Below are 52,179 nucleotides of genomic sequence, written 5' to 3' on the forward strand. Positions count from 1 at the left end.
TTGTTCAGGAGAGTGGTGAGAGCAGCGGTAAGGGTGGTCTTACCATGGTCAACGTGACCGATAGTGCCTACGTTAACGTGAGGCAGATTACGAACGTACTTTTCCTTTGCCATACTAGTTCCTCTAGGAAATGATAACTGCAGGCTAGCTGCCACAGTTCAAGACGATTGAAAATATCAATAAAATGGAGCGGGCAACGGGAATCGAACCCGTATCACAAGCTTGGAAGGCTTGGGTAAAAGCCATTATACGATGCCCGCACAGTTGGTGGAGGGGGATGGATTCGAACCATCGAAGCCATAGGCGACAGATTTACAGTCTGTTCCATTTGACCGCTCTGGAACCCCTCCAATGTCGGCGTAGCTCACATCATCATGCAAGCGGCGTAATTCTACATCACACGATTTAGTTATGCAAGTTTTTTTTCTTTCTTTTCAAAAAAAAGATTTTTCCTTTTAAAAACGCTCAATTAATGAACATCTGTCAATAACATTCCCAATCTTTTACAACGAACTTCCGTTTTATTGCTGTTTTACCAGATTTGCAGACTTTTCTACAACCGTCTTTTCTTTATTTTCTGTGCTTCAATCTTGAGTATTGGGATTCTTCAAATAAATAAGGCCCGGGATTTTCCCCCAGGCCTTAAGTCTTTAAATCATTTCAACGAGAGAAAGTTATTCCGGCTTGCCTGCCTTGTAACCAACTCCAACAGTCTTCTTTGCAGTAAGCACAATGGCAAGAGATACATTATCATAGGTCTTGTAAACCATTACCTGCCCTACAACATCATCTGGCAATCTATAATTCTTATCCGCGCCAAACCGCTTACCACGTGTGGAAAACTCGTAGTAATCGGTTTCTTCTGCAGCGTGACCAACGACACCTTTCCCAGATTTACTTACAGCAAAAACATCACCTACAGACACACCATCCTTATTACCCTTGCCAAGCACAACAGTATCATTGCGACCTGCAAAATTGTAATCCTGGTTTCCAAGGGCCAGTACGGTGGTTTCTACCTGTGCAGGTTTAGGAACAAAGTACAGATTGAAGCCTTCATCATTATTGAAAGGCAACACATAGTCGCCAGGCATAATCTCCTCAACATTCTTCACGAGAAGTGCCTTCGTGACAGTACCGTTACCATCTCCTGCAACAACAGCCCCTTTAAATATTGCCTGATACCCCAGTTTCCTGCCTGTTTCATCTTTGAGGAGCGGACCTTTGTGATAAACGGCATATTGAACCCCTTTCGCAAGCGCACCTCTGATGTATATATCACTAGTCTCGGCGATAAGCTTCTTGGCGTCATTCTCACCAAGAACATAAGGAATCTTCGCTCTTTCAAGGTCGTCGAAAGGCAGAACCTGATCATGTTTAAGGAATGTTTTGATGGCTTTTGCGTCAATAGTCGGAACAGGTTTTGTCTTCTGAGCTGAAACTGCTTTCTGAAGATACGGTTTTCCATCGATCCATACTAAAGTAAGAACATCACCCGGGTAAATCCAATGCGGGTCATTGATCTGCGGGTTAACATTCCAAATCTTGGGCCAATACCAGGGCTTTTTCAAAAACTTTCCTGAAATATCCCACAGAGTATCACCCTTCTGAACCACGTATTTTGTAGGGTGATTTTCCTGCATGTCCAAGGTGTCAGCCACAGATACTGTCGCAAAGAGCATAGCGGCAACAAAAATTCCTATCTTCTGTAAAATCATAAGGATCCCTGCTTGATTCCATCCAATCTTTTCATCATAAGTTACTGAACATCAGCAACTTATGTCAGTTTGTAATAAATATAAGCCATAGCGCACTTGCATGAAACCGCTCAATACTTCACACAGTCCGATTCGGCCCAGGTACAAATGACTATCCCACACTGAGTATAATAAAGAATAATTATTTTGGCCAAAAAACGCCCTATGCGTACTTGCCTTTTTAAATTATCGATCACAAATCACAGGTTTACGCACCAGTCAGAGGACAGATATTTACCATGAATACCAAAAAAAAATTTGATAATCAACGCACATTAAGTGCCACCGAACAGCTCATGCTATAATGAAGGCACTTTAATAAGGAACCTTTTATGGCAATACGTGATTTATTATATTTTCCTGACGAGCTACTTCACCAGGTAAGCACACCAGTCACACAGTTTGACGAAAGCCTAGCAGAACTTGTTTCCGACATGTTTGAGACCATGTATCATGATGAAGGTATAGGACTTGCCGCACCCCAGATTAACATCAGAAAACGGGTCGTTGTCATAGACATTGAGGGAGATAAGCTACCTGAACATCAGATTGTTCTCATCAATCCCGAATTTCTCTCCAAGGAAGGTACAGACAGCATCAATGAAGGATGCCTCTCTGTCCCCGGTTTGCGAGCTCACATTAACCGGGCCGAAAAAGTTTCTATAAAGGCTCAAAACCTAAAAGGGGATTTTTTTACCCTCGATGCATCCGGACTTCTGGCCATATGCATCCAGCATGAAATCGATCATCTCGACGGACATCTCTTTATAGATTACCTCTCCCCGATGAAAAGAAACCTATACAGAACCAAGGCCGCCAAACTTGCCAGGGAACGGAAGAGAGCCTTGAAGGAAGCACAGGAAACAAATCAATGAGAATCGTTTTTGCCGGGACTCCGGATTTTGCTGCTTACCATCTAAAAGCGCTCATAAACTGGGGAGCTGAAATTGCCGCAGTGTTCTCTCAGCCGGATCGCCCTTCTGGAAGAGGTCATGGAATCGAACCAACTCCCGTCAAAACGGTAGCAGAAAAGCACGGCATTCCAGTATATCAGCCAGAAAAGCTGAGAAACAATCCAGAAGCTCTTCAGAAAATCATGGAACTTTCTCCGGATCTTGTCATCGTAGTCGCCTATGGGCAGTTGATCCCTGACGAATTTCTCGCTACACCACGCATAGGCACAATAAATGTCCACGGTTCCCTATTGCCCAGATGGCGAGGGGCAGCTCCTATTCAAAGGGCTATCTGGAGCGGCGACCAAACTACCGGCATTACCATTATGAAAGTCAGTACAGAACTAGATGCTGGCGACATTCTTGTTTCCCGAGAAATTCCCATCGAAAAATCTGACACGTCTTCCAGTCTTTACCTGAAGCTGCAGAAGCTTGGGGCAGATACACTAATCCATGTACTTTCTGACATAGAAAGGTTCTATGAAAACTCGCATCCTCAAAACAGTTCGCTTGTTACATATGCCAAAAAGCTCACCAAAGAAGAGGGGCTACTTAATTTTGATGAATCTGCCGAGCAACTAGAACGGTACATCCGAGCATATCAACCATGGCCTGTGGCTTCAATATCTCTATCCGGTACAAAAATCAAGTTATTCAATGCGGAAGTAATCCGCACCAACAATTCTGATAGTGCCATTCCCGGAACCATATTATCCGCTACACGAAAGGGGTTGGATATTCAAACAGGCTCTGGAATACTGAGAATAACAGAACTGCAGCTTCCAGGAAAAAACAGAGTTGCTTTTTCTCAGCTCATCAACTCTAGACAACAGTTCTTTGCACCAGGACAAACCGTGGACTACAGGCATGAATAATTATAAAAATCCGCGCCGACTTGCCAGCGAATCAGTATTTCGTATTCTTTCCAACAAGGAGCAAATGACCACTGTCATAAACTATTCCGAAGAACATACCGAACCAGAGAATCGTAGTCTATACCGCGAACTTACTTATACAACTGTGAGATATTATGGCTGGATTCTGGGTGCCCTTAATATTCTCATATCAAAACCACTTCCAGACCGGGATATCCTGGCCCATTACATTCTGTCTGTTGGCATTTGTCAGCTTGCCTATACCAGAATCCCTCCTCACGCTGCACTCAATGAAACTGTTGAAACCATGAGAAAAGCTGGATATCCAAAATATGTAAATCTAACGAATGCCGTGATGCGCAATTTCATCAGACGCCAGAAAGATATTACAGAAAAACTCAACACATCATATGAATCACGTTATTCATTCCCGGAATGGCTTGTGTCACGGATAAAATCACATTATCACGAAAAAACTGCTGTTATTCTTGAAAACAGCAACAAGCACCCTCCAATGTGGATCAGACTTAACCCGACTAAATGCAAAATAGAAGATTACAAAACTCTGCTAGCCCTAAAAGGAATTGATTTCAAAAACTCAGATATCATTCCTGAAGCCTTTGAAATCATTAACCCTCTACCTGCGGATAAAATTCCTCTGTTCAAAACCGGAGCTGTTTTCATTCAGGATTTTGCATCCCAATATGCTGTAACACTCCTGCCTGTTAAAGCCGGAGATTGTGTTTTGGACTGTTGCGCCGCACCAGGCGGAAAATCCACACTTATTTTAGAAAAATTTCCTGACCTGAAATTATTAGTAGCATTGGATAACGATAAGAAAAGACTATCCAGAATTCAGGACAATCTGGAGCGTTTAAGACTTTCATGCAAAATAGTGTTCGGAGACGCATGCGCCAATCCCGAAAGCTGGTCTCCAGTTCCAGAATATGACGTTATTCTCCTAGATGCTCCGTGCTCTGCCACCGGGGTAATCAGAAGGCATCCTGACATAAGATGGATCCGAACTGAAGCCGAAATTCACAATATCATTGCCATTCAGAGGAAAATTATCAGGAATATCTGGAAGGTTCTGAAAACAGGAGGAACCCTTCTCTACACTACATGTTCCATTATTCCTGATGAAAACTCCGGTATTATCAGAGATTTTCTAAAAGAATACCCCGATGCGAAACTCTGGCCAGTATCTGAAAATGAATCCCCTGACAATCCTGGACTGCAAAGGCTGCCGGGCGATTATGGCGGTGACGGATTCTTTTATGCAAGAATAAAAAAGCTTCCAAAAAAGGAATAGAACATGAATATCATTATTCTCGGAGCCGGAGTTATTGGAACAGGATTGGCGGAGTACCTAATTAATGAAAATAATGATATTACCCTTGTTGATACCAACATGGAAAAGCTTACCGCCATACAAAACCGCTATGATATCAAGGTTGTAAACGGATTTGCCTCATACCCGGCAACTCTTAGAGAAGCTGATGCTGCTAACGCTGAACTGGTGGTAGCAGTAACCAATTCAGATGAAACGAATATGCTTGCCTGCCAGTTCTGCTATTCAATGTTTCATGTCCCTCAGAAAATTGCCAGAATTCAGAACAATGAATACCTGTCCGAAAAAGCAACCCTTTTCAATGATGCCGCAATCCCAATTGACAGCATTATTGCTCCTGAACAGCTTATTACTAATGAAATCGTAAGTCTTGTGGAATACCCCGGAGCAAACGAAATTTCGGAGTTTTCCAAAGGACGTCTAGGGATGGTCGGAGTAACAGCTTACTACGGAGGTCCCATGATCGGACACCCTGTCAAAAAGCTTCATCAGTTTCTTGATAACATTCCGGTCAAGGTTATTGCAATTTACAGACAGGATCATGCAATTCCAACCAGCGAAAATACAGTTGTTGAAGCCGGAGACGAAATATATTTCGTTGCTGCAAAGGGATATGTACGTGCAGTAATCTCAAAGTTCCAGAAGCTGGAATCCCCCTTCAGAAGAATAATGATCATCGGAGGAAACAGCATTGGTCAGGAACTGGCAAAAGAACTATCAAAACGCTACAGCGTGAAAATTGTCGAAACGGATCCCATTAAAGCTCAAGAACTGTCAAAACAGTTTGCCAAGTCAAGCGTAGCCATTTTTAACAGTGCCCCTTCAAATTCCGATTTCCTAGCCGAAGAGCATATAGACAAAATGGATCTCGTAATATCTGTTACAGAGAAAGACGAAACCAATATTATGTCCGCAATGCTGGCAAAAAAACTCGGAGCCCGACGGTCAATCGTTCTGATCTCAAAATTTGCCTACATCAGTCTTATCAAGAAGGAGACTATTGACATCATTATCTCTCCAAGAGAAGCAACTATTTCCGCTCTTCTAACCAATATCCGCCACAATGGTGTCGGTACTGTTCATACCTTCAGAAGAGGAGAATCCGAGGGACTTGAAATACGTCTTGTTGGAGATATTAAGCACAGTGCTGTTATCGGACGAAAAATCAATGAAATAGCCTTCCCTCCAGGAATTATTGTCGCCGCAATTTCCCGAGACGACGAAATTTTTATGGCACAGGGGGATTTTGTTCTAAGAAACAACGACAATGTAATCTTCTATATCCAGGACAAGAAAAATATCAGAGAACTCCTGAAGCTTACTACACCAAAAGCAACATTCTTTAACAGGCATCCGGAACTTCAAAAATGATTATTAATTTTCAAGGGATAGCAAACCTTTTGGGCAGTGTACTGATATTTCTTGCCATAGCCATGGTTGTTCCGACGATGTACGCTTTCATTACTGTCACCAAAGGATCGGCAGAATTTCTGTTTGTGGCCGCAGTAATGATTGTAACAGGGCTGGCTATTCGGAGGATTACCCGTTCAAAATCATTGCGGATGACATTGAAAGATATGTTTTTCTTCACTTCTTCAGTTTGGACCACAATGATTCTAACAGCAGCATTGCCGTTCAAATTTACCATGGGCATAGATTACGTAACAGCCTGTTTTGAAGCGACCTCAGCAGTATCCACCACCGGCATAACAGTGCTTCATGATATTGACAATCTGCCCCCGTCTATACTGCTTTGGCGCTCCATACTGCAATATTTCGGAGGAATTGGCTTCATCGCAATGGCTATAGCGGTACTGCCAAATCTTAACAACCTTGGAGGGATGAAGCTTTTCAAAACCGAAAGCTCCGAGCAGGGATCCGAAAAGGTGTCCCCAAAATCCAAGACTATTGCTCTGGGGATACTAATTCTTTACATTACAATTACCATCATAACATTTTTGGCTTACTGGATTCTGGGCATGAACACCTTTGATGCTTTCAACCATGCACTAACCTCAGTTGCCACCGGAGGCATGAGCACACACGCAGCCTCCATGGATTATTTTTCTGCTGAAATACAGTGGTTTGCCGTAGGTGTAATGTTTATCTGCTCATTACCATTTCCTCTCCTAATTCTTTCCATTAAAAATGATATTCGCCAGATTTTCCGTGATTCCCAAGTTAAAGGTTTCTGCCGCATCATTATTATTTCCATAATATTGGTAATGGCGAGTTTGATAGTTCAGGAGAACATGCCGTTCATGGAAGCGCTAAGATTCTCCGTATTTAACGTAGTGGACGTCCTGTCTTCAACTGGTTACTCAATGGGAGACTTCAGCAACATAAATCCTTTTATAACGTTACTGTTCTTTGTAATACTGCCAATTGGTGGCTGCTCTGGATCTACAAGCGGAGGGCTGAAAATATTCCGGTTTCAAATTCTACTGAATCTGTTTCGAAAACAGATAAACCAGCTACAGCATCCATCTGCCATTTTTCCGCAGCAATATAACGGACAGAATATCAATGAAACGATAATGCGCTCCATCGCCGCTTTTTTCTTTGCCTATGCCTGTTGCCTGATATTAAGTTCGCTAATTCTCAGTCTGACAGGAACCGAGATGCTTGATGCTCTAACGCTCTCTTTTAATTGTCTGTCAAACATAGGCGTTGGTGTTGGTGAACATTTCGGACCTCAGGGAGATTTTACTCTGCTTACCTCTTTTCAGAAAATCATTCTTATTTTTGATATGGTAATGGGGAGACTGGAGGTTCTTACAATAATTTTGTGTTTCCTGCCATCTTTTTGGAGAGTGTGAATCAGTTATACAAACAGGGGGCTACGTCATTATTCACGGTATTCTGTGTTTCATTTGTAATAAAATTGCGGAATTTTTTCAAAGCCTTAGTTTGCGCAATATCAAGTTGCGGTTTTGTTAAAAGAACAACCATTTCCTTACGCAAAAGGGACGCATACATATTTGCCCTTTTTGACACCGAAGCTAGAATTATCCACATGTAGGCATCAATATAGCTTTGAGTGACTCCGCATCCGTCGCGATAAAGCAATGCCAGCTGGTATTGAGCTTCAGCACTACCATGCTCTGCAGCTATGTATAGCAGATCATATGCAGCAATGGGATTTTTTTCACACCCCTGACCGTTAAGATACATAAGTCCTAGCAAGGTTGTTGCTTCAGAATGATTCTGTTCTGACGCAGCTTTCAGGTAAACCAGAGATTTCTGATGGTTTACAGGTATCTGAAACATTCCGTCACGATAAGCTTTCCCCAAATAATACAGAGCATCTTTGTGATTAAGATTTGCAGCCTTATGCATCAGGCGCATCCCTTCCCCGGGATCATATACCACACCTCTGCCAGAAAGGTACATTTTAGCAAGTTCATAGCAACATCCGGCATGATCTCTGGAAGCTCCCTGTCTGAGCCAGTTTTGTGCCGCAGCATAATCTCTTCCCTGATCTCCATTATCCTTCATATAAATATTTGCAATGTACAAAAAGGCATCATCAATTCCGGCATTGGCAAGAAGGCGGTAATACCTGACGGCCTCATCATCATTTTTCATGACCCCGACGCCGTTTTCACACATTTCTCCAAGAAGACGGTACGAAGGAAGAAAACCCTGCTCGGAAGCCCTAAGGAAAAAAGAAAAGGCTTCCTTATAATTGACAGCAGTTCCATAACCTCTTAAATAGCAAATTCCCGTCATATGCAGAGCTCTGTCAACATTCTTTTCTGCACTCTCAAGAAATAGGTTCATTGCTTTTTGATAACTCTTCTGAACGCCGTTTCCAGTAAAATAAATCAAACCTAGTTCATAGAGGGCATATCTATACTTATTCTCTGCACACTTCTCCAGAATCTCCAAAGCCTTATTAGGATCTTTTGGAACTCCTATTCCTCTTTGATACAGCAAAAAAAGGCCAAAATCCCCCTCTGGTCTTCCGTTTTTACTAAGTTTCTCAAACAAATCCTTTAAAAGGGCATCATCCGGAAAAGAAATATTAGAATTGTTATCCAGCATGATTTTGCCATAAGTTTCAACTGCCGGAATATACTCAAGCATTGCTGCCTGATAAATATAACTCTTAGCTTTTGTCAGGGATTTTTCCACCCCCCAGCCATTTAGAAATGATATTCCCATTTCATAGCGAGCAGGGACAACATCATGTTCAACCGCAATCTGAAGATATTTGTTTGCTGTCTCGTCGCTTCTGGAAATCTGATGTCCATACCTGTATAGCAGAGCTATGCGATACGCTGCTTTCCAGCACCCTTTACTCAAAGCTTTCTGATACCAGTTCACAACGGTCTGCTCTTCAACACTTTGCTGATGACAGGTTTCATACATCTCTGCAAGACGATACTGGGCCTGCGCATTTCCCATTTCAGCAGCCCGGAAACACCACTTCTCTGCCTCACGAAAATTCCTGTTGGTACCTATCCCTTTCTCATAAAAACCTGAAAGCTCAAGAGCTGCCTCAGCATGCCCTCCCAAGGCGGCTCGTTTAATATATTCCAGTGCCTGACCAAATTCTGAATGGCGAAATTTGCCATTCTGATTACCGATACTCCAGCATTTTTTATGCTCAGTACGGTCTTTGGAGCTATCATCATTTAAAAGAGGCAGATCCCTAACCTCCCGATACAGCAGAATACCCAGATTATATTCGGCATCATGATTTCCAACATCTGCCGCCTGACTGAGAAACGATTTAACAGAATCAAGGCACTGGTTCTTTCGGTGATTAAGAAATAACCGGGCTAGTTCCCACGAAGCATCCGCATTACCAATTTCTGCAGCCTTGTTAAAATAAAAAGCCGCTTTATCAGGCATGGGAAGCACACTACCGCCGTCATTGTACATCTGAGCCAGACGGAAAACCGCCTCCGGTAATCCTCTCTGAGCCAAAACCTCCATGATTCTTCGCCCTTCATCATTTTTAGGATCCTCAAGGCAGTACTCTGCAAAGCAATAGCCAGCCTCATCACTACCAGAATCCCACGCCCTCCTCAGGAGAGATACCCCTTTTTGAAAAATCCGAGGATTCTTTTCGTTTTCCAAATAATACTTACCAAGAAGACAGGCTGCCCCCGTATTATCATTAGAAATGTTAAGAAGAAGATCTTCTGCTTTATCAGGCGCATAACAGCTCCCATTGGCATCAAAAAGCACCCGAGCTTCCCCCAGAACCCCATCTGACAAACCAGCAGCCCCTGCTCTACGGTACCACTCCAGTGCCCTAGCTTCATCCTTTGAAACAACCTTTCCTTCAATGTAAACATTGCCAAGAATCAATGCCGCTTCTGGTATTTCTGTAGCAATTGTTTCCAAAAGACGAACCCCTCTGATTCGCTGCTCTCTTTCGGAACAGCGAATCAGATAGCTACCCAGCAAAAAAATATCATTCGATGCCCCTTTTTTAGCTTTGGATTCCAAAATATCAGGATCCGGAATCTCCGACAAATCTCGGTTCGGTATCGTCCACCAAAAATGAATGTTTTTTGTAGTAAGGTGTCTTAGCTTATATTCTGCAGGAAGATACCCAAGATCTGCACTTTTTATTAACAAAGTCTTGGCTGAAGAATCAATGCTTACACCGTTCTGGTTGTCTGCAACAAGATTTCCCAAATAAAACAGTGCTTCCGGATCATCACTGTATTCGAACGGTTGTAACAGAAAAAAAGCATCATCATAATGTCCGGCCCTGTAAGCGACTTTTGCATGACTAAGAGCTGTTTCCAGAAAACTGTCATTAACGTCCATTAAAATCAGCCCCCTATCAGCAGCTCACGTGCCATAATTCCCGTACCATCCTCAATAATAGTAGAAAAATCTCCAGTAAAAGCAAAACTTCTATACATTTTTACAAATATGTGATCCCCAAAAACAGAAAAGGGAGATCATTCTCCCTTTTTCTGAACCAATGCCTTCCTTAAATAGCAAACTAACTATCTAAGTGACATTCCAGCTTCAGCAAGTCTTTTCTTTTCCCTGATGTTTCTGTACATCCAATAAATAAAAGTACATACAGAAACAATAAATACAATAATGGTAGCAAGGGCGTTAATTTCTGGATTCAGACCACGTCTTACACTGGAAAACACTACCATCGGAAGAGTTGAAGAACTCGGACCGGAAACAAAAGACGTGATAACCAGATCATCCATTGAGAGAGTAAAAGCCAAAAGCCATCCTGAAATAATTGCCGGAAAAATTGATGGCAGTGTTATAAACATAAATGTCTTTACAGGCCCTGCCCCCAAATCCTGTGCCGCCTCTTCTATGGAATAATCCAGTTCCTTTAGTCTGGAACGAACCACAACGGTAACATAGGCTGACGTAAGTGTTACCATCGACATCCATATAGTCAGCATCCCCTTCTCAGGCCAGCCGAAAAGATCAGCCATCGTCACAAACAGCAACAGCAGTGAAAGACCGATAATCACATCAGGAAGAACCATTGGGGCCGTAATAAAAAGAGCAAAAAGAGAATCACCCCGGAATTTGGTAATTCGTGCCAGCCCTATAGCGGCAAGAGTCCCAATAATCACTGCAGTACAAGCACTGAAAAAAGCGACTGTAAGAGACACAGTTACCGCATCAATCATCTGCTGATCATTAAACAACTCAAAATACCACTTAACAGAAAAACCTCCCCATACCGTCATCATTTTTGAGGCATTGAATGAATAAATAATAAGGCTGATGATCGGAGCATACAAAAACGAAAATCCCATAAACAAAACCGCAAATCTGAATCTGTTGCTCCAGGAGCCTTTCCTGGCCATTTCTTCACTCATACTACTTCACCCCACCGACAATTTCACGCCGTTGTATCTTGTAAAACCACATTATCGGGATCATCAGAAGAATAAGCATCACCGTGGCAACGGCGGCAGCCAACGGCCAGTCACGGTTATTGAAAAATTCCTGCCACAAAACACGCCCGATTAAATTTGAATCCTTCCCGCCAAGTAATTCCGGAATAACGTACTCACCAACAGCAGGGATAAAAACCAACATCGATCCGGCAATAATTCCACTATATGTCTGCGGAAGCAAAAGTTTGAAAAAGCTTTTTACAGGTCGGCACCCCAAGTCGGAACCTGCCTCAATCAAGGTGTAATCTACCTTCGTAAAGGCCGTATAAAGAGGCAGAATCATAAAAGGAAGATAGGCGTAAACTATACCGACGTAGACGGCAAAATCGGTTTGAAGCATCTGAATTGGTTCATCAATAACTCCTATATACATTAAAAAATTATTAATCAAACCTTCCTTCTTCAGTATTCCAATCCATGCATAAACCCTTATGAGAAATGATGTCCAGCTCGGCAGAATAACAAACATCAGAAGCGCATTTCTAGCTGCCGGCTTCGAGGTAGCTATAGCCCATGCTATTGGAAAACCCAGCAGAATACAGTAAACTGTTGAAAAAAACGCCACCTTCAATGACTTCAGATATGCAAGAACATAAGAATTATCTTCCCACAGGGAGATATAATTGTACAAATTTAAGGTTATTGTCAGCTTGTCATCATCATAGGAAAATAAAGGAGCGTATGGCGGTATGCTGATAGCCGCTTCAGAAAAGCTGATCTTTAAAATTATCAAAAAAGGAATACAGAAAAAAACTGTCATCCAAAGATATGGAACAGACACCACGGCATATTTTCGCCATCCCTTTATCGGCTGAGGATTTCCCCGAAATTTTTTAAACAGACTTTTTCTTTTGCTGATGGCCTTTCTAAGATGCATGTTAGGCATGATAACTCCTAAAAAGTCAGCGTTACACAGGATTCAGAATCCCAACTGAGATAAACCTGATCATCCCATGTCGGAAGACCAATGTTAAACCTGTCTGCATTGGGCAACGTAGTGATTACAATTTTACCGCTGGGAATACGGACATAATAAATTGAAACATCTCCCATATAGGCAATATTCTCCACAATACCGCTTGTATAGTTATTCACCATCTTCTGACCTTTATCATCCAGCGGAAAGGATCTTTCAATGTAAATCTTTTCAGGTCTTATTGCCACAGTTACATCCATACCGTCAGCGAGATCGACATCGATGTCCAAATGAATATCCTGTTCAAGATCCTTACTCCTGATCACCGAACCGCTTCTGTCTGAAGTTATAAGACGACTCTCGAACATGTTGACTGAACCGATAAACTCCGCAGCAAAACAACAATTAGGATTCTCATAAACCTTTCTCGGCTCATCAACCTGAATAAGTTCACCTCTGTTCATTATGGCTATTCTTTCGGCCATGGTCATAGCCTCCTCCTGATCGTGAGTAACCATAACACAAGTAACGCCCACACTTTCAATAATATTAACTAGTTCAAGACGCATCTGCTCTCTCAGCTTTTTATCAAGAGCTCCCATTGGTTCATCGAGAAGAAGCAACCGCGGCTGCTTGGCCAAAGATCTAGCAAGAGCCACCCGCTGCTTCTGTCCTCCAGAAAGCTGATGAGGCTTGCGTTCCCGATATTCCTCCATATGAACGAGCTTCAACATCTTTTCCACCCGAGCTTCAATTTCTTCCCGAGGGAGTCTTTTTCCAAAATCAAATAAATTTTTTTTCACACCATTTTTATAAATACGATCCTGCTTTAAACCAAATGCAATGTTCTGTGCCACCGTCATTTGCGGAAACAGAGCATAGGACTGAAACATCATATTTACTGGTCTCTTATAAGGCGGTAATACTGACATGTCCTTGCCATCAAGAATAATTGAACCGCTGGTTGGCTGTTCAAAACCTGCTAACATTCTCAGCAAAGTGGATTTGCCGCAACCGGATGAACCCAAGAGAGCAAATATTTCTCCCTCGTAAATTGTCAGATCTACATTGTTGACTGCTGCAACCTCACCATACCTCTTCACTAGATTTCTGATTTCCAGTAGTGGCCGTCTGACTTTTTTAACAGGCTGTTTGGATACCTGATCCGTTGTAAGATTATCGCAGGTAACGGGACCAGCTTTGTCAATTTGCTTATCACTTGGCTTGATGATATTTTCAGACACTTGGACATTCTCCAGTCAAATTTAAAATTCAAAAGCTACCAGATCCGGATGGCACACAGAAAAAAATTAGCTCTTCCTGTTGCTTCTTTCCGATTCCAGCTTGTATGTATTGCTGTATGCAACGTAGAGGGAAAATATGTTGCGAACATATTTAACAGTTTCATTCGTACCATGAGCCATAGCAATTATTTCAACATTGTTAAACCATTCATTGGGATTAAGGCCTTGCTTTTCTGCTTCATTCCGGTATCTCAGAATTCTTCCTGGTCCGCAATTATAGGATGCCATTGCGAATAAAATTCGTTCTCTGACCGGTATATCAGTGGCATTAAAGTAATTATCAATAATGTACCTCAAATATTTGGTACCCGCATGAACGTTGTTATCAACTTCATGAACACTGTTCACATTGACATACCATTCCTGGGCAGTACTGGGGAGAACCTGCATTATGCCTACTGCTCCACGAGGAGAACGAGCTGCCTGATTTAATGTTGACTCCTGATAAGCCTGTGCCATGATGAGAATCCAGTTAATATCAAACTTATCACCATATTTCTTAAAAACACGGGAATACTTCATAAAATCACTAGATTTGATACCCAGCCAATCCCCTTTCTTTCGAGAATAAAGAGACTGATATGCCGGTTTTGTTCTCATGTAACGGTCGTAGATCGCTTTCCCTTTGTCGGTACCGTCGCGGTAAGAACGCAAAAAAAGATTCAATTCCCGATACAGCTCCGTGGAATCATGTCTGATAGCCCAGACCATAGTTCCATCCTCCTTGAGAGGAACTCCATCACAGAATACCACTCTAGAGAACAATTCTTTCCACAACGGGAGTTTATAATCACTAACAATTGTAGCCTGAATTTCCCCGGTGTTAACCATGTCAACTAAATCAGCATCAGTAAGATATTCATCTGCAAATGATACACGGATTTCTGGAAGATTCATCGTCCTTAAATACACATTAGCTGTTTTTATGCTTTCATAGTACGAAGAACTTTTGCGTATTGTAATATTCAGGTTTGCAAAATCTCTGAGCGCTGTTATCTCCCGATCTCCCTTCCTGATAGCAAGAACTTCCCTAATGCCAAGCTTTTCAGGAATAGTGAAATCAACATATCTTTTAAAATCGCGTGTCGGTGAAATACCGGTTGCAATGTCACCATAACCATCAGCTATCATTTTTACCATCTGATCTGGCCTTACCGGAATAAAATATACCTTCAGCCCCCGATATTCAGGATGTCTTTCTTCAACAAATCTTTTAAACTGTTTCATCAAGGCAACATACAAACCATCCTGATAGCCCTTATTCATAAAAAAACTTATGTTATCGTATGAAACAAGTACTCTAATAGTGCGATCCTTCAAAAGTACAGGAAGATCCCCATGAAGAGGCATGATAGCGACACTCTGCCCCGTACTGACATTTTCAGATCGCGCTTCCGGGACACAGACAAACGGCACCAATAATAACAGGATCATAACAAAAACTAAGTTAATTACCCTCATATCTGCCCTCCTTCCGGTATCTGAAATTGCAAAACGCGCTGACGAAACACTTTGATACCAAATGTAATCGTCGATAATGAGCTAAGTATGTTCAAAATACAACGATTTATCCACGACCTAAATTGTGAATATTATTCTCGTAGCGATAGCTGCAAGATTACCACATGCAATATTTCAAAATTTGAACACATCTCCAATTTAAAACCTGAAAAACAACGATAACTGTGATACGACCATCAGGAAACAACTTACCACCTCGGATAATCAGCTATAAATAGCCATATACCCAGTTTATATTGCACCAAAAACATGCGTTTATGATTATGTTTGAGACAGATGCCTTTTTTTAGTGCAAAATAAACAAATTTTTACCGGGCATGGAAATTGCTATAATGGGAGACGTATTACGTTAAGGAGAACTTGCGATATGAGCAAATTGATAAAACCGGAACATTACGAACCTTTACTGACTCCTAAACAGACAGAACAAGGCATCAAATTAATAAAAGACTTCTTCCAAATAAACCTGTCTACAGAACTTAAGCTTCGCCGGGTAACAGCCCCTCTTTTTGTGTTAAAAGGGTTGGGGATAAACGACGATCTCAACGGCGTAGAACGAGCCGTCAGTTTTCCTATAAAAGATATGGGGGAGGCAAAAGCAGAAGTTGTACATTCTCTTGCAAAGTGGAAAAGATTATCACTTGCAGAATATAATATCGAACCTAATCATGGCTTATATACAGACATGAACGCCATTAGGGCAGATGAGGAACTCGATAATCTTCATTCTCTGTATGTTGACCAATGGGACTGGGAAGCTGTAATTACTCCAGAACAGCGTACTGCTGATTTTCTTCAAAATACCGTAAAGCGTATCTATTCAGCCATTTTAAGAACAGAATATCTTACTTGCGAAGCTTATCCACAAATAAAACCGTTCTTACCGTCAGAAATCACATTTATCCACAGCGAAGATCTCCTTAAAATGTATCCTGATAAAACCCCAAAGGAACGGGAGGATGCCATTTGTAAAAAATATGGTGCTGTATTCCTGATGGGAATCGGGGCAAGGCTGTCAAATGGAGAAAAGCACGATGGAAGAGCGCCGGATTATGACGACTGGAGTACAGAATCTGAACCAGGCAAACCGGGATTAAATGGTGATATTTTAATTTGGTATCCTGTTCTAAACAGATCATTTGAACTATCGTCCATGGGAATCAGGGTAGATCCGAAAGCGCTACTTAAACAGCTGGAAATAGAACACCAAGAAGACCGCAAAGAGCTCTTCTTCCACAAAAAGCTTCTTAACAATGAACTTCCTCTGAGTATTGGCGGAGGTATCGGACAAAGCCGCCTGTGCATGGTTCTGCTGCACAAGGGGCATATCGGAGAAATTCAGGCAAGCATCTGGCCTGATGATATGAGGAAAGAATGCGAATCGTGGGGAATGCCCTTAATTTAGACCTCCGATTCACATCACACTACGATGCCATCAAAAACATCCTGGGAGAGATTCTTAGATATATAATCCCTCCCTTTTTTGCAATCTACTAAACAAGACCTGTTCTCATCTGAAATATCATTTTCTCAGCTGTACAAGAAAATTTTAATGTCACCTTACGTAACAGCATCTCCCCATTAATGGTATCGGTATGCTGTATTTGAACTTCCTTTGAAACATTACGGGCGACAGCATCAAATCTTTCAGAATCCTCCTTCACCTTCGCCGGTTCACCCTGCAGTTCATATTCATATACATCATCACCTTCCGTTATGATAGTACCAATTTCGGCGCTGCAACCACAGGCGTCACAACAATCATTGATTACACAGTCAGTTTTATTATCATCATCCATACCAACAAACTCTCCATTTTTTGTGCACAAAGATAAACAATAAGATCGTACCATTAAAAAAGCCTCCAAAAGGAGGCCTCTATTAACATTTTGAGCAAATCACGCAACTAACACATCATTATGCTCTGATACCATCAGCTTCTTTATCTTTGTCAGTGCGGCTTTCTCCAACTGACGAACTCTCTCAATGGAAACACCAAATTCTTCAGCCAAATCCTGAAGTGTAGCTTTATTATCGTCAAGCCACCGAGCTTTTATTATACGGTAGGATCTTTCATCCAAAGCCCCAAGAACCTTATTCAACGAATAAGCCATGTGCTTCTCACTGTCGGTTCTCTCCAGATTGCCGGCAATGTCAGATCCCTTATCTACAAGGAAATTTGCCGGAACTTGAGGCGAGTTACTATCATCGTCATCTTCCAACAAACCATCATAGGCAACATCCTGTGCTGTGAGACGTGTCTCCATTTCGGTAACATCCCTAGGAGAAACCCCAAGGTTGTCGGCAACCTTCTCTGCTTCCTTATCGTTAAACCAAGCAATATTCTTTTTTGCTTGTCTCAGTTTGAAAAAAAGCTTTCTTTGTGCTTTAGTCGTAGCAACCTTGACAAGTCTCCAATTTTTTATCACATAGTCGTTAATTTCTGCCTTTATCCAATGTACAGCAAAAGCCGCCAGACGAACTCCCTGAGATAGATCGAACCGCTTTACAGCCTTCATGAGTCCTACAGTACCTTCCTGGATAAGATCTGCCAAAGGCAACCCGTATCCCATGTACCCTCTTGCAATGCTAACAACAAAACGCAGATGAGAAAGAACCAGCTTACGTGCAGCCTCAAGATTGTTATCATTCCTCAGCTTAGACTCCAGCTCATACTCCTCCTTTTCAGTAAGGAGCGGAATACTGTTTATTGCCCGGATATATCCATCAAGATTATCACTGGGAACCATCATCATGTTAGTAGTATTCAATGCCATAATCTTTACTTCACTTTCAGCAGTGACTCTGTTTATCGTCACCAATATACATTCCGTCAACCCAGTACATATAATAAAGCTTTTTACGCAAAAAAGTTCTTCTTCTTGAAGTTTTTTTTAAAGAATTTGTTGAAAACGTTATCATGAACAACATATCATGAAAAAACTTGACCACCTTCAAAACAAAATTCTAATTAATTTTCAGCTAACTGGATTATTCATGAAACAAAGCACCAATAAACTCATCAGAGCTAAAAACCCTTAGATCATCAATTTTTTCTCCTATACCGATATATCGTACCGGAATACCAAACTGATCCGCAATGTTAAAAATAACTCCGCCTTTTGCCGTACCATCTAGTTTTGTTAAATTAAGACCTGTCACAGGAGCTACTTCTTTAAAAAGTCTCACCTGATTCACGGCGTTCTGCCCAGTTCCTGCATCAATGGTGAGCATTACCTCGTGAGGCGCCTCCGGATCAATTTTCTTAACAACCCGAATAATTTTACTTAATTCCTCCATCAGATTAGATTTATTCTGCAAACGCCCTGCAGTATCCGCTATAAGGACATCATATCCTCTGCTCTTCGCCGAATTCAACGCATCAAAAATTACAGAAGCACTGTCAGCACCGGTGTCCTGGGAAATCACAGGAACATTATTCCTAATCCCCCATTCTTTCAACTGTTCAACAGCCGCTGCTCGAAAGGTATCACCGGCCGCCAGCATAACCTTATGTCCCTGTTTCTGAAGAATTTTTGTCATTTTTCCTATGGTTGTAGTCTTTCCTACTCCATTGACACCAACCATCAAAATAACAAATGGCTTTCTCGATGTGTCAACTTTGAAAGGTACAGCTACAGGATCTAGAATCGCATGCATTTCCTGCATGAGTTTTTTCATCAGGATTTCCCCATTCTTCAAGTCTCTCAACCCAGAATCTTTTGTCAGACGATCCAAAAGCTTCCTAGTGGTGTCCATGCCTACATCTGCGGATATAAGAAGTGTCTCCAGTTCCTCAAACAGGTCATCATCGATTTTACGGCCCTTAAACAGGGCAACCAACCCTAGTCCGAAATTATCCCGAGTTCTTTTAAGGCCATTAATCAATCTCCTGAAAAAACCATCATCATTTTTTCTGACAGCATCTTTATCAGTTGCCTGATTTGTACTACCGATCTTATCTTCAGTCTTATCTTCAGTCTTATCTTCAGTCTTATCTTCGGTCTTATCTTCGGTCTTATCTTCAGCTATTATCTCCGCGGATAAATCAACATTTCCTCTTAACGAAGAATCCAAATCACCTTCAGATACTGTCTCATTTTGCAATTTCACGGCTTCATTATTATCTACAACAACTTTGTTTGAAACTGCATTAACAGTACTTTGCTCTGCAACAGCCGTTCCCTGGGACCAGACAAACTTTTTTCCTGTCGGTTTAACAGTCTGGGACTTTTCGGTGGCTGAAAACTGATTATTGCCAACGCTGTTATCAGCGCCCTTTACAACCTCATGGATCTCAGCTTTCTCCTCATCTTCTGAATGCACCACAACCCGGTTTCCGCTAAGCCACGAAAATAATCCCTTTTTTGACATGTAAAAGTCCGTCCTTTAGCTAAACAACAATCACTTCTGAACCATAAGCGACAAGCAACATACAAATACCGTTTCTACCCCACCTGATTAACCAGCTCTGCAATAACCGATCTGGTATCAGCATTTACTTCCTTTACTCTCACTGCAATAAACTGTCCCAGTTCAAAAACCTTCTTCTTATCAATGTAAAATCTCCCGGTCTGAGAATCACCGTCCACACGCAATCTGTCATCGCATATTACTGATGATGGTATAAAAGCAGAGGCTCCGTTTTCATAAATACGCACTCTGATCCCTCCACGAGAAATATCAAATATCTCCCCCTGGAATTCCGTCTTTTTGTCTATAAACTGACGCAAATACTCCACATAAAGCCAATCTTTAACGCCTCTTTCAGCCATTCTGTTTTGCTTCTTTGCCACATTCATTGAACTTAGCACATTTTCGTCCGGCACAACAGGATGAGCACTTTTCAGAATACAATACTTAATAAGACGGTGGTTAATCATATCCCCAAATTTTCTTATAGGGGAAGTCCAAGTGGCGTAATAGTCAAGCCCCATTCCAAAATGAGGGCCCGGAGTTAAAGACATTGAAGCATAGCTGTAGAACTTACGTAGACGTGCGTCAAGATAAACATTCTCCTCCGTATCAAGCCAGCGTTTAAGGGTACTGAAACCGTCCATTGTTAGAAGTTGTTCAGCTTCTTTGACTGGGGCTTCCGTATCTTTAAGAAGAGCCTCGATTTCCTTAATTTTCTCAGCATCAAAACCTGGATGAACATTGAAAATGGCTGTACCGCAGTTTTTGGCCAAAAAAGTTCCAGCACAAGCATTTGCTGCAATCATAGCCTCTTCTATAATCTTATTGGCAATTCTTCTGAATGAAGGCTTAATCTCCATCAGTGCGCCTTTCTCATCAAGAATAAAATCATAATCCGGACGATCCTTAAATACTGAAGCATGTGTGCTGCGAAATTCACACCTGATATTTTGAAAACCTTCAAGTAGCCGAAGAACTTCAGATATCTCAGAAGACGGCTTAAAATCTGTTTCCTTGCCTTCCAGATAATCAGAAACATCATCATATGCCAATTTTCCACGAGATCTGATGTCTGCCAGTTCAAAAGTAATGTCATCACCTAGGGAACCATCTGCATTAATCCGAAAAACACCTACCAGCGCATGGCGTATTTCATCATTCCACAAAGAACAAAGATTCTCGCTTAGCGTTCTGGGAAGCATGGGAATATCCCGTCCAGGCAGATATATGGAAAAAGAACGACGTGCCGCTTCTTCATTCAACGCATCATTTTCAGATATATATCCCGTCGGATCAGCTATAGCAACATACAACAGATACCCGGAATCATCTTTCTTAACATACACCGCATCATCCATATCTTTGGTCTTAGCGCTGTCAATTGTCACAAAAGGAATGTTTGTATAGTCTTTTCTCTTTATATCAGCGTCATGAAAAACATAGTCTATGGAATCCTCCGGAGCACTATTCGGTAAATCGGTCTCTTTGAGAACAACCCACCATGGAGCCTCAGGATCATTACCTGCAGTAATGTATTCGTTGATTTCAATAGTATGCTCACCATTTCTGGAATTCATAGCGTGTTCTGTAAGATTTGCAACAACCCAGTCCCCATCTTTGAGGATACGTCCAGTCACGTGATTCTTTGCTCTCATATAATTTTTAAAACTCGGACGATCCGGAATTACTGAAATTCGACCATTAGCCAAAGAAACCTTTCCAACAAAACGTGTGAGCGATGGTTCAATAAGCTCTACCGGGCATGCCTGAGAACGACCGGCAATTTCTGTAATTCTTGCCAGGATCTTATCCCCTGGCAAAAGCTTTTTCATATAGGGAGGTGCTATAAAGTAGCTTTCTCTAGTATCCACTTCGAGGAAGCCGAATGTCTTTTCTGTAGCTTTGACAAAACCTTCCTTCATATTCCCGTAAGCATAGTTTTTTATATTTTCCTTCTGCGAATTTGTAGTTATACGCTCTCTGCGTGTACACTCTCTAGTACCATCTTTTTTTCGGGATGCTTTATGTCCGGAACAGCAAGCACTGTTGTCTCCTTGAGCACTGTTATTTTCATCCTCCAACGGTGGCAATCCCGCTGCTTTTCTTGCCTCTTCACTCTGCTTCTTTAACTGTAGCAATACCGGATTATCAAACAGCATATGTATTTCCCTTAGTAAACCAGACAAATGTATGATTTTACCACATCAGCAACGGTTTATTTCTGATTATATTTTTTCTGTCTACGAAGCATTATCAGCTCTTTATTCAGAATGTCATTGTTTTTCAAATAACAGAATTGCATTAAATACAACTTTCCCAATTGATTGATCTATACATCAAAACGGCTCTAAACCTAGTACACACAACGTTTACTGTTTCTTAGTCTCACAAAACTACCATTCACACTTATCATCAAAATTATCATTTCTTCTTTATTATGAAAGAAGCGCCACGGCGGGACGAGCGAAGGCGACGGCCGTCAAGCCGCATTCGGAACGCTGCATTCCCTGGAATGGAGTAGCGGCCCGGATCTCTTCGGCAAGATCCGTTCCGGCCCCGTTAAGCTAGCTGGGTCATGCAGACGCTGGCACAGATCGCTTTGCCCTGATTGCTGGTTTCGCTCTTCACGCACAGGCCTTCAGTTACTTTAGCTCTGGAGATGGCGCGTTTAACCTGATCCATTCGGAATTTTGCCAGTGACTGATCGTTGGGGTTTTCGGCGTATTTGACCTTCCGCGTTATTATCACGTAGATGATCCTGACGATCTTGTGCGCTACTGCCACCTTGGCCTTATTATACCCTTTGCGTTCGCGAAGACGCTGGAACAGGTTTCCGAGGCCGGATCTGTTCTTCTTCTGGTTTGCGCATGCCTGCGCCATGGCCAGGACACACCTGCGGAAGTACTTGTTACCGTGCGTAATCCGCGATGAATAACTCACGCCTGCCGATATATTATTGCCCGGAGCAAGGCCGCTCCAGCTGCTGAACTTCTTGATGGAAGAAAAGCTGGAGAGATCATCGCCAACAATGCAGATGATACCAATCACAGACATATCCTCGGCTCCGGGGATTGTCGCAAGGAGCTCGTACTGATCCTTGTATGAATTGATAACCATGACTTTGATTATGTCGAAAATCTTCTTCATGTGCTCTTCGTAAATCTTCAGCTGCTGCGAACGCATTTGCAGAGTCATGCGAATTGCCGGAGTAATGTTGGATTCAATAGCTTCGCATATCTGATCCAAACCTGCGACAAGCTTCCTGCCGGGGCGCCGGCTCATGATATCCAAAATTTCCCTGATGCGTTTCTTCAGGGCGTCTCCGGTGTCTCCTGTCAGTATTGCATCTAAAATCATCTGGGCAGTTACACCCCGGCTGTTAGAAACAATATTCGCAAACTGGCATCCGTAGTCAGCAAGAGAATTCAGCAGGCTTCTGCGGTTATTCTCGTATTGATGCTTGATCTGCTGAAATGAGGCCCATAATGAACGCAGTTCCCGGATGTCCTTTTTGGGAATAAAGGAATTAGTGAAGCTCCCCATTCTGGCATGTCCGGCAAGGTTCCTGGCATCGCTCCTGTCAGTTTTGCGTCCCTTCAGAGGTTTCAGAATCCTCGGGTTTATGACAATTATGTGATCCCTCGGAAAACCGCTCTTCTCAAGTTCCGTGTAGAGAGTCTTCCAATAGATTCCCGTTGATTCCATGATGATAATGTCAGGATTTTTGCTGCTGCACCAGATCACTAAATTCCTGATGGCATTTAAGGAAGTGCCGGATTCCTTGAATTCTTCGGTGAAAGAACTGCTGCCGAATTCTCCTTTTTGGAAACAGGCTACCATCAAAGTGGAATGCACATCAATACCAATGGCCGAAGAATACATGGCATTGAATGCGGCAATTTGTGATGACCCGGTACTGACTTGCGGCCCGTTATGACTTATAATCATAATTGTAGTCCTCCGATTCAGTTTAGGTGGCTATGCGGAGATGGGCAAGTCTGCGAAAATGAGTTTATACTGAAAAGTATCGGAACAATTTCTGAAAGAAACTGTATCCGCAGCATTTTATTTTACAGAGTGTCGAGCCTCTAAGTATGTATGCGTCTACTCATTAACCCCAGTTTTTCATCAGTATTTTATAAATGCCAAAAAGAGAACAGGGTTTACAGACAAGTCCACCTCCGTCTTTGATCGTATCACTTTTCAAATTTCGTTACCGTGGATGGCCTCCAAGTTTCTCCTTTTACCCCCAAAAAGTATTGTGCTTCATCTCGAAAGCAGGAACATGCTCTATGGCCTTATGGGTTTTCAAGAAGGCAAACTTATGTACCGAACTCTGAAACTTACCACGGCCTGGCGCTTTCTTTCATGGGGTATGTCAGGGATTTAACGGCCAGCCCCTGGGTGATTGTTGTCTATATCCTCAGATTATGTAAAGAAAATGGATAAATATAGCACAATATAGTTATATGTGATAAATTGAGCTATACTTATTTTAAAGAGGTTTGTATGGCTATTCCTGCAGATATTCTGTCGATAGAAAGACCAAAAAATACTTTTGTTATCCGTACCAATAAAACTGAGCCTGCTCGTTATGCTGTAAGATCAAGAACAGGTTGTAAGTATGCTAATGGCAGGAGGTTGCCTCAAAACGGACCGGTTATTGGTCATATCGATACTGAAGCAAGAATTTTTGTTCCTCTTCAAACAGAGGCTGAATCGAATTCAGAAAAGTCTTCTCAAACTGACGTCAGAGTAAGTCAGTATGAAACTGTCGATTTAAAAGACTGGGCTAATGTAGTACTGGCTGATCGTCTTTTTAAACCTGTGCTTGAGGAACTGAAAAAATTTTATGAGATTCACGATGCTATCCAGATATATGTGATTTCATTACTGCGTGTATGCAATAAAGGAGTAAAGGATTACGAACTGCAGGAAGCCTACAGGACTTCCTTTGTTTCTGAACTGTATCCAAAAGTAGCGTTGTCGAAAAACACTGTTTCAGCATTGTTCAAAAATATGGGAAAAGCGTGCAGCAGAATAATTTTGTTTATGCAGGACAGGGTGAAGAATGTAAAAGCAAATCATCATCTGCTTATCGACGGAACATTGAAATCCAATGAATCAAGAATTAATTCTCTTTCTGATTATTCACGCAAGGCTTTGAAAAAAAGGACGAAAGATATATCAGTAATGTATGCTTTTGATTTGGAGCTGAAAGAGCCGATTTGTTCTAAATGCTATCCTGGAAACATGCTTGATCTGACGGCGTATGAAGACTTCATTACCGAGAATAACATAACACAGGGTATTATTATCGGCGACAAGGGATTTCCGTCATCCAGTGCAAAATCGGTTTTTAAGAACAATAAGAATTTGCATTTCATAAATCCTCTAAAGCGTGATGCGAAGATAATTAAAAAACTTTGTTTGTATGAATATTCCGGAACACTGTCTAATAATGAGTACATTCTTTACAAGAAGGATTATGATCAAAAAGATAGCAAGTGGCTGTATTCGTTTAAGGATTTGTCTCTTTCTGCAGCTGAAGAGAAAGATTATTTGCACAAAGTTCACAAGAACCATAATAATTTTTCATCCGAAAAGTATGAAGAGAAACGAAGGGAATTTGGCACAATAGTACTTGAAACTAATTTGGATCTTCCTGTTGAGACGGTTTTTAGTTCATACAACAGCAGATGGGAAATAGAATTAATCATGCGCTATTATAAGCATGCATGTGATTTTGATGAGACCAGTGTGCACAACGATTATTCGGTGATTAGTTCCGAATTCTGTGATTTTTTATCTTCTTTGCTGACATACAAATTAATCAATTATTTTGATAAATGTGGCCTGTTCAACAGCATGACTTACAAAAAAATTATGAAGCTTCTTGAGCAGGCAAAGAAAGTAGATTTACCCAAAAAAGGGTGGACTCTTAGAAAAATTTCTAAAAATTTGGAGGAGATGCTGGTAAAGCTAGAGCTGCTTCAGATTCAAAAATCGTCCGAAAGGAAAAGAGGGCGTCCAAAGAAAAACTCATAGTGACATTTGAAGAACATTGGGAGATTGATCTATACAATTGGGAAAGTTGTAATTAAAAATGACGGGAATATCCCGCCACTTCGAAACGTTTCATCAATTAAAACAGAGGATAAGTTACCGTTCAGTACTGTTGTTAGATATGCCACAATGTCTTAACAGCGCCTCCACTGAAGGTTTTCTGCCTCTGAAAGATTCAAAAATTTCCATAAAATCCCGGGAGCCACCTTCAGCTAAGACTGAATCCATAAACATTTTTCCCGTTTCTGGATTCAATATTCCCTCCTCTTCGAAACGAGAAAAGCAGTCACTGGATAGTACCTCTGCCCAGAGATAACTGTAGTATCCTGCACTGTAACCTCCGGAAAAAATATGACTGAAGCTATTTTCAAAACGATTAAAGGAAACTGCTGGCACAACAGCAATATCTCTCCTAATTTCGTTTAAAAGCGAGTGGATATCAGTATTCTGGTCATAATCGCGATAGAGACGGAAATCAAACGATGCAAATTCAAGCTGTCTCAGCATCCCCATGGCAGATTGAAAATTTTTGGCCTCTATCATCTTGCAAAGAAGATCAGCAGGCAGTATTTCGCCTGTTTCAATATGCCCTGAAATCATGGCTAGTACCTCAGAATTCCAAGTAAAGTTTTCCATGAACTGACTCGGAGTCTCCACGGCATCCCATGGCACGTTGTTTATACCCGCCAAGGATTCAATATCCACTGTCGTCAAAAGGTGCTGTAAAGCATGCCCAAACTCATGAAACAGTGTTTCAACCTCATAATGATTCAGCAAGGCCGGTTTATCACCAATGGGAGGCATAAAATTTGTCACGATGTATGCCACCGGCAATGTTACAGATCCTGACCTGTCAACCTTTCTGTCAGTACAGCTATCCATCCAGGCCCCCCCCTGCTTTTTATCTCTGGAATAGGGATCTAGGTAAAAACTTCCTCTCTTTTTTCCGTCGCTATCATAAATATCGTAAAAGGAAACATCTTTATGCCAGACATCCACATCAATACTTTGTTTTATGGATAATCCGAAAATTTCATTAACCAGACGGAATAACCCCTGAAGGACCTGGGGAAGCGGGAAATATGGTCTGATGACTTCATCATTTATAGAATATTTTGCTTCCTTAAGTTTTTCACTGTAAAACAAGATATCCCAAGGTTCAAGTTTCTCAGAAAAACCCTCCGATTTTGCAAAATCTTCCAGTTCTCGCATCTCCAGACCTCCCTGAGCATGACTTTTTACTACAAGAGTTTCCAAAAAGCTCATAACCTCGTCAGTAGAAGATGCCATTTTCAAAACAAGAGACCTTTCGGCATAATTTTTAAAACCGAGCATCTGAGCCATCTCCTTTTTGATGGAAAGTTCTTCTCTCATATTTTCATCATTATTGAACTTTCCATGATCCGGACCGAGTGCCGACGCTCTGGTCACATACGCTTCATAACATTTAAAACGCAGTTCTCTGGATTCCGCATATTTCATCACTGGAAGGTATGAAGGAAACTGAAGGGTAATTACATAACCTGAAAGCCCCCTTCCAGAGGCTTCCTGCCGAGCCAGTTCCTGCGCAGAATCAGGAAGTCCTCTCAATTCATCTTTGTTCTCTGTATGGAAATACCAGCTGTTTGTAGCATCAAGAACATTATTGGCATAAGCAGATGTAACATTTGACAGTCTAGATTTCAGTTCGTTAAAGCGCTTCTTCTCTGCGTCGCGGAGAGCAATCCCACTGAGTTCAAAAGATTTAATGAAAAAATCCAGAGCTCTTTTGGAAAACGGAGGCAGGACGGTGTTGTCATAAATGTTCTTATAGCATTGATAAAGACCTTCATGCTGACCTTCCCACGAAGAATATTCTGACAGTTCAGGCAACATGGCATCATGCTGACAACGCAGTTCATCGGAAGAAATAACATTGTTGAGATGGGACACAATCCCCCAGACCTTACCAAGTTCTCCGGAAGCCTGTTCTACCGGTTCAACGACATTATCCCATGTGGGATTGTCTGAATGCTCTGCAACAACACGTTCTACTGTTTCCCGGCATTTGCTTATACAATATCGTACAGCCTCAGCTACATGCTCTGGTCTTATTTTTGAAAATGCCGGAAGATTCGTTTTTGATAATAGCGGATTATTTTCAATCATTATATTTATCTCCTTGCAGATCTGTTTTTAAAAGCAGGATTATAACAATCGTCCCACCCTATAAAAAGACCAAATCAGCTGATCATATTAGTAAGTTTGTGGATTAAATGTATAATGGAGGCTCTGAACGAGCGGAGACATGACGATGCGACACCTTTTAAAAATTCAAAAAATTTTTCTCATCGCGGCAATTCTTTCAGCTTTCGGGATCGGGATTAAACTTTTTTTCATTCCTTTTGAAGGCTATGACATCAAAATCACCGAAACTTTTATGATCCTCTGGGTAGTATTTTCCATGCTCCAGATTTCTGTTCCTCCTCAGAAAAGTCATATCACAGCAAAATGTTTCGGCTACAGTAGCATGGTGTTTTCAGCTCTGGCCGGATTTTCCGCAATCTGCAGTGTCTGGGAATTCAAGTCTGATATCTCGGGGTTGCTATTTGAAAATCTTCTGAACTTATCCGTGGGATCCTGTCTGATAAAACTGGCTCTCAGTACTTCTAAAGTCCTTTACACTGTTTTCGGGGATTTACTCAGATTCCTAGCAATCACAGCGACCTTGGTCATGACAACCAGCCTGTGCATTTTTATAAACCTGACCGAAATTCCGGAGATACTTGTCAGAATAACAGCAATCTCCACCTTTTTTGCAACCGGATGCAATCTGATGCTCTTTAAGACGTTTGTAACCGAATACGGCAATCTCAGAAAGAAGGATCAGCTAGTCCTAATAAAAACGAATCAAAAAGGCGTTTATATTGACTTATTTGGCAACATCATGCACGTCTCCGGAATATCTTCATCTCCTGACTATTCTGAAAACACTCCGGAAATCGTAAAGAGGTAAAACGAGCATGTATGACGAAAATACTCTTTTTGACAGGATTGAAAGATTAAGAGCTCTGCTTAAAGAAAACGAACTTGATGCTCTCATAGTAAATAGGGAAGACGAACACCTTTCAGAGTACATTCCCCCGGAATGCGAACGTCTAGCTTATATTACCGGCTTTACTGGATCTGCAGGAACAGCTGTAATACTGACCAATTCCGATATCATCAAAAATCAGGAAAATAAAATGTGGCTTACCGATTCCTCGGGAAAGGAACAGCCTATCAGAAATTCATGTGCTTTATTCGTGGACGGACGTTATGTTCTTCAGGCACAGGAACAAACCCCAAATACTCTCTATGACACCTTCCACTACCAGAAAATAACTATGGGTAACTGGCTGAAGGCAATTCTGAAGAATAACAAAAGAATCGGAATAGATCCCCGATGCATCAGCTGGAAAGCCAAAAACTCTCTGCAGAAAGAACTTGATTTTTCCAAAATCACCCTTATACCAACGGAATCTAACCTGATAGACCGCATTTGGCCTGAAAAAGCTGAAAACAAACCTGAACAAGCTTACATATACGAGGATAAATTCAACGGCTGTCCTAGCGTGGAAAAGCGGCATCTCATTGCCGAGGAACTGAAAAAGCGTCATCTCGATGCCACCATTATTTCCAAAAGCGAATCTGTTAACTGGCTCCTTAATGTTCGGGGGCACGATGTACCTTGTCTCCCTGTCGTAAACAGCTTTATTGCCGTATATAACTGTGAACATGTTGAATGGTACGTATCTCCACAGAAAATTCGCTCCCAGAACATGTCGGATTTTCAACATCATTTCGGGAATATCGATTACTACTCCGAAGATGAGCTGATTAAGCTTACCGAGAGATTAGGAAAGGATCATGCCTCTGTTTACATCGATCCGGATTCAACAAATTCATGGCTTATTGAGCTCCTGCAAAGCAAGGGTTGCAAGCTAACTTTCGGTCCTGACTTTTGCGACATGCCAAAAGCCAAAAAGAATCCAACAGAAGTTCAGGGTATGAAAAGAAGTCATCTCCGCGATGCTATTGCAATGTGTCGTTTTCTTGCATGGCTGGATCACCTTACTGCTCCTCTGATTACGGAAAACTCTGACGATCAGCCCCACAGTGCCGGATGGAATCTTGCCAGAACCTTTGATGAGGCCAAAATTTCAGACCAGCTATTTAAATTCCGAAAAGAGCAAAAAGCTTTTTTGGAAAACAGTTTTGACACAATTTCTGCACTCGGTCCAAACGCTTCCATAGTCCATTACAATCATATAAATCTGGGACATCCACGATCACTAGGACAGGATCCAATGTACCTGGTTGACAGTGGCGGGCACTATGTTGACGGAACTACAGATATCACAAGAACTATTCTTGTAGGTTCCGGACTCACAGATGAAATGCAAGAAAGATTTACTCTGGTTCTCAAGGGGCTTATAGCTCTCCACAGCATCCACTTTCCAAAAGGAACCTATGGAATATCTCTTGACGTCCTGGCACGTGCCCCTCTATGGCAAAACGGACTAAACTATGACCATGGAACTGGTCACGGGGTAGGTCAGTGTCTTAATGTTCATGAAGGCCCCCAGTCTTTCTCTCAGCATGGAAAACCAGTTCCTATGGAACCCGGAATGATAACATCAATTGAGCCTGGTTTTTATAAAAATGGTGAGTACGGTATCAGATGTGAAAATCTTTCTGTGGTAGAAACTGTCCGTATTGGAGAAAATCAGACGGAAATGCTTACCCTTACTCCAATTACTTTCGTTCCTTTCGATATAAGACTGATAAAGAAAGATCTCCTCACTGAAGAAGAAAAACTGTGGATAAACAACTACCACATGCAGGTCAGAGAAATTGTTAAGGAACATCTGTCTGACTTTGAAATTAGCTGGCTTCTTAAAGCTACAGCTGCAATTTAGTCCGGAGAAGCATTATGGGAATCGGATACATCATAAAAAGAGCTTATTACAAAAAAAACGCTGAATCCGCCAGATTAAAAATTGATTCACTGCCAAAAATTGCCGTTGATTCTGACAGCTACTCTATTCTTGAAGATCCTAAATTATTTAAGCAACGCATTCTGGAACTTATTAAATCAGCCAAAAAACGAATCTGCATGACAGCTTTGTACTTCCAAAACGACGAAGCGGGGCGGGAAATAATGGACGCTCTTTACAAAGCAAAAACCAGCAATCCTGAATTAGAAATCTATGTATACGTTGATTTTCACAGAGCCCAGCGCGGTCTGATTGGGAAAGGCCTGCAGGAAGGCAACAATGTCTGGTATCAAACAATGGCTTCCACACACAACCTTCAGCCAATAATCTATGGAGTCCCTGTTAAAAAACGTGAACTCTTCGGGGTTCTTCATCTTAAAGGTTTTGTATTTGACGATACTGTGCTTTACAGCGGAGCCAGTATCAACAATGTTTATTTGGGAGAAAACGGCAAATACCGCATCGATCGTTATCACGAAATCAAATCTAAAGCTCTTGCTGATTCCCTGTGCATGTACTGCAACAAAGTGTTTAATCATTCCCAGGCAATCTTTAATCTCAATAAAAGCAACATCCCTTCGGCTAATGAACTTTCTGTCGAAATAAAATCGCAGAAAAACATACTGCGGCACGAGGAATACCCTATTTCCGATGAACCAATAAACAAAAATCAAATAGGAATTACACCTCTTGTAGGTCTCGGTAGGCGAAACAACCGCCTTAATCACACCATCCTGTATCTTTTAGAATCCGCTACATCAGAAATAACCATATACACTCCATACTTCAATCTCCCAAGTCCTATCAGAAAGCGCATTAATTTCTGTCTTAAAAAGGGAGTACTTGTAACCATTGTCTGCGGCGATAAAGTGGCCAATGATTTTTACATTCATGACCTGAATAATTTTAACAAGGTCGGAGCAATTCCATATCTTTACGAAATAAATCTCAGAAAGTTCATTTCTGCCAATCAGTCGTTTATAGATTCCGGAAAACTGAAAATTCACTTGTGGAAAGACGGCGACAATACTTATCACGTCAAAGGGATGACTGTGGACGGGAAATATGCACTGCTTACTGGAAACAATCTGAATCCCAGAGCCTGGGGACTTGATCTTGAAAACGGGCTTCTGATAAATGACTCATCAGGACTTCTTGTGCCGAAATTTATTCATGAAAAAGATTTTCTCCTGAAACATACCACTCTTCTCCGTAACAAGTACGATATTGAGGATATTATCAGTTATCCAGAACCCGTGAGAAAGATTATTTACAAGGTTAGTAAATTCGGTGCTCAGTGGCTGATAAAAAGGCTTCTTTAGTTTGATTGAATCTTTTTTGCAGGCACTTCATAAAACAGTTATCGCTATATAACAATGAACAGCATAATATCTCAAGAACCAGTCAATAGCGTTTCCGGTATTGGCCCCCGGGCGGTTTCTGCGTTAAAAAGACTCGGAATTACAACAATATGGGATTTAATTTTGCACTTCCCGACAGGATATCAAGATCGCAGTCAAATAACTCCGATTGCAGAACTGAGTAGAGAAGGGGAATATGCCGTAATAAGAGGAACAATTTCCCGCACCGCTATAAATGGCACCGGGAAAAATTCCATATTCAACATTTTTTTGTCAGATTCTACCGGAACCCTAAGAATATCCATTTTTCACTTCAAACCTTATCAGCTACAGCAAATAACTCAGGAACAGGAAATCTGTGTTTACGGAAAGATTTCCTTCTTTAACGGCCAACCTCAAATGACTAATCCTGAATTCTTCAATTCTCATGAGAATCAGCATTCATTTACTCCGGTATACGGTCTTACTCATGGCATTAAAATGACAGCCATGAGAAAGTACATTGATTCGGCTCTTGCAATGCTGAACAGTGATAACTTGGCAGAACTGATTCCAGAAAACCTGATAACTGAGCATTCCGGATATACTCTCAGACAATGTTTTCAGAAAATTCATCATCCTGACATTTCAGAATCCCTGCTTAAGTTAGCTGAATTCAGGAGCATTTTCTGTAAAAGAATAATCCTTGAAGAACTTACAGCTCACCAGCTGAGCCTTATAAAGCTCAGAGAAATGAACAACAGAAATAACGGCTTGGCTATTTCTCCGATTCCGAAGCTCATGAATAAGTTTGTTAAATCACTACCATTCAAACCCACCGGGGCACAGCTTCGTGTAACGGACGAAATTATTCATGATCTCGGACAGAACATCCCCATGAACAGGCTGGTACAGGGAGACGTAGGTGCCGGTAAAACATTGGTGGCAGCAATGGCAGCTCTGACTGTCGTCGGCAATGGCTACCAGGCTGCTATAATGGCCCCTACTGAAATTCTTGCCGAACAACATGCTGAAAAAATATCCAAAATGTTCGAATCATTGAACATTAAAACCGCAACACTGCTAGGCAAATACAAAGCTGCCCAAAAAAAGACACAGCTAAAACTGATAGAAAGCGGAGAAGCCGGAATAATTATCGGAACACATGCCATATTTCAAGATGCCGTCCATTACGCAAATCTAAAACTTATCGTCATAGACGAACAACACCGTTTTGGCGTCGATCAGCGACTAAAACTCCGCAGCAAGGCAGAAAAGGATGGCATAACCCCCCACGTCCTGGCAATGACAGCGACCCCCATTCCCAGAACACTAGCTCAAACGATGTATGCTGACATGAAGGTGTCAGTCTTAGATGAATTACCTCCAGGCAGAACCCCGATAAAAACATTTATGCTTTCAACGGAACATAAAAACAAATTACTTCCAAGAATAATGGAAAACTGCCAGAAACACTTACAGGTTTATTGGGTGTGTTGTCTTGTAAACGAATCAGATACTCTTGAGGAATGTCAGGACACTGAAAACGCCAGAGATTATCTTCAAACAAACCTTCCTGACCTAAAAATCGACATTGTACACGGTCAGATGAAGGCTGCAGAAAAAGAAGCAGCCATGATTAAATTCAAGAAAGGAGAAACCGATATTCTGGTTGCCACATCAGTAATTGAGGTCGGAGTTGATGTGCCGAACGCTTTTTTAATTGTCATCGAAAATGCCGAACGCTACGGTCTTGCGCAGCTTCATCAGCTGAGAGGGCGTGTTGGTCGAGGTAAAATCGAATCATACTGTTGTCTGCTTTGTTCTGACAGTATAAGTCCTGCCGGTATTGAAAGAATGGAGGTGCTTAAGGAAAGTTCTGATGGTTTCTATATTGCAGAAAAGGATTTGGAAATCAGAGGTCCCGGAGATCTAATGGGAACCAGACAAACCGGAGAAATGATTTTTAAAGCAGCGAATCTTTTCAGAGATCAGGATCTTCTCGAACAGGCCGCAACTATCGCTTCTAGTATTCATAGTAACTATCCCGAACATGAAACTGATTTGCTGAAACGCTGGTATCCTGACGGGGAAACAGCTAGTCAAGCCTGATTTTATTAAAAAGTTATTTATGCGCTCACAATAAACAACATCTCTGATATACGAATATTGCGCACTGGTGCACAATATGCATCCAATAGAGGACTGAGATTTATAGGAGAGTTTGTTTATGAAAAACATGCTTAATCTGAGACAGTCTGTAACTCAGACACTGGCAATGACTCCTCAGTTGCAACAGGCCATCCGATTGCTTCAGCTTTCTCAGCAGGAACTGGAAATTGAAATTCAGGAAAACCTGGACAAAAACCCTCTTTTGGAAACCGATGATTCCAACGAAACTGCCACCACTTCTCTGGATGCCCTTACCGAGCAGCATAGCGAACAGGAAAGCCGTGAGGATGATTTTAATTCGTTCAGTACAGACAAGCCGGTAACGAGCGATGATGTTCCGTACAGCACAATGACAGAATTAAGCGCGAACAAACAGCTGGAGGGCAGCGGAGATTTTTACGAAAATGATGAAATTCCTGATTTTCAAACAGGAATTACTGCTTCCGAAAAATCAGAAATGACGAGTTCTGGTCAGGAATTACTCGCCAATTCAGATACTGATAATCACGAATTTGACACCTGGAATGAAAATTATACAGCTAACATTTCTTCAGGAAAAAGTTTTGAAGGCGGAGATGATGTTTATCAAGGAGAAACGTCATACGGACTAAAAGAACATCTACTTTGGCAGCTTAATCTCACAAAAGGAACCCCAAAAGAACAATTTATCGGAGAGGTGATAATTGACGGTCTTAAAGAATCTGGTTATCTCTCCGAATCAAACGAGGATTTACTTATAGCAGTTCAAAAACAATATCCCGATGCCACCACCGAAGACATTGACCGTATGCTCCGCGTAGTTCAGCATTTCGATCCAGTGGGGGTAGCCGGACGAACCCTGGAAGAAACCCTGCTAACACAACTGGATGAGTATGATCAGAATAATCCCGTTGTTGCTTTGGCACAACAGATTATTAAAGAGCATATAAATCTTCTCGCCACTAACGATATAAATGGCCTACAGAAAAAAACAAAAGTCAGAAATGAGAAATTCCTGCTAGAAACTGTCAATCTCATCAAGAATCTTGAACCTTATCCTGGAAGAACAATAGATCGTGAATCTAGAGAATACATTGTTCCTGATGTGGCTATTGTCCGCAAAAACGGGAAATGGGTTGCCGAACTAAATCCAGCAGCCGTACCAAAACTGAAAATAAATGAAACCTACAGTGCCATGATTAAAACTGTTAAGTCTCCTGAGGACAGCAAATATCTTAAATCCCATCTTCAGGAAGCAAACTGGTTTATCCAAAGTCTCAACAAAAGAAATGATACACTGCTGAAAGTAGCAACATGCATCGCAAATGAACAGCAGGATTTTTTTGAAAAAGGGCCGCAGGCAATGAAACCTCTGGTGTTGAATGATGTGGCATCACAAATCGGAATACATGAATCAACAGTATCCAGAGTAACTACAGAAAAATACATGTACACCCCCCAAGGCACTTTTGAGCTTAAGTACTTTTTCTCCAGTTCCGTTAACACCGAAAACGGTGGTACATTTTCATCAACAGCAATAAGGGCAAAAATAAAAAAGCTTATAGACGAGGAAGATACCACTCACCCTCTAAGTGACAGTCAGTTATCCGACATCCTGAAAACTGAAGGCATTGTAGTAGCCAGGCGCACTATAGCGAAATACAGAGAATCCCTTAACATTGAATCTTCTACCATGAGAAAAAGATTTCTCTAATAATCCCCCATTCGCCAAATCTTTATGACTTAAGTTTATTTAAAAGTTCTTATACTTTCGAGTTCTGGAGAATTCTGTGCTTTCGTAAAACTATTCCTTTCGTGTATACACCGTATACTCAGGGTACTAAAAATCAGGCAGTGACGATAAAAGCGTTAATCACATTATTTGTGAAAAAGAACAAAAAGGCCGCTTTTTCACAGGATTTTCTTTTGTTCTTTACAACAATTGTTCTTTTTTTAACCAATTATGCTACAAAATCATGGATGGTATCACCATTTGCCGTTATAAAGCTGGATTTTTAATAATAAAGACTCATAAAATGTATCTATAACTATGGCAAGGGCTGTAGCTAAAGCTTTGAATCTCGCTTTTAGATTCACAAGACTGAGGAGTTTCTATGCAGATAAATATAACCGGTCATAATGTTGAGGTTACCGAAGCACTGCGTAACTATGTTACTGACAAGATGGATCATTTGAAACGTCTTGAAGAGTATGTTAAGTCTGTTAACGTTATCCTTTCCATTGAAAACCTCGTGCAGAAAGCAGAGGCTAGAATCGCTGTGAAAGGAGATGATCTGTTTGCAGAAGCTGGTTCTGAAACTATGTATGCTGCCGTTGATGCGCTTGTGGATAAGCTTGAACGTCAGTTGGTCAAGCACAAAGAGAAGTTAACCAAATAAGCTTTTTGCAATGTTTGATCTCTCATCAATTCTCAAAAAAAACGGGGTTATGAGCCCCGTTCTTTGTTACAGCCGAAAAAAAATTTTCGAAATCATCGCTTCTCACGGAGCTTCTCTTACCGGGCTTCACCATACCGAAATAATTGCAGGTTTAAACAGTCGTGAGAAAATCGGGACAACCTATATTCAGAACGGTTTTGCCTTCCCTCACATGATAATCCCTGACAAGGCAACAGAATCGGCATTATTTTTGGTTCTCGAAACCCCAATAGCGTATGGACAAATGGAAGACATCAAAGCAGATATTATCTTGGCCTTGTTTCTTCATCAGCAAACAGTTGATAACCATGCAGACGAAATTGAGCAAACATCCCTCATTCTGTCTGACATTACAATAACAAAAACCATACGATCTTTGCGTAATATCCCCAACCAGATTTATCTTCTGATTATCAACGCATGCTCAAATAATCAGGAATAACACTGATGATACCTAGCCATTAAATTTCCAGCTGTTTCTCCGCTTCATGTTCCTCCTCTCTACTCAAAACATCCACCTTATCCCTGACTGCTTTTTCCGCCCCTTTGGCTGCCGCAACAGCAGACGCTTTATCTGCAGACTGTGTAATCTCTCCATAAGCCTTTATAGATGCCGCTATTTCAGCCCCCATCAAAACTACAAACCAGTTAATATAAACCCAAATCATTAGTATCGGTACTGCTGCCACAGCACCATAGACGCTGGCATAGTTGGAAAAATTAACTATATAGTACGTGAATAGCCTTTTTACAATCTCCTGAGCCAGAGCGGCAAGGAACGCTCCGGTAACCGCATGAAAAAACTTCACATCTGTATTCGGCACAGCCATAAAAACCAACGTAAAAATAGCACATGCCAGAAACATCGGTATCATACTCACCAGAAATGTACTAATATTTACCAGAAATCCTGTTCCTTCAATAAACATTCTCGCAGTGATATATGATGATATTGCCAAAGATATCCCCAAAAGAAGAGGACCTAAAGTAAGAACTGTCCAATATACTGAAAATGTCAGGACCTTTGATCTGTTCTTAGCTGAAGTATGCCATATGGTATTCATCGTTAAATCTACACGTCTGAAAAGCATCAGTGAAATTAATACCAATGAAAAAAGACCAATAATTGTCGTATTGCTGGCATGATCTACAAAAGAATTGATATGCTCATTTACCACATCTCCCATTTGAGGCATAAGATGCTGCATGATGTACGACATCATTCTTTCCTTAAGATCGGTAAAACTTGGAAACATTGAAAAAATGCTCAAAAGCACAGCCAGCACAGGAACCAAAGACATGATTGTTGTAAATGACAGCGAAGAAGCCAATACCCCTACATCGTCATCTATCATTCTGTTTTTTAAAAAACGGAGATAGATAGTATGATTAATTATCCAGTTTTTGGTAGTATCCAAAAATGACTTAAATTTGGTTATCACTTTGAGATCCCTTCCTGTTAAAGAACATTTCTTCAAAAATTTTTTATTCTTCGAGTAATACCCTGGTAATTATAAGACAGAAATATCCCTGTCATCACAGCAAAAAATTGCGGACATCGCTATATCTCGCGTTTTTTAGTATTCCAATAAAAAAACATCAGCCTCAAATGAGACTGATGCTTGATATTCATTAATTTGTTTATCTGCTTTGAATTAGTTATCTGATTCTTTTAATGCATTTTCTGCTCTAAATGCTCTTATACGATCCATCTCTGTTAAAAGCTTCTTCCTAATTCGAACACTTGTCGGTGTTACTTCAACAAGTTCATCATTATTGATGAATTCAAGTGCCTGTTCCAAGGTAAACCTTATAGGAGGAACCAGAACAATTGCTTCATCAGTTCCGGAAGCACGAACATTTGTAAGCTTCTTAGCTCTAAGGCAATTAACAACCAGATCATTTTCTCTGCTGTGAATACCGACAATCTGACCTTCATACACTTCCTGAGCATGAGAAATAAACATCTTTCCACGTTCCTGAAGATACCAAATCGCATAACCAAGGGCCTTTCCTGTGGCATTTGATATCATAACACCGTTTTTCCTTTGGCCGATAGTACCGCCACGCCATTCTCCATAGCTGTTGAAAGAATGATACATTAAACCGGTACCGGAGGACATTGTCATGAATTCATTTTGGAACCCAATAAGACCTCTGGCAGGAATGATATAATCTAAACGAACACGCCCCTTCCCATCGGGTACCATATTCTTAAGATCTGCTTTTCTTGCTCCAAGTTCTTCCATGACCGCACCCTGATTCTGCTCCTCGATATCTACGGTCAGATCTTCCATCGGCTCCATTTTTACGCCATTAATTTCCTTGATAATAACTTCCGGTCTCGAAACAGCAAGCTCATATCCCTCACGACGCATATTCTCTATCAAAACAGACAGATGAAGCTCCCCTCTCCCTGATACCTTAAACTTGTCAGGATCTTTCGTTTCCTCAACACGCAAAGCTACATTGTGAACCAGTTCCGTTTCAAGCCTCTCCTTAATATTACGAGAGGTAATGAACTTTCCTTCACGGCCAGCAAACGGAGATGTATTAACCTGGAAAGTCATACTGACCGTAGGTTCGTCAACAGACAAAGGCGGTAGAGCCTCACAATTACCCTGGTTGCATACAGTATCTGAAATCTTTACTTCGCCAAGTCCAGTAAGAGCGACAATATCTCCGGCATAAGCCTCCGCAACCTCCTGTCTTTTTAACCCCATGTATCCGTATACCAAACCGACTCTTCCATTTCTGGTGTTTCCATTTGGATCTATGATTGTTATAGACTGATTTGGTTTTACAGAGCCACGCTTTATCCTGCCAACACCGATAACTCCGACATACGAGTTATAATCAAGCTGAGAAATTTGCATCTGGAAAGGACCTTCCGGATCTGCATCCGGAGAAGGAACTCTATCCACTATGGTCTGGAACAGTGCATCCATATTGTCAGATGGGGTATTTAGATCTAGTGTCGCAAAGCCGTTCAAAGCCGAAGCATATACAATCGGAAAATCCAGCTGTTCATCTGTTGCCCCAAGATTGTCAAACAAATCGAAAACTTGATCCACTACCCAGTCAGGCCTAGCGCCAGGTCTGTCAATCTTGTTAATAACAACAATCGGCTTAAGCCCCTGCTTGAAAGCCTTCTGTGTCACAAATCTGGTTTGAGGCATTGGTCCGTCTACGGCATCTACCAAAAGCAGTACCGAATCAACCATGCTCATTACACGTTCAACCTCACCACCGAAATCAGCGTGCCCCGGAGTATCAACAATATTGATTCTGTAATCATTCCAATGAATAGCTGTATTTTTAGCAAGAATTGTTATTCCACGCTCCTTTTCGATAGCATTGGAATCCATAACTCTTTCCTGCCCTGCCATCGAACGATCAAGAGTTCCAGACTGTCGTAACAACTGGTCAACAAGCGTTGTTTTACCGTGATCAACATGTGCAATAATGGCAATGTTTCGAAGATTTTCTAACATAGATGCCTCTGGTTATGTGGAAAAAAAATAATAGGGTATTTTACTATCTTACATGTGATCTGCATAGCAAAAATCTTAATTTTCATCAATCATTTCCATTTTTACAATGTACTACCACCCAAGAGACAATTAATAGCAATGAAAATAATCTGAAAAAGCGTACATGACATAGGACATCATAAATTATGCTAGAATTACAATCGCTAGTGTTTTGCTGAAAAATTAAATTTCTGACAACGCCTGGCCTTACCTATAAATTTCCTCGGAGACTATTCCAAATGGCAGTTCTCGATGCTTTAAATTTTATTCAGGACAATAAAGTTAAGTTCATTGACCTTCGTTTCACAGATACCAAGGGCAAGGAACATCACATTTCTATCCCAGCAAATGACGTGGATGAAGATTTTTTTAACAATGGCAAAATGTTTGACGGTTCATCTATGTCCGGATGGAAGGGCATCAACGAATCTGACATGATACTTATGCCAGATCCGGAAACTATCAAGCTTGATCCTTTCTATGAATATCCTACTGTTCAGATACGTTGCGATATTCTGGAACCTACAACAATGCAGGGCTATGACAGAGACCCTCGTTCTATCGCCAAAAGAGCTGAAGCATATCTGAAATCATCAGGAATCGCTGATTACGCAATTTTCGGCCCGGAACCCGAATTTTTCCTCTTTGACGACATTCGTTTCGGTTGTGAAATGAAGGGAAGCATGGTGGAAATCGATGACATCGAAGCTACTTGGAATTCTGTAACTGAATACGAAAATGGCAACAAGGGGCACAGACCAACTGTAAAGGGAGGCTACTTCCCGGTTCCTCCAGTCGATTCTTCTCAGGATATACGCTCCCAGATGTGCCTTATTCTCGAAGAAATGGGGCTGGTGGTAGAAGCCCATCATCACGAAGTAGGAAACTGTGGCCAGAATGAAATTGCCACACGATTCAACACGCTTACCAAAAAAGCCGATGAAGTGATGATTGAAAAATATGTAGTGTGGAATGTCGCTGATATAAATGGAAAAACGGCAACTTTCATGCCTAAACCAGTAGTGGGTGATAATGGATCAGGTATGCATGTTCATCAGTCTCTGGGTATTTACAAAGATGGTAAACCACATAATCTATTCGCGGGTGATCTTTATGGAAACCTGTCAGAAATGGCCTTATGGTACATTGGTGGTATAAAGAAACATGCCAAAGCTCTGAATGCTTTTACTAATCCTTCAACCAACTCATACAAACGGCTGGTTCCCGGTTTTGAAGCTCCCGTAATGCTAGCATACTCCGCCATGAACAGGTCAGCCTCTATAAGAATTCCTGCATGTTCCAATCCCAAAGGAATTCGAATCGAAGTAAGATTCCCTGATTGCATGGCAAATCCATATCTAGCTTTCGCCGCGATGCTTATGGCGGGTATTGATGGTATTAAAAATCGCATTGATCCAGGTGAAGCGATGGACAAAAATCTGTACGATCTTCCGCCTGAGGAAGAAGCTCAGATTCCTCAGGTATGCGGATCCCTCCAGGAAGCTTTGGATTCTCTCAAGTCTGATCATTCCTTCCTGACCGAAGGCGGAGTATTCACCGAGGATTACATCAATGCATACATCGCGTTAAAACAGCAGGAAGTGGACAAGGTCAGAATGACCCCTCATCCAGCAGAGTTTGAACTATACTATTCGCTGTAAGATAAAAGCAGACCAAACACAAAAACGGATTAAATCCCTTCTTTTGGATTATCAGAAGGGATTTTTATTAACTATTAATTACCAGAATATCCTGACAGAAGCCCATCAAGAATATATTTCTGAGAAAGCTTCTGATTGCAGATAGAATGCCTAGAAGCATTCACAATCCCCCACAAAGCATCAAGACTTTCTGAAAACACATCATTTACAATAACGTAATCATACTCCCTGTAATGACTAATCTCCCTTTGAGCCTTGGCCATTCTCTTACTAATTACCTCATCGGAATCCTGAGCACGAGAAACCAGTCTTCTCTTAAGCTCCTCTAGGCTCGGCGGCAATATGAATATGCTTTTTACATCAGGTTCAATCTTTCTTATCTGCTGGGCCCCTTGCCAGTCGATATCAAGAAAAACGTCTCGACCGGAGTTTACAGCTTCCTGAACCAATTCTCTGGAAGTACCATAATACTTGTCAAATACATGAGCCCATTCATAGAAGGCATTTCTTTCAATAAGCTTTTTAAAATCAGACTCAGAAACAAAATGATAATCTGCTCCGTCTCGTTCACCCGGTCTCATAGGCCTTGTTGTATGAGAGATTGACAAATATAACGAACCATCTTGATTGTGTTCTTCAAATAAAGCCCTGATAAGGCTTGATTTACCAGCGCCACTGGGAGATGAAATAATAAAAATCGTACCCTTCATCCGTTTATCCCTCTATTGATACAGTTATTTAGCAATATATTCATTCCTGCTTATATCTGTTCCATGCCTCATCGTCAAAAACAGTCTCCCCTTCTTTCATGTCAGATTGTTCGGCATCGTATTCCAACCCTTCCTGTTCACTTTGAGAATAACCATGGAATGTTTCATAAAAATCGGAAAGAATCTGTCTAACCTCGTCAACCCCTGTTCGATTCAAAGAAGAAAAAGGAACAATTTTGTATGATGAACCAAATTCAACCATACTCTTTTTTACATTCAATAAAGCAGACTTCAGTTCATTAAGCTTAAGCTTGTCAGCCTTTGTCAGGAGAATAAGAACCTCTATATTTGAGAGCGACGCCCATGTCATTATCTGACGATCCAAATCCTTCAAAGGATGTCTGATATCCATTATCAGTACCAAGGCTCTTAAAGACTTTCTCTTTTGAAGGTACTCAGTTAAAGATTTCTGCCACTTGTTTTTCACTGCCAATGGAACTTGGGCAAAACCGTATCCTGGCAAATCAACAATACGACAATCTTCCTTTACTTCAAAAAGATTGATGAGCTGTGTTCGCCCAGGAGTTTTGCTGGTTTTTGCGAGATTTTTAATATTGGTAATGGCATTCAACGCCGAAGATTTCCCGGCATTCGATCTTCCAATAAAAGCCACCTCAATTCCTGAATCCGGAGGTAACTTTCCTATATGAGGAGCACTTGTTATAAACCGAGTATTGTTAAAATTGAGCATTTGGTCAGCACCGGCATAAAAAAAACTTCATTAATTTTAACATGTAATACACTTTCAGAAATGACTGATACAAATCCTCGATGGCAAAAAAAGACAGACAAGAGAAGAAACTAAGATTTCAACAATCATGATTCATGAATGCTACTATATCATACGGTTTACTGGAAAAGATGAGCAACCTTTACTAGAATCCGATAACCGGTAATCTGAACATTATCGGAAATAATTTAACATCACAGAAAAACGGATTTTACAATCCCAGCGACGCCAAAAGATCATCTGCATCAGAAGCAGACATTGTCTCTTCTGCTGCCGGTTTTGTTTCCTGCTTGAGTTCCTTCTGAGCTTCTACGTCTGCAAGAATCTTATCAGGATTAACATCAGTCTGAGGAACAAACTCCTGCATTTGGATAAATTCTGTATTATCCATAGCCAGTTCCATATAAAAGATGTTGTTCTTTTCTGTATAAAAGGAAACTCTATATGCATGTGGTTTATCTAGATGAGCATTTACACTTATGCGTACTTGACGGTTTAAAGTAAGCATTTTAGGCTGACTCTGAGTTATGGAGGTTCTGAATTCCTGACTGACTTTAGACGTAAAATCGCCAAGAATCTGGTTCATCAGCTCTCCCATGACGTTACCGACCTCGTCAGATGTATAAACTGTTGCCAGTTCCTCTTTTGGAAGTCCCATGTTAATCAGATACTGCGAATACACTTCCATCGCAGCTTCTGCGGTAAAGTTAATGACTACCAAACCGGCAAATGCTCCGTCAAACAATACAAAACAGCCAATATCCGGTTTAAGACAAGTCTTCGAGATCTTTTGAACCATTGGTGAGAAATTAATGTCATGATGGGTCGCCTCGGACAGAACAGAAGTAACAGAATGACACAGCTTCAGAAGAAAATCCCCAACCTTCGTACAGTTCTTATCATCATGCATCTTGCCACCTTTGTTTTTTGATCCCATACCGACTCCCAGAAAATTCAAAAAACAGCTGATCTATTTCATCAGCACATTTTCCCTGATCCCTCACATCTGTCATGATAATAATATTTTGTTAGAAATAACACTCTTATTTGTAAAGAATGCATATCCTGTCAAAATTGAGGATTGACGTCTCTCTGTTTTTCTAAAAACAGAACTCATAAGTAACTGTTTACAAGAGTTTGAAAAACATTCAATCCTTCCTTCACCGATCTCTAAGTATGTGGACAACTTCCATAGACAATCTGTCAGTCCTTGTCCACATAAAAACTATCAGACTTATCAGCATTTACGTCTTTAATTATCTCAAAAAAAAAATCCCGGATTTTTCCGGGATTTCTTCGTCATAAATAATCACGATTTCATTGGCATGCGCTAAGCCAATATTAAGAAATTACTTGGTTTCAACGTGCTCTTCGACGCCAGAGAACTTAACTTCTACACGACGGTCAGGAGCAAGACATTCAACAAGAGCCTTACGGTTCTTAATGCCATTACACTTATCACCAGTTACAGGGCGAGTTTTACCATAGCCTTCAGCTGTAATAGTTGAAGGATCAACACCGTCAGCAATAAACTCTTCTACAACTGCACGAGCACGCTTCTTGGAAAGCTCAAGATTGTACTTATCGGAACCGATACGATCGGTATGTCCTTCAACATCAATACGTACGTCCTTGAGATTGTTATCATTAATTTCCTTGGTGACACTGGCAACACTCTGCTTGCCTTCAGCAGAAAGCTTAGAGCTGTTGAATCCAAAAAGAGCCTCGGAATCAAGGGAAATATTCTTTGATACAACAACAGTCTTAGGCTGCTCAACCGGTGCTACTACAGGAGCAGGCTTAGCACCGCCGAACTTCCACTCGAGACCAAAATTAATGGTTGAAAGATCCGGCTGATAACCATAAGTGCTATCAGTAATCTTGTGAGCGTAATTATACTCAAGACGAGTTATGAAATCGCCAAAAGCAATTCTTGTACCGAGCCCAAGTAAAGGAGCAGTCTTTGTTTCGGTATGCCCAAAAGCCTTGTCATGATTGTTGATAATGAGTCCTCCAACCTTAAAGAACACATCATCAGTGTCATTAAAAGGTATGGCAAGGAGAGATGCAAGCTCAACACCATGAAGAGTATGCTTGCCTAATCTCTTCCCTTCATAAATACCCTTGTTGGAGAAATTGCCAAAATAGGTGTATCCAGCTTCTAAGCCCAGGAAACTAGTGAAGTTGTAACCGCCATAAATGCCGTAATCCCAATTGTTGTTACGGTTGTGACGTACACCAACAGCATTACGACCAGAATGAGACTCGGTATGAGACCAGCCGACCTTAGCTCCAACATAACCAGTTTCAGCCTCTGCGGCATAAGCTACAGAACCAAAAGCAACAACACTGCTAACAGCAAGTGCAATCAAAGTCTTCTTCATAATAAGTATCCATCCATAATGATGTTTAACAAAACATTAAGGCTTATTCTAATTATTGCCTGTCCTCATAATCACCAGTTGGGTTAGGTGACCAAAGGGGATTTTTCAGTCATGCATTATATTTACACTTAAGATGTTATGCAACTCATTTTAGAGTTTTCTACCCAAGCAAAATTCAAAACAAATTACTTAACCTCAAATATTTATAATTTGAAAACGTTTTGTTGCAAAATGATCCCGCCTATATTTTCATTGGAAAGCTCATTGTCATACCTGACAAACTTTGTGAGATTCTCAACTACAAGATTTGAATAAACTTCAACATACCTAAGAAAAGCCCCCCCCCAAAAAACACTGTTAATCATAAAACCAGCAATTTCAGAAAAGACGTAATGACTTGCAGCATCTGTATCGAGATTATGGGGCAGTTCCATCCACAAAACTCCCTTTGTCAATTCATTTTCAAGAATTTTTCGGTTTTCTTCATAATTATTAAGTACAAGCTCTCTGATTCGGGAAGTACCTTGTTCTCCAAAAACAACGGAAATAAGAATTTTCAGAAAGGTTCTTTTTTCCTCATCAATACACGAGGCCATATTCACTATCCAGTTTTTTATGGAATTCTTCACTGAATAGCCCGCGGCAGAAGTATTATCACTGCAAAACCGAAGAAGATTCTCACTTGATGTCATTTCCATCCACAGTTCGATGAACAATTCGTCAATATTGTTAAAATGCCAGTAAATTGCTCCTCTAGTTAGACCGGCCTTTTGAGCAATATCACACAGCTTCGTCCTATCAAGCCCCTTTTCACAAAAGAGTTTCTTGGCAACAGTCATTATATGTTTTTTGGTCTTTAATGCTTCTTCTCTTGTTTTTCGTACCATTACTCCCCCCGCAAAAACATTCCAAACCACTTTCATAAAATCAACTGATCATGCGGCACTGTAAAATTTACGAACATAATAGACATATTGTAAAGTAACGCCTATTGCATTTTCCTCCTTTATTATACATACAAGAATGTATGTATAGAAAAGAATCTTTTCTTAGTATAATATGGCATATTGTTACACAAATTGGAGCAATTAAATGCATATATCAGCAAGAAAACAGTTCTACACATTATTAATGGGACTATTGACTATAACAGGACTGACCGCATGCGGAGATAATAAACAGAATAACAGCATGGGAGATAATTCGGCACCTCCGCCAATGCCTGTTGATTTTGAAACAGTAAAAACCGAGAGTGTCCCTGTAGTATCCAATTTGACAGGCAGAACTGTTGCCGTACGAACCGCAGAGGTTAGACCTCAGGTATCCGGAGTCATTCTGAGGAGACTTTTCAAGGAAGGAACAACTGTTCAGGAAGGACAACAGCTTTATCAGATAGACCCGGCAATGTATGAAGCACAGCTTGCAAGTGCCAAAGCCAATCTTGCGCAAGCGCAGGCCCAGGAAAATTCTGCACGGATGAGATATAACCGCTACAGCCAACTTATTACTACAAACGCCATATCCAAACAGGATTATGACGACGCTGAAGCAAACTACAATTCTGCAAAGGCAGGAAGCTTGGCAGCCGCCTCTGCCGTAAAAACAGCAGAAATCAATCTGGCATATACAAAGGTATATGCTCCAATAACCGGAGTAATCAGCAGATCTAATATAACAGAAGGTGCACTGGTAACTACCGGACAGCTTCAGGCACTGGCTACTATTCAGCAGCTAGATCCCATGTACCTGGATTTGGGACAATCCGTAAACGATCACATATTCCTAAAAAAGAACATTAAAAACGGGACCTTCAATCCCAATACGGAAGACAACCAGGTCAAGGTATTTCTTGAAAACGGTGAAGCCTATGAACATAAGGCAAAGCTAGAATTTTCGGAAGTAACTGTAGATGAAAGCACCGGTATGGTTAATGTACGTGCAATTGTACCAAATCCCGATCAGATCCTGTTACCTGGAATGTATGTACGTGCTGAAATCAATGAAGGCTCACAGCAAAACGCTACTGTAATTCCGCAAATTGCAGTAATGCGACAGACCAATGGTACCTCAATAATATACACAATATCTCCGGAAAATACAGTTCAACAGCATGTAATAACCATTACGTCAGAATTTGATAATAAATACGTTGTCAAATCAGACGTTAAAGCCGGAGACCGAGTAATCACCTCCAATTTACAAAAAATTGGACCACAGAGTCCAGTAACTCCTTTGGAAACAAAAACTGATACAACTCAATCAAATACAGATTTAAAGTAAATATCAAAAGGTAGTAAATTTAATATGGCTCACTTCTTTATAGATCGTCCTATATTCGCATGGGTAATAGCCATTGTGATTATGCTGGGTGGTCTTATGGCAATTCATACATTGCCGGTATCACAGTATCCGACCATAGCTCCTCCAACAATATCAATATCCGCGAGCTATCCAGGAGCTAGTGCTGAAACTGTCGAAAATACTATCACCAAAGTTATCGAACAGAACATGGTAGGACTCGACGGTTACATGTACATGAGTTCCACTTCTGATTCTTATGGTATGGCCAGAACTCAGATCACTTTTGAACCCGGCACTAACCCTGACGTTGCCCAAATGCAAGTGCAAAATAAACTGCAGCAGTGCCAGTCTCAGCTTCCTACAACTGTTCAGCAAAATGGCATAGATACCAGGAAAAGTACTAACAGCTTTCTTATGGTTGTCGGTTTGGTTTCAAACAATCCAGAAGTCAAGGAAATAGACCTTTCAGATTATGCAGAAAGTTACCTTAAAGAACCATTGAGCCGTCTGGCTGGGGTTGGCGAAATATTTGTTTTCGGTTCCGAATACTCCATGAGAATATGGATTGATCCGGATCGTATTAACAGAGTTAACGTTACAATTCCCGAGATCATTGCATCAGTCAAGGCCCAGAATGCACAGGTTACGTTCGGTTCACTCGGTGGAGCTCCTGCAAAGAAAGGACAGGTATACAGCTATACAATCAGAGGCCAGTCAAGACTTACATCTATCGACGAATTCGAAAACATTGTTATCCGAATGAACGAAGATGGTTCCAAAATTTTACTGAAAGATGTAGCCCGATTAGAACTTGGTAACGAAATGTATCAGTTCGGAGCAACATATAATGGCCAGCCAACCACTGGTATCGGCATCCGTTTGGCTTCAGGAGCAAACGCTCTTGGCACAGCAGCGGAAGTAAAAAAAGAAATTGCCCGGCTTTCGCAGTTTTTTCCGAAAGGAGTGTCATACATCTATCCCTATGACACTACCGATTTCATAAAAATATCGATCGGCGAGGTGGTAGATACTCTTATCGAAGCCATAATTCTTGTGTTCTTTGTTATGTATCTATTCCTACAAAACATAAGAGCTACAATTATTCCCACTATCGCAGTACCGGTAGTTCTTCTCGGGACTTTCGGGATTATGTCAATCCTAGGGTATTCAATTAACACACTTACCATGTTCGGACTGGTACTGGCCATAGGTTTGCTTGTGGATGATGCCATTGTAGTTGTAGAAAACGTTGAACGTATCATGACGGAAGAAAAACTGTCTCCGTATGAAGCAACCAAAAAATCTATGACTCAGATTACAGGGGCACTGATAGGTATTGCTCTTGTTCTTTCAGCGGTTTTCATTCCCATGGCCTTCTTTGGGGGATCAACCGGTGTTATTTACAGACAGTTTTCGATAACTATAGTATCAGCAATGATTCTGTCGGTAGTTACCGCACTCTCTCTTACACCGGCTCTCTGTGCCACAATTCTTAAACCTGTGGATTTACCCCATCCTGAATATAAAGGTCTTATAGGTATATTCTTGCTTATTAAAGACAAGTTCATTAAACTCCTTGACCTTATATTTTTTACTCACTTCTTCAAGCTCTTCAACACATCATTCGATTTCTGCTCCCGGATTTACATGTCGTTTGTCCGTTACGTTGTGCGTTCATTGGCATTGTATGTATTTCTTTATGCCTTAATCTGTGCAACATTAGGATTTATGTTTATACGGATACCATCGTCATTCCTTCCGGAAGAAGATCAGGGGGTCCTGATGGCAATGATACAACTACCAGCAGGTGCAACCATGGAAAGAACTAGAGAAGTTCTCGGAAAAATGAGTAATTATTTTCTGACGGCAGAAAAGGATAATGTTGAATCTATCATGGGGGTTGTTGGATTCTCTTTTGCAGGATCAGGACAGAATGCGGGGATGGCATTTGTAAAACTAAAAAACTGGTCCTTGAGATCATCACCCGAAAGACATGTAAGAGCCATTGTTCAAAGAGCCTTTCCAAATCTTCTTGGAATCAGGGAAGGTATGGTTTTAGCCTTTAATGTACCGGCAATTCCGGAATTGGGAACAGCTTCAGGATTTGATATGTTCCTTACAGATCCGGACCAGGGATCTCATGAACAGCTTATAAATGCCAGAAATAAGGTTATTGCCATGACTGGACAAGGAGAAGCCAAAAATTTTCTTACGAGAGTCAGAGCCAACGGCCTTGACGATACCCCTATGCTGAATGTAAAAATAGATTACCCTAGAGCTATTTCACAAGGTTTGGATATACCCAGTATCAATGCAACTCTTTCAGCAGCCTGGGGATCTGCTTACATTGATGACTTCATGGACAGAAACCGTATTAAAAAGATATTCCTTCAGGCCGAACCTGAAGCACGAATGAATGAGAAAGATTTTAACAAGTGGTATATAAAAAACAATGCCGGAAAACTTGTTCCCTTCTCTTCTTTTGCCCGTACAGAATGGTCTTTCGGTTCTCCACGTCTTGAACGTTTTAATGGATTGCCAGCCGTACAGATCAATGGCGAAGCACAGCCAGGTATTTCAACAGGTCAGGCAATGAACAAAATGGAGGAAATAGTTAATTCCCTTGAAGAAGGAAATTACAGTATTGCATGGCATGGTGTTTCTTTTCAGGAAAAACAGTCCGGAGCACAAGCAGCACCTCTTTATGCAATATCATTGCTATTCGTTTTTCTCTGTCTAGCCGCATTGTATGAGAGTTGGAGCATACCTTTTTCTGTAATGCTTGTAGTTCCTCTCGGTATATTCGGAGCCGTAGGTGCCGCATATCTAACACAAAAATATCCGGAGTTATTTCCTTGGATGAGACCTTTAGAAAATGACGTATATTTTCAAGTAGGTCTCCTAACCACAGTTGGTCTATCAGCGAAAAATGCAATTCTGATTGTGGAATTCGCTAAAGAACTTTACGATAAGGGGGCTAAACTGACAGATGCCGTAGTTGAAGCTGCAAAAATCCGTCTTAGACCAATTCTTATGACTTCAATGGCTTTTATTCTCGGTGTACTACCGCTGGCTGTAAGTACAGGAGCTGGCGCGGCCGGACGGAATGAAATCGGTGTTTGTGTAGTCGGAGGTATGCTATCTGCGACAGTACTGGCAGTATTTTTTGTACCGGTGTTCTTTGTATTAATAATGCGTTATTTCACCAAATATAAACCTCGTTCTGAAAAGCTAAAGGAAGCTCTTAATCAATCATAAGATTGCTTTCTGGTAATGATAAAGTCCCCTTTATTTAAGGGGACTTTTTTGTGTGCTCGGCATGTTCTGTATCTGTAGGGTGAAAGTCCCGAACACGACCGCTGGTGGTAAGTGTTAGCGAATTGCAAGGTGGTTACAGTAATGTAATAGCTGAAATAAGCAATAGTGAAATCCCGAACTGACGTACAGGAATCACTTCAGGCAGCCAGAGTGGATAAGAGTGCAAAATAACTCGAAGTCCGATAGCCAGACGGAAACTCTGAATGTAAAGGTGGCAGTGGTGGGAGGAAAGATGTAGGGCTTACCCGAGGAGATCCTGTCAGCTCATTAATGGGTAGTAACAACGAATGGCAGGAAGTCAGCAGAGGCCGTAGTAGCGAGGAGTATGCGTGTGAAGGGCCGAACAAAACGAGTGTGAAAATTTAAGGAACGCAGCCAGAGTCCAGAAAACAAGGCATAAGACATAAGCGACGGCCGGCCTGCAGGGAAAGATAGCACGGAATGTGAAGGATACCTCAGGGGTGAGAT

Annotated in this window: 37 protein-coding genes and 2 tRNA genes; 17 read left to right on the forward strand and 22 right to left on the reverse strand. The window is 41.2% G+C overall.

Going from position 1 to position 52,179, the window contains the following annotated elements; translation table 11 throughout:
• The 4 genes from F557_RS21655 to F557_RS0101475 all read right to left on the reverse strand — a co-directional run.
• On the reverse strand, positions 1-113 hold a 113-nt coding region (locus tag F557_RS21655; protein ID WP_211209527.1), incomplete at its 3' end, for a GTP-binding protein.
• A gap of 72 nt (positions 114-185) precedes the next feature.
• Positions 186-260, reverse strand: a tRNA-Gly gene (locus F557_RS0101465).
• Between the two features lie 5 nt (positions 261-265).
• Positions 266-350: transfer RNA gene (locus tag F557_RS0101470), tRNA-Tyr, on the reverse strand.
• Between the two features lie 324 nt (positions 351-674).
• Positions 675-1,718, reverse strand: a complete 1,044-nt coding sequence (locus tag F557_RS0101475) for a LysM peptidoglycan-binding domain-containing protein (RefSeq protein ID WP_019000494.1) — start codon at positions 1,716-1,718, stop codon at positions 675-677.
• Positions 1,719-2,089: 371 nt separating this feature from the next.
• Here F557_RS0101475 and def point away from each other — a divergent pair, with 371 nt between their 5' ends.
• Genes def through F557_RS0101500 form a run of 5 tightly spaced genes read left to right on the forward strand, consistent with a single transcriptional unit; the run spans position 2,090 to position 7,755 of the window.
• On the forward strand, positions 2,090-2,632 hold the full coding sequence (def, locus tag F557_RS0101480) for a peptide deformylase (protein WP_019000495.1): 543 nt from the start codon (positions 2,090-2,092) through the stop codon (positions 2,630-2,632).
• Complete coding sequence (gene fmt / locus F557_RS0101485) at positions 2,629-3,585, forward strand: methionyl-tRNA formyltransferase (RefSeq protein ID WP_019000496.1); 957 nt, start codon at positions 2,629-2,631, stop codon at positions 3,583-3,585. The genes def and fmt overlap by 4 nt, the downstream gene beginning before the upstream one ends.
• The gene (gene rsmB / locus F557_RS0101490) at positions 3,578-4,897 is read left to right on the forward strand and encodes a 16S rRNA (cytosine(967)-C(5))-methyltransferase RsmB (protein WP_019000497.1); all 1,320 of its coding nucleotides are present in this window, start codon (positions 3,578-3,580) and stop codon (positions 4,895-4,897) included. The genes fmt and rsmB overlap by 8 nt, the downstream gene beginning before the upstream one ends.
• Positions 4,898-4,900: 3 nt before the next feature.
• Entirely contained in the window at positions 4,901-6,307 is a 1,407-nt protein-coding gene (gene trkA / locus F557_RS0101495; protein WP_019000498.1) for a Trk system potassium transporter TrkA, read from the forward strand.
• Positions 6,304-7,755 carry a TrkH family potassium uptake protein gene (locus tag F557_RS0101500; protein WP_019000499.1) on the forward strand — a complete coding sequence of 484 codons (1,452 nt, stop codon included), beginning with the start codon at positions 6,304-6,306 and terminating at the stop codon, positions 7,753-7,755. Before trkA ends, F557_RS0101500 begins: the two co-directional genes overlap by 4 nt.
• A 1-nt stretch (position 7,756) precedes the next feature.
• Here F557_RS0101500 and F557_RS0101505 read toward each other — a convergent pair whose 3' ends face one another.
• From F557_RS0101505 to F557_RS0101525, 5 genes are all read right to left on the reverse strand, one after another.
• Positions 7,757-10,726: a tetratricopeptide repeat protein gene (locus tag F557_RS0101505; RefSeq protein ID WP_019000500.1), complete on the reverse strand. Its 2,970-nt coding sequence runs from the start codon at positions 10,724-10,726 to the stop codon at positions 7,757-7,759.
• A gap of 185 nt (positions 10,727-10,911) precedes the next feature.
• Positions 10,912-11,763 (reverse strand): ABC transporter permease subunit, encoded by an 852-nt coding sequence (locus F557_RS0101510; protein WP_019000501.1) that lies wholly within the window; start codon positions 11,761-11,763, stop codon positions 10,912-10,914.
• 1 nt (position 11,764) lies between these two features.
• Positions 11,765-12,730, reverse strand: coding sequence for an ABC transporter permease subunit (locus F557_RS0101515; protein WP_019000502.1), 966 nt, complete (start codon positions 12,728-12,730; stop codon positions 11,765-11,767).
• Between the two features lie 8 nt (positions 12,731-12,738).
• Positions 12,739-14,004, reverse strand: a complete 1,266-nt coding sequence (gene potA, locus F557_RS0101520; RefSeq protein ID WP_019000503.1) for a polyamine ABC transporter ATP-binding protein — start codon at positions 14,002-14,004, stop codon at positions 12,739-12,741.
• Between the two features lie 66 nt (positions 14,005-14,070).
• The gene (locus F557_RS0101525) at positions 14,071-15,525 is read right to left on the reverse strand and encodes an MltF family protein (protein WP_084761348.1); all 1,455 of its coding nucleotides are present in this window, start codon (positions 15,523-15,525) and stop codon (positions 14,071-14,073) included.
• A gap of 427 nt (positions 15,526-15,952) precedes the next feature.
• On the opposite strand from F557_RS0101525, the gene asnA reads away from it, so the two are divergent.
• Entirely contained in the window at positions 15,953-16,990 is a 1,038-nt protein-coding gene (gene asnA / locus F557_RS0101535; protein ID WP_019000506.1) for an aspartate--ammonia ligase, read from the forward strand.
• Positions 16,991-17,078: 88 nt separating this feature from the next.
• On the opposite strand, the gene F557_RS0101540 is transcribed toward asnA, so the two are convergent.
• The 5 genes from F557_RS0101540 to F557_RS0101560 form a co-directional block, all read right to left on the reverse strand.
• Positions 17,079-17,384: a DUF406 family protein gene (locus tag F557_RS0101540; protein ID WP_019000507.1), complete on the reverse strand. Its 306-nt coding sequence runs from the start codon at positions 17,382-17,384 to the stop codon at positions 17,079-17,081.
• A 99-nt stretch (positions 17,385-17,483) separates the two neighbouring features.
• Complete coding sequence (gene rpoH / locus F557_RS0101545; protein ID WP_026297681.1) at positions 17,484-18,362, reverse strand: RNA polymerase sigma factor RpoH; 879 nt, start codon at positions 18,360-18,362, stop codon at positions 17,484-17,486.
• Between the two features lie 214 nt (positions 18,363-18,576).
• Positions 18,577-19,959, reverse strand: a complete 1,383-nt coding sequence (gene ftsY / locus F557_RS0101550) for a signal recognition particle-docking protein FtsY (protein WP_019000509.1) — start codon at positions 19,957-19,959, stop codon at positions 18,577-18,579.
• A 74-nt stretch (positions 19,960-20,033) separates the two neighbouring features.
• Positions 20,034-22,160, reverse strand: a complete 2,127-nt coding sequence (locus tag F557_RS0101555; RefSeq protein WP_019000510.1) for an exoribonuclease II — start codon at positions 22,158-22,160, stop codon at positions 20,034-20,036.
• 400 nt (positions 22,161-22,560) lie between these two features.
• Complete coding sequence (locus F557_RS0101560; RefSeq protein WP_157617718.1) at positions 22,561-23,949, reverse strand: IS110 family RNA-guided transposase; 1,389 nt, start codon at positions 23,947-23,949, stop codon at positions 22,561-22,563.
• A gap of 561 nt (positions 23,950-24,510) precedes the next feature.
• Between F557_RS0101560 and F557_RS0101565 the strand changes: the two genes are divergently transcribed.
• Entirely contained in the window at positions 24,511-26,049 is a 1,539-nt protein-coding gene (locus F557_RS0101565; protein WP_019000512.1) for a transposase, read from the forward strand.
• Positions 26,050-26,163: 114 nt separating this feature from the next.
• Here F557_RS0101565 and F557_RS0101570 read toward each other — a convergent pair whose 3' ends face one another.
• On the reverse strand, positions 26,164-28,215 hold the full coding sequence (locus F557_RS0101570; protein WP_019000513.1) for a M3 family metallopeptidase: 2,052 nt from the start codon (positions 28,213-28,215) through the stop codon (positions 26,164-26,166).
• 145 nt (positions 28,216-28,360) lie between these two features.
• Between F557_RS0101570 and F557_RS0101575 the strand changes: the two genes are divergently transcribed.
• The 7 genes from F557_RS0101575 to F557_RS0101610 all read left to right on the forward strand — a co-directional run bounded on the left by F557_RS0101575 (position 28,361) and on the right by F557_RS0101610 (position 37,456).
• Complete coding sequence (locus tag F557_RS0101575) at positions 28,361-29,062, forward strand: hypothetical protein (RefSeq protein WP_019000514.1); 702 nt, start codon at positions 28,361-28,363, stop codon at positions 29,060-29,062.
• 7 nt (positions 29,063-29,069) lie between these two features.
• Entirely contained in the window at positions 29,070-31,007 is a 1,938-nt protein-coding gene (locus F557_RS0101580; RefSeq protein WP_019000515.1) for an aminopeptidase P family protein, read from the forward strand.
• 14 nt (positions 31,008-31,021) lie between these two features.
• Positions 31,022-32,407 carry a CDP-diacylglycerol--serine O-phosphatidyltransferase gene (gene pssA / locus F557_RS0101585; protein WP_019000516.1) on the forward strand — a complete coding sequence of 462 codons (1,386 nt, stop codon included), beginning with the start codon at positions 31,022-31,024 and terminating at the stop codon, positions 32,405-32,407.
• A 54-nt stretch (positions 32,408-32,461) separates the two neighbouring features.
• Positions 32,462-34,537 carry an ATP-dependent DNA helicase RecG gene (gene recG / locus F557_RS0101590; protein WP_019000517.1) on the forward strand — a complete coding sequence of 692 codons (2,076 nt, stop codon included), beginning with the start codon at positions 32,462-32,464 and terminating at the stop codon, positions 34,535-34,537.
• Between the two features lie 118 nt (positions 34,538-34,655).
• Positions 34,656-36,290, forward strand: coding sequence for an RNA polymerase factor sigma-54 (locus tag F557_RS0101595; protein ID WP_019000518.1), 1,635 nt, complete (start codon positions 34,656-34,658; stop codon positions 36,288-36,290).
• A gap of 400 nt (positions 36,291-36,690) precedes the next feature.
• Positions 36,691-36,975 carry a ribosome hibernation-promoting factor, HPF/YfiA family gene (hpf, locus tag F557_RS0101605; RefSeq protein WP_019000520.1) on the forward strand — a complete coding sequence of 95 codons (285 nt, stop codon included), beginning with the start codon at positions 36,691-36,693 and terminating at the stop codon, positions 36,973-36,975.
• A 10-nt stretch (positions 36,976-36,985) separates the two neighbouring features.
• A complete protein-coding gene (locus tag F557_RS0101610; RefSeq protein ID WP_019000521.1) occupies positions 36,986-37,456 on the forward strand; it encodes a PTS sugar transporter subunit IIA in 471 nt (156 codons plus the stop codon).
• A gap of 19 nt (positions 37,457-37,475) precedes the next feature.
• On the opposite strand, the gene F557_RS18375 is transcribed toward F557_RS0101610, so the two are convergent.
• Positions 37,476-38,456 (reverse strand): YihY family inner membrane protein, encoded by a 981-nt coding sequence (locus tag F557_RS18375; protein WP_157617719.1) that lies wholly within the window; start codon positions 38,454-38,456, stop codon positions 37,476-37,478.
• A gap of 213 nt (positions 38,457-38,669) precedes the next feature.
• Entirely contained in the window at positions 38,670-40,508 is a 1,839-nt protein-coding gene (typA, locus tag F557_RS0101625) for a translational GTPase TypA (RefSeq protein ID WP_019000524.1), read from the reverse strand.
• 278 nt (positions 40,509-40,786) lie between these two features.
• On the opposite strand from typA, the gene glnA reads away from it, so the two are divergent.
• Positions 40,787-42,208 carry a glutamate--ammonia ligase gene (gene glnA, locus F557_RS0101630; protein WP_019000525.1) on the forward strand — a complete coding sequence of 474 codons (1,422 nt, stop codon included), beginning with the start codon at positions 40,787-40,789 and terminating at the stop codon, positions 42,206-42,208.
• Positions 42,209-42,282: 74 nt separating this feature from the next.
• Here the strand turns inward: glnA and gmk are convergent, their stop codons facing one another.
• The 5 genes from gmk to F557_RS20860 form a co-directional block, all read right to left on the reverse strand.
• A complete protein-coding gene (gmk, locus tag F557_RS0101635; protein ID WP_026297683.1) occupies positions 42,283-42,918 on the reverse strand; it encodes a guanylate kinase in 636 nt (211 codons plus the stop codon).
• Positions 42,919-42,958: 40 nt separating this feature from the next.
• Positions 42,959-43,669: a ribosome biogenesis GTP-binding protein YihA/YsxC gene (yihA, locus tag F557_RS0101640; protein ID WP_019000527.1), complete on the reverse strand. Its 711-nt coding sequence runs from the start codon at positions 43,667-43,669 to the stop codon at positions 42,959-42,961.
• Positions 43,670-43,919: 250 nt separating this feature from the next.
• The gene (locus tag F557_RS0101645) at positions 43,920-44,645 is read right to left on the reverse strand and encodes a DUF3334 family protein (protein ID WP_019000528.1); all 726 of its coding nucleotides are present in this window, start codon (positions 44,643-44,645) and stop codon (positions 43,920-43,922) included.
• 412 nt (positions 44,646-45,057) lie between these two features.
• Positions 45,058-46,092 carry an OmpA family protein gene (locus tag F557_RS0101650; RefSeq protein ID WP_019000529.1) on the reverse strand — a complete coding sequence of 345 codons (1,035 nt, stop codon included), beginning with the start codon at positions 46,090-46,092 and terminating at the stop codon, positions 45,058-45,060.
• Positions 46,093-46,295: 203 nt separating this feature from the next.
• The gene (locus F557_RS20860) at positions 46,296-46,979 is read right to left on the reverse strand and encodes a TetR family transcriptional regulator (protein ID WP_026297685.1); all 684 of its coding nucleotides are present in this window, start codon (positions 46,977-46,979) and stop codon (positions 46,296-46,298) included.
• Positions 46,980-47,184: 205 nt separating this feature from the next.
• Here F557_RS20860 and F557_RS0101660 point away from each other — a divergent pair, with 205 nt between their 5' ends.
• Entirely contained in the window at positions 47,185-48,372 is a 1,188-nt protein-coding gene (locus F557_RS0101660; RefSeq protein ID WP_026297686.1) for an efflux RND transporter periplasmic adaptor subunit, read from the forward strand.
• A gap of 24 nt (positions 48,373-48,396) precedes the next feature.
• Positions 48,397-51,651: an efflux RND transporter permease subunit gene (locus tag F557_RS0101665; RefSeq protein ID WP_019000532.1), complete on the forward strand. Its 3,255-nt coding sequence runs from the start codon at positions 48,397-48,399 to the stop codon at positions 51,649-51,651.
• Positions 51,652-52,179 lie beyond the last annotated feature (528 nt).

Origin of the sequence: Succinimonas amylolytica DSM 2873, from assembly GCF_000378405.1 — a bacterium.
GTDB lineage: Bacteria > Pseudomonadota > Gammaproteobacteria > Enterobacterales > Succinivibrionaceae > Succinimonas > Succinimonas amylolytica.

Coding starts and splice junctions, on each gene's coding strand:
- F557_RS0101515 (WP_019000502.1), bottom strand. CDS start 12,730: ATGCCTAACATGCATCTTAGAAAGGCCATCAGCAAAAGAAAAAGTCTG.
- gmk (WP_026297683.1), bottom strand. CDS start 42,918: ATGAAGGGTACGATTTTTATTATTTCATCTCCCAGTGGCGCTGGTAAA.
- F557_RS0101565 (WP_019000512.1), top strand. CDS start 24,511: ATGGCTATTCCTGCAGATATTCTGTCGATAGAAAGACCAAAAAATACT.
- F557_RS0101525 (WP_084761348.1), bottom strand. CDS start 15,525: ATGAGGGTAATTAACTTAGTTTTTGTTATGATCCTGTTATTATTGGTG.
- F557_RS0101505 (WP_019000500.1), bottom strand. CDS start 10,726: ATGGACGTTAATGACAGTTTTCTGGAAACAGCTCTTAGTCATGCAAAA.
- F557_RS0101595 (WP_019000518.1), top strand. CDS start 34,656: ATGAAAAACATGCTTAATCTGAGACAGTCTGTAACTCAGACACTGGCA.
- F557_RS0101560 (WP_157617718.1), bottom strand. CDS start 23,949: ATGATTATAAGTCATAACGGGCCGCAAGTCAGTACCGGGTCATCACAA.
- F557_RS0101660 (WP_026297686.1), top strand. CDS start 47,185: ATGCATATATCAGCAAGAAAACAGTTCTACACATTATTAATGGGACTA.
- pssA (WP_019000516.1), top strand. CDS start 31,022: ATGGGAATCGGATACATCATAAAAAGAGCTTATTACAAAAAAAACGCT.
- rsmB (WP_019000497.1), top strand. CDS start 3,578: ATGAATAATTATAAAAATCCGCGCCGACTTGCCAGCGAATCAGTATTT.
- F557_RS0101570 (WP_019000513.1), bottom strand. CDS start 28,215: ATGATTGAAAATAATCCGCTATTATCAAAAACGAATCTTCCGGCATTT.
- asnA (WP_019000506.1), top strand. CDS start 15,953: ATGAGCAAATTGATAAAACCGGAACATTACGAACCTTTACTGACTCCT.
- F557_RS0101650 (WP_019000529.1), bottom strand. CDS start 46,092: ATGAAGAAGACTTTGATTGCACTTGCTGTTAGCAGTGTTGTTGCTTTT.
- yihA (WP_019000527.1), bottom strand. CDS start 43,669: ATGCTCAATTTTAACAATACTCGGTTTATAACAAGTGCTCCTCATATA.
- ftsY (WP_019000509.1), bottom strand. CDS start 19,959: ATGTCAAAAAAGGGATTATTTTCGTGGCTTAGCGGAAACCGGGTTGTG.
- trkA (WP_019000498.1), top strand. CDS start 4,901: ATGAATATCATTATTCTCGGAGCCGGAGTTATTGGAACAGGATTGGCG.
- def (WP_019000495.1), top strand. CDS start 2,090: ATGGCAATACGTGATTTATTATATTTTCCTGACGAGCTACTTCACCAG.
- typA (WP_019000524.1), bottom strand. CDS start 40,508: ATGTTAGAAAATCTTCGAAACATTGCCATTATTGCACATGTTGATCAC.
- F557_RS0101645 (WP_019000528.1), bottom strand. CDS start 44,645: ATGGGATCAAAAAACAAAGGTGGCAAGATGCATGATGATAAGAACTGT.
- F557_RS0101500 (WP_019000499.1), top strand. CDS start 6,304: ATGATTATTAATTTTCAAGGGATAGCAAACCTTTTGGGCAGTGTACTG.
- F557_RS0101575 (WP_019000514.1), top strand. CDS start 28,361: ATGCGACACCTTTTAAAAATTCAAAAAATTTTTCTCATCGCGGCAATT.
- glnA (WP_019000525.1), top strand. CDS start 40,787: ATGGCAGTTCTCGATGCTTTAAATTTTATTCAGGACAATAAAGTTAAG.
- hpf (WP_019000520.1), top strand. CDS start 36,691: ATGCAGATAAATATAACCGGTCATAATGTTGAGGTTACCGAAGCACTG.
- F557_RS0101580 (WP_019000515.1), top strand. CDS start 29,070: ATGTATGACGAAAATACTCTTTTTGACAGGATTGAAAGATTAAGAGCT.
- F557_RS20860 (WP_026297685.1), bottom strand. CDS start 46,979: ATGGTACGAAAAACAAGAGAAGAAGCATTAAAGACCAAAAAACATATA.
- fmt (WP_019000496.1), top strand. CDS start 2,629: ATGAGAATCGTTTTTGCCGGGACTCCGGATTTTGCTGCTTACCATCTA.
- F557_RS0101665 (WP_019000532.1), top strand. CDS start 48,397: ATGGCTCACTTCTTTATAGATCGTCCTATATTCGCATGGGTAATAGCC.
- F557_RS0101475 (WP_019000494.1), bottom strand. CDS start 1,718: ATGATTTTACAGAAGATAGGAATTTTTGTTGCCGCTATGCTCTTTGCG.
- F557_RS0101610 (WP_019000521.1), top strand. CDS start 36,986: ATGTTTGATCTCTCATCAATTCTCAAAAAAAACGGGGTTATGAGCCCC.
- F557_RS0101510 (WP_019000501.1), bottom strand. CDS start 11,763: ATGAGTGAAGAAATGGCCAGGAAAGGCTCCTGGAGCAACAGATTCAGA.
- F557_RS0101540 (WP_019000507.1), bottom strand. CDS start 17,384: ATGGATGATGATAATAAAACTGACTGTGTAATCAATGATTGTTGTGAC.
- rpoH (WP_026297681.1), bottom strand. CDS start 18,362: ATGGCATTGAATACTACTAACATGATGATGGTTCCCAGTGATAATCTT.
- recG (WP_019000517.1), top strand. CDS start 32,462: ATGAACAGCATAATATCTCAAGAACCAGTCAATAGCGTTTCCGGTATT.
- F557_RS0101555 (WP_019000510.1), bottom strand. CDS start 22,160: ATGCTGTTTGATAATCCGGTATTGCTACAGTTAAAGAAGCAGAGTGAA.